Annotated in this window: 29 protein-coding genes, 5 tRNA genes and 7 pseudogenes; 17 read left to right on the forward strand and 24 right to left on the reverse strand. The window is 36.2% G+C overall.

Features of this window, described 5'->3' with window-relative positions; translation table 11 throughout:
- Positions 1–47 precede the first annotated feature (47 nt).
- Positions 48–689 (reverse strand): DsbA family protein, encoded by a 642-nt coding sequence (locus CICURV3402_RS05755; RefSeq protein WP_158380209.1) that lies wholly within the window; start codon positions 687–689, stop codon positions 48–50.
- A 38-nt stretch (positions 690–727) separates the two neighbouring features.
- Positions 728–1,495, reverse strand: a complete 768-nt coding sequence (locus CICURV3402_RS05760; RefSeq protein WP_158380210.1) for a UDP-2,3-diacylglucosamine diphosphatase — start codon at positions 1,493–1,495, stop codon at positions 728–730.
- Positions 1,496–1,602: 107 nt separating this feature from the next.
- Here CICURV3402_RS05760 and cysS point away from each other — a divergent pair, with 107 nt between their 5' ends.
- The 5 genes from cysS to ssb all read left to right on the forward strand — a co-directional run bounded on the left by cysS (position 1,603) and on the right by ssb (position 8,184).
- Complete coding sequence (gene cysS / locus CICURV3402_RS05765) at positions 1,603–2,988, forward strand: cysteine--tRNA ligase (protein ID WP_158380211.1); 1,386 nt, start codon at positions 1,603–1,605, stop codon at positions 2,986–2,988.
- A 790-nt stretch (positions 2,989–3,778) separates the two neighbouring features.
- The gene (locus CICURV3402_RS05770; RefSeq protein ID WP_158380212.1) at positions 3,779–4,984 is read left to right on the forward strand and encodes a phosphoglycerate kinase; all 1,206 of its coding nucleotides are present in this window, start codon (positions 3,779–3,781) and stop codon (positions 4,982–4,984) included.
- Between the two features lie 62 nt (positions 4,985–5,046).
- Positions 5,047–6,138: a class II fructose-bisphosphate aldolase gene (gene fbaA / locus CICURV3402_RS05775; protein ID WP_158380213.1), complete on the forward strand. Its 1,092-nt coding sequence runs from the start codon at positions 5,047–5,049 to the stop codon at positions 6,136–6,138.
- Positions 6,139–7,356, forward strand: a complete 1,218-nt coding sequence (locus CICURV3402_RS05780; RefSeq protein ID WP_158380214.1) for a multifunctional CCA addition/repair protein — start codon at positions 6,139–6,141, stop codon at positions 7,354–7,356.
- 282 nt (positions 7,357–7,638) lie between these two features.
- Positions 7,639–8,184, forward strand: coding sequence for a single-stranded DNA-binding protein (gene ssb / locus CICURV3402_RS05785; protein ID WP_158380215.1), 546 nt, complete (start codon positions 7,639–7,641; stop codon positions 8,182–8,184).
- A gap of 496 nt (positions 8,185–8,680) precedes the next feature.
- On the opposite strand, the gene CICURV3402_RS05790 is transcribed toward ssb, so the two are convergent.
- The 13 genes and pseudogenes from CICURV3402_RS05790 to dsbB all read right to left on the reverse strand — a co-directional run bounded on the left by CICURV3402_RS05790 (position 8,681) and on the right by dsbB (position 19,294).
- Positions 8,681–8,766 (reverse strand) — tRNA-Leu (locus CICURV3402_RS05790).
- A 9-nt stretch (positions 8,767–8,775) separates the two neighbouring features.
- Positions 8,776–8,849: transfer RNA gene (locus CICURV3402_RS05795), tRNA-Cys, on the reverse strand.
- 38 nt (positions 8,850–8,887) lie between these two features.
- A tRNA-Gly gene (locus tag CICURV3402_RS05800) sits at positions 8,888–8,963 on the reverse strand.
- Between the two features lie 117 nt (positions 8,964–9,080).
- A complete protein-coding gene (gene pgsA, locus CICURV3402_RS05805) occupies positions 9,081–9,629 on the reverse strand; it encodes a CDP-diacylglycerol--glycerol-3-phosphate 3-phosphatidyltransferase (protein ID WP_158380216.1) in 549 nt (182 codons plus the stop codon).
- A 212-nt stretch (positions 9,630–9,841) separates the two neighbouring features.
- A pseudogene (gene uvrC, locus CICURV3402_RS05810) lies at positions 9,842–11,224 on the reverse strand (excinuclease ABC subunit UvrC); the annotation flags it as partial.
- A gap of 126 nt (positions 11,225–11,350) precedes the next feature.
- Positions 11,351–11,423: transfer RNA gene (locus CICURV3402_RS05815), tRNA-Lys, on the reverse strand.
- 1,619 nt (positions 11,424–13,042) lie between these two features.
- A complete protein-coding gene (gene tkt / locus CICURV3402_RS05820) occupies positions 13,043–15,052 on the reverse strand; it encodes a transketolase (RefSeq protein WP_158380217.1) in 2,010 nt (669 codons plus the stop codon).
- Positions 15,053–15,110: 58 nt separating this feature from the next.
- Positions 15,111–17,012: a biosynthetic arginine decarboxylase gene (gene speA, locus CICURV3402_RS05825; RefSeq protein WP_158380218.1), complete on the reverse strand. Its 1,902-nt coding sequence runs from the start codon at positions 17,010–17,012 to the stop codon at positions 15,111–15,113.
- A gap of 247 nt (positions 17,013–17,259) precedes the next feature.
- Positions 17,260–17,531 (reverse strand): annotated as a pseudogene (locus tag CICURV3402_RS06975) (NADPH-dependent 7-cyano-7-deazaguanine reductase QueF); the annotation flags it as partial.
- 134 nt (positions 17,532–17,665) lie between these two features.
- Entirely contained in the window at positions 17,666–17,743 is a 78-nt protein-coding gene (locus tag CICURV3402_RS07750) for a hypothetical protein (protein ID WP_407079086.1), read from the reverse strand.
- Between the two features lie 51 nt (positions 17,744–17,794).
- Positions 17,795–17,962, reverse strand: a complete 168-nt coding sequence (locus CICURV3402_RS06980) for a hypothetical protein (protein ID WP_235667706.1) — start codon at positions 17,960–17,962, stop codon at positions 17,795–17,797.
- A 381-nt stretch (positions 17,963–18,343) separates the two neighbouring features.
- Positions 18,344–18,445: an HU family DNA-binding protein gene (locus CICURV3402_RS07395; protein WP_320410079.1), complete on the reverse strand. Its 102-nt coding sequence runs from the start codon at positions 18,443–18,445 to the stop codon at positions 18,344–18,346.
- A gap of 309 nt (positions 18,446–18,754) precedes the next feature.
- Positions 18,755–19,294, reverse strand: coding sequence for a disulfide bond formation protein DsbB (gene dsbB, locus CICURV3402_RS05835; protein WP_158380219.1), 540 nt, complete (start codon positions 19,292–19,294; stop codon positions 18,755–18,757).
- A 1,886-nt stretch (positions 19,295–21,180) separates the two neighbouring features.
- Here dsbB and rffA point away from each other — a divergent pair.
- Positions 21,181–22,311, forward strand: coding sequence for a dTDP-4-amino-4,6-dideoxygalactose transaminase (rffA, locus tag CICURV3402_RS05845; RefSeq protein WP_158380220.1), 1,131 nt, complete (start codon positions 21,181–21,183; stop codon positions 22,309–22,311).
- Positions 22,312–22,322: 11 nt separating this feature from the next.
- Here the strand turns inward: rffA and ubiG are convergent, their stop codons facing one another.
- Positions 22,323–23,072 carry a bifunctional 2-polyprenyl-6-hydroxyphenol methylase/3-demethylubiquinol 3-O-methyltransferase UbiG gene (gene ubiG, locus CICURV3402_RS05850; protein WP_158380221.1) on the reverse strand — a complete coding sequence of 250 codons (750 nt, stop codon included), beginning with the start codon at positions 23,070–23,072 and terminating at the stop codon, positions 22,323–22,325.
- A gap of 130 nt (positions 23,073–23,202) precedes the next feature.
- Between ubiG and gyrA the strand changes: the two genes are divergently transcribed.
- Positions 23,203–25,779 carry a DNA topoisomerase (ATP-hydrolyzing) subunit A gene (gene gyrA, locus CICURV3402_RS05855; RefSeq protein ID WP_158380222.1) on the forward strand — a complete coding sequence of 859 codons (2,577 nt, stop codon included), beginning with the start codon at positions 23,203–23,205 and terminating at the stop codon, positions 25,777–25,779.
- 326 nt (positions 25,780–26,105) lie between these two features.
- Here gyrA and CICURV3402_RS05860 read toward each other — a convergent pair.
- Positions 26,106–26,182 (reverse strand) — tRNA-Val (locus CICURV3402_RS05860).
- Between the two features lie 863 nt (positions 26,183–27,045).
- On the reverse strand, positions 27,046–27,228 hold the full coding sequence (locus CICURV3402_RS05865; protein ID WP_158380224.1) for a hypothetical protein: 183 nt from the start codon (positions 27,226–27,228) through the stop codon (positions 27,046–27,048).
- Between the two features lie 670 nt (positions 27,229–27,898).
- Between CICURV3402_RS05865 and CICURV3402_RS07845 the strand changes: the two genes are divergently transcribed.
- Positions 27,899–28,171, forward strand: a complete 273-nt coding sequence (locus tag CICURV3402_RS07845; protein WP_487249583.1) for a hypothetical protein — start codon at positions 27,899–27,901, stop codon at positions 28,169–28,171.
- Positions 28,172–28,525: 354 nt separating this feature from the next.
- Entirely contained in the window at positions 28,526–29,191 is a 666-nt protein-coding gene (rnt, locus tag CICURV3402_RS05875; protein WP_158380231.1) for a ribonuclease T, read from the forward strand.
- A 67-nt stretch (positions 29,192–29,258) separates the two neighbouring features.
- Here rnt and grxD read toward each other — a convergent pair.
- Positions 29,259–29,558 (reverse strand): annotated as a pseudogene (grxD, locus tag CICURV3402_RS05880) (Grx4 family monothiol glutaredoxin); the annotation flags it as partial.
- Between the two features lie 66 nt (positions 29,559–29,624).
- Positions 29,625–30,338, reverse strand: coding sequence for a 5'-methylthioadenosine/S-adenosylhomocysteine nucleosidase (gene mtnN / locus CICURV3402_RS05885; RefSeq protein ID WP_158380225.1), 714 nt, complete (start codon positions 30,336–30,338; stop codon positions 29,625–29,627).
- Positions 30,339–31,181: 843 nt separating this feature from the next.
- Between mtnN and CICURV3402_RS07270 the strand changes: the two genes are divergently transcribed.
- The 5 genes and pseudogenes from CICURV3402_RS07270 to htpX all read left to right on the forward strand — a co-directional run bounded on the left by CICURV3402_RS07270 (position 31,182) and on the right by htpX (position 37,238).
- Positions 31,182–31,313, forward strand: a complete 132-nt coding sequence (locus CICURV3402_RS07270; protein ID WP_268904320.1) for a hypothetical protein — start codon at positions 31,182–31,184, stop codon at positions 31,311–31,313.
- Between the two features lie 532 nt (positions 31,314–31,845).
- Positions 31,846–31,932 carry a hypothetical protein gene (locus CICURV3402_RS07755; protein ID WP_187306994.1) on the forward strand — a complete coding sequence of 29 codons (87 nt, stop codon included), beginning with the start codon at positions 31,846–31,848 and terminating at the stop codon, positions 31,930–31,932.
- 151 nt (positions 31,933–32,083) lie between these two features.
- Complete coding sequence (gene degP, locus CICURV3402_RS05895; protein WP_158380232.1) at positions 32,084–33,496, forward strand: serine endoprotease DegP; 1,413 nt, start codon at positions 32,084–32,086, stop codon at positions 33,494–33,496.
- Between the two features lie 749 nt (positions 33,497–34,245).
- Positions 34,246–36,345: pseudogene (gene prc / locus CICURV3402_RS07800) on the forward strand (carboxy terminal-processing peptidase).
- Positions 36,346–36,362: 17 nt separating this feature from the next.
- Complete coding sequence (htpX, locus tag CICURV3402_RS05910; protein ID WP_158380227.1) at positions 36,363–37,238, forward strand: protease HtpX; 876 nt, start codon at positions 36,363–36,365, stop codon at positions 37,236–37,238.
- A gap of 1,939 nt (positions 37,239–39,177) precedes the next feature.
- Here the strand turns inward: htpX and CICURV3402_RS07275 are convergent.
- From CICURV3402_RS07275 to CICURV3402_RS05920, 3 genes are all read right to left on the reverse strand, one after another.
- A complete protein-coding gene (locus CICURV3402_RS07275; protein ID WP_268904321.1) occupies positions 39,178–39,303 on the reverse strand; it encodes a hypothetical protein in 126 nt (41 codons plus the stop codon).
- 20 nt (positions 39,304–39,323) lie between these two features.
- On the reverse strand, positions 39,324–39,551 hold the full coding sequence (locus CICURV3402_RS07760) for a glycosyltransferase (protein WP_187306990.1): 228 nt from the start codon (positions 39,549–39,551) through the stop codon (positions 39,324–39,326).
- A gap of 236 nt (positions 39,552–39,787) precedes the next feature.
- The gene (locus CICURV3402_RS05920) at positions 39,788–39,973 is read right to left on the reverse strand and encodes a hypothetical protein (RefSeq protein ID WP_158380228.1); all 186 of its coding nucleotides are present in this window, start codon (positions 39,971–39,973) and stop codon (positions 39,788–39,790) included.
- Positions 39,974–40,853: 880 nt separating this feature from the next.
- Here CICURV3402_RS05920 and CICURV3402_RS05925 point away from each other — a divergent pair.
- Complete coding sequence (locus CICURV3402_RS05925) at positions 40,854–41,018, forward strand: hypothetical protein (protein ID WP_187306991.1); 165 nt, start codon at positions 40,854–40,856, stop codon at positions 41,016–41,018.
- Between the two features lie 79 nt (positions 41,019–41,097).
- Here the strand turns inward: CICURV3402_RS05925 and CICURV3402_RS07765 are convergent.
- Positions 41,098–41,214, reverse strand: a pseudogene (locus CICURV3402_RS07765) (pentapeptide repeat-containing protein); the annotation flags it as partial.
- A 1,785-nt stretch (positions 41,215–42,999) separates the two neighbouring features.
- Here CICURV3402_RS07765 and CICURV3402_RS05940 point away from each other — a divergent pair.
- Positions 43,000–43,167 (forward strand): annotated as a pseudogene (locus tag CICURV3402_RS05940) (phage terminase small subunit P27 family); the annotation flags it as partial.
- Positions 43,168–43,174: 7 nt separating this feature from the next.
- A pseudogene (locus tag CICURV3402_RS07010) lies at positions 43,175–43,748 on the forward strand (terminase large subunit); the annotation flags it as partial.
- Positions 43,749–43,772: the final 24 nt, after the last annotated feature.

A 43,772-nucleotide genomic window follows, 5' to 3' on the forward strand; every position in this document is an offset into this window, starting at 1 on the left:
CTAAATTGAACATTTTTTATTGACGGTGGATAAAAAAACGAATCGTACTACTTTTTTAATAAAAAGCCAACGAGTTCAGCATATTCTTTGGCATAAGCTTCCTTCGAGCTGGTATCAATATTCTCATTTTTAATCATATATTTTCCTTTCACAACGACGGCAGGCACCCCTTGTAATTTTAAATTAGATACTGTCCGTTCTTGTGTATCCACTAAAGCGCTGACGGGGATACTGTTCCATGCACCATCATATTCTTCCTGAGTGACACCGGCCTGTATAAAAATTTGACGAATATCCTCTTGAGTTGACAGTGTTTGTGTTTCTTGTGCTGCTTTAAAAAATAAGGGGAGCACCTTTTTTTCGGCATTTAATTTCACCGAAACGGCCCAAGCTCGAGTTAACTCCTTCCCAAGCGGACCTAAAAATGAAACATGATATCGAGCCAACTTCACACCTTTCGGTAAATTTTTTACTAAAGTATCAGAAATATGATACTGCTGGTCAAAAACGTAACAATGGGGGCAATGAATTGAAAAAAATTCTAATACATCAGGCACATTGTTTTTATCAGGGGTATCCAAAACGATATATTGATTCCCTGCTTGAAATTGCTTATCTGTTTGAAATGGTGCTGCACAGACGCAGAATGTCATTAGAAAACTTATCAGAAACACATAAATTTTTGTCATATAATAAAAATCTCCATATCTAATAATAAAGTTAACGCTCATATTTTTCCGAAATCAGGCACCAAAAATGGAAAAAAAATGAGCTCAATCGCATCAAAGGTGACCTTTATCATGGATCCTTCATTGTGCCAAGCACTCAACACGGCACGCCACGCAATTTTTTTTGATGATAATAAAGGCGTTACGATTATCTCAATGTTGTGAATGGCAGGTCTGTGAGTATGTCCGTGTATGATCAAATCAACATCATGACAGGACATCAAATCGCGCAACGATTGCGGATCCACATCCATGATTTCTTCCACTTTTTTTTTATTTTTCTCTCCACTTTGGAGCCGCAATTTTTTCGCAATGTCAAAACGAAAAGAAAGTGGCAAGCATAGAAAAAACCTCCGAATAAAACGATGGCGGGCTATTTTACGAAAAATTTGGTACTCAGTATCTTTCGTACAAAGCGTGTCGCCGTGCAATATACCTATCTTATAGTCATAAAGTTGAATAACCTTATATTCTGGAAGCAAGATCATACCGCTTTCGTCAGCAAAATACTGACCTATCAAAAAATCGCGATTGCCGTGAATAAAATAACAGGGGATCCCTTTTTTTTTCAAAGAAAACAATTCAGCGGCCACTTCCCGGTAAAAAGGATGAGGGTCATCATCACCTATCCATGTGTCAAAAAGATCACCTAAAATATAGAGGCTTTCAGCTTGAGTGGCTTCTGTTTTCAAAAACCTGAAAAAATTTTTTGTGATTTCTGGATACTCAATGCTGAGATGAATATCACCAATAAAAAGCGTGCTCATTTTAATCCCTCAATAGAATAAAAAAGCATGATATTATGAAATATCATTCAAAAAAATGATGTAAAAATTAAAAACACCCATAAAAAATAAAAAAACGGGATCTTTGTATGTTAAAAATTTTTAATACATTCAATCGAAAAAAAGAACTATTTAAACCTATTCACCAAAATACAGTGGGTATGTATGTGTGCGGTGTCACCATATATGATCTCTGTCATATTGGGCACGCCCGCACTTTTGTCGTTTTTGATGTTGTAGCTCGTTATTTACGTTATTTGGGATACTCCCTGACTTATGTTCGTAATATCACTGATATCGATGATAAAATTATTCAAAGAGCGTCTCAGCATCATCAAAGTTGTGAAGCATTAACAGCACAGATGTTAAAAGAAATGTATCAAGATTTTGATGCACTAAACCTATTACGACCTGATTTAGAGCCGCGGGCGACGGAGAACATTACAGAAATAATTACATTGACCAAACAGTTACTGGATCAAAAATATGCTTATGTAGCTGATAATGGAGATGTCCTCTTTTCAGTCGAAAAAAATCCTGATTATGGCTTATTGTCACGTCAAAATTTAGAACAATTACAGGCAGGTGCTCGAATAGAGGTCATGGAAAGCAAACATCATCCAATGGATTTTGTTTTATGGAAACTGTCTAAACCCAATGAGCCTCATTGGCCATCGCCATGGGGAGAAGGCCGTCCAGGTTGGCATATAGAATGTTCTGCAATGAATGGCAAGGCATTAGGGCCACATTTTGATATTCATGGTGGCGGCGCAGATTTAATGTTTCCCCATCACGAAAATGAAATGGCGCAATCTGTATGTGCTCATAAAGCTCCCTATGTGAATTATTGGATGCATTCTGGCATGATCATGATCAATAAAGAAAAAATGTCAAAATCACTTAATAATTTTTACACCATTCGGGATCTATTGCAGCGTTCTGATCCAGAAACAATTCGTTATTTTTTGTTGTCTGCACATTATCGTAGCCCGATAAATTACATTCAAGCAAACCTTAAGCAAGCTCGTATTGCGCTGACACGTTTATATACCGCCTTGCGTGGCACCAATCAGAAAGCCTTTCCAGAAGGGGGGGAGTCCTTCGAGAAACGCTTTGTTTCAGCAATGAATGATGATTTCAATACACCTGAAGCCTATGCCGTATTATTCGACACTGCACGTGAAATTAATAAATTAAAAAAAGAATGTCCAAAAGCAGCGGATGGCTTGGCGGCTCAATTAAGGAAGATGGGTAAAGTCTTAGGTTTGCTACAGAGCGGCAGCCTGTTATCTCTTCTCAATCCTCAAAAAGATGACTGGAATCAAATCGCCGAAATTACCGATTTAATCGAGAAACGCAACCTGGCTCGTGCTCATAAAAACTGGGAGGAAGCAGACAATGCCAGAACTCGATTATGTGAAATAGGCGTTGTGGTTGAAGATACTGAAAATGGCACGAACTGGCGAAAAAGATAACTCGTTTTATAATGATAAAAATCATTTTGCTTGAGCAGGGGTGATGTGCCAATTTAAAGAGGTTTAATTTTTATTAAAATCTCAATCAATATGCGTCATGGCCTTGTATGAAATACAAGTGGGGTTGTTTGTGGAACATTCTGATACTAAATAATCTACCTCTGGTGGATTGAATATACGAAATACCGATAAATATCCTTTTTGCTACTATTTCAGGGAATGAGAGATCCGCTCATAATCTCCCACATGCGTCAGCTCTGATATCATTTTTTATTTTTAGGTGAAACTAAAATTCCACGTAACACTTTTCATGCTTGTTGGGCCCGTAAATACGGGCTCACTAAAACTTGGTTAAAATTAATATATTTTTTATTTAACCAATAAGCCATTTGGCGATCTTGCTCTCTACCAAATATCGAAACCTTTGTGTATCTGTTTTATCATTAAACTCTGCTTCCCAGTGAAGCATAATAAAAATTTTTATTTTGACCACCGTTTTTTAAAGTGTCATATAAAATAGAAATAACGCAGATATTTTTTATGTGTATTATGAGATCGTAAGTATGCACCTTTTCGTTCAATTTTTTACTACAGTAAAAACCTGATATCTTTACGATTTAAGAGAAATAAATTAATTATATTAAAATTAATCTATTAATAATTTTTTAAAATAAAATATCATCATGTTTAAGTGAGATATGAATGATAAAGTACCAATTCTTCAGTTTATCAAATTCACAACCCTTGCTACGGTTTTTCAAGAATTCTATTGATACAAGAGAAAATTTTCATGCCTTTTATTAAAATGTCTGATGTAGATTTGGAAGGTCAGCGCCTGCTAATCCGCTCTGACCTCAATGTTCCGCTTAAAAACGGAGAAGTGATTTCTGATGCGCGGATCCGTTCATCATTGCCCACGATTACAGCGGCACTTAAACAGGGAGCAAAAGTCATGGTGGCCTCGCATTTAGGTCGGCCAACTGAAGGGAAATACGACGCAGCTTTTTCTTTATTTCCTGTCGTCAATTACATCAAAAACTACCTCTCTTCTGAATGCCCATTTCCCATCCGTTTTGTTAAAGACTATCTTCATGGTATCGATGTAGTGCCTGGTGAATTAGTGGTTCTCGAAAATGTGCGATTTAACAAGGGGGAATTAAAAAACGATGTCCAGCTCTCTCAACAGTATGCTGCTCTGTGTGATGTCTATGTGATGGATGCCTTTGGTACCGCGCATCGTGCACAGGCATCTACAGAAGGTGTCGGTCAATACGCCCATATTTCATGCGCAGGTCCATTATTATCGAACGAACTACAGGCATTACATCAAGCGTTAAGTAATCCTGCACGACCTATGGTCGCTGTTGTAGGCGGATCTAAGGTATCAACCAAACTGCCCGCTTTGGAAGCCTTATCTAAAGTGGCAGATCAATTGATTGTTGGAGGGGGTATTTCCAATACTTTTTTAGCCGCACTTGGCCATAATATCGGTAAATCTCTTCACGAAGAAGATTTGATTCCTGAGGCCAAAAAACTCCTAGAAACATGTAAGATTCCTATCCCTACCGATGTCCGTGTGGCCACTGAATTTTCTGAAACCGCTCAGGCCACTCTCAAGCCCGTTGATCAAGTCAATTCCGATGAAAAAATTTTGGATATCGGTGATGTTTCTGCGTCACATTTAGTGAGGATTTTAAAAAACGCAAAAACCATTTTATGGAATGGTCCAGTGGGCGTGTTTGAATTTCCTAATTTTCGACAAGGTACTGAAAAATTAGCACGCGCGATTGCTGACAGCAATGCTTTTTCTATCGCTGGAGGTGGGGATACACTTGCGGCAATCGATCTCTTTTCTCTTTATGATCGCATTTCTTATATCTCTACAGGAGGCGGGGCTTTTTTAGAATTTGTTGAAGGCAAAGAATTGCCCGCAGTAACGATGTTAGAAAAGCGTTATCAGATGGAAATTAATGCTTACAATAAAAAAGAAGCATAACACTAAACTCTCTTTTTATTTTGGGTTTTCCTATTTTTATTCACTCAATTTTAGGACATAAAATGTCAACACTATTTCATGTGATAAAACCCGGTGTTACGACGGGAGATAACGTACAAAAAATCTTTTCTATCGCAAAAAAACATCAATTTGCGCTGCCTGCGGTGAACTGTGTGGGGACAGATTCCATCAACGCCGTATTAGAAGCGGCATCCAAAGCCAAAGCCCCTGTCATTATTCAATTTTCTCACGGTGGAGCCGCGTTTATTGCAGGTAAGGGCATCACTTCCTCAGAAACTCAATGGCCAGCGATACTTGGTGCAATTTCTGGCGCTTATCATGTCCATCAAATGGCAGAACATTACGGTATTCCAGTTATTTTGCACACAGATCATTGTGCAAAAAAATTGCTTCCATGGTTGGATGGATTATTAGATGCTGGAGAAAAACATTTTGACAAAACAGGCATACCTTTATTTTCATCCCATATGATCGATCTGTCGGAAGAATCTTTAAAAGACAATATCGATACTTGCATCCAATATCTCAAGCGTATGGAGAAATTAGGAATGACTCTAGAGATTGAATTGGGTTGTACTGGTGGTGAAGAAGACGGAGTTGATAATACCCATATTGATAATTCATCGCTCTACACTCAGCCAGAAGACGTGGCTTATGCTTATGAAAAATTGCATCAGATCAGCCCTCGTTTCACAATTGCCGCCGCCTTTGGTAATGTCCACGGAGTCTATAAACCTGGTAATGTTCAACTGACGCCGACAATATTGCGCGATTCTCAACAGTGTGTTTCAAAGAAATTTAGTTTACCTCCTAACAGCTTAAATTTTGTATTTCATGGGGGATCAGGATCGAGCGCTAAAGAAATTAAAGAAGCGCTCGGTTACGGCGTAATAAAAATGAATATAGATACAGACACGCAATGGGCAACCTGGGAGGGAGTGTTACAGTATTATAAAAAAAATGAGCTTTATTTGCAGCATCAGCTCGGCAACCATGAAGGGGCTGATCGACCAAATAAAAAGTATTATGATCCCAGAGTATGGATGCGCTCAGCTCAGCTCAGTATGATAGATCGTCTAAAGCAAGCATTTTCAGATCTAAATGCGGTTGACTCACTGTCATCAACATCATAAATGAATATTTATCTGGTTGGAGGTGCGGTTCGCAACAGGTTGCTAAAATTACCCGTCACGGAGCGTGATTGGGTCGTTGTCGGTGCTACGACTGAAGAAATGCTTCTTTTAGGATACAAAAAAGTGGGGAAAAATTTTCCTGTTTTTCTTCACCCAGAGACAAAAGAAGAATATGCGTTGGCTCGAACAGAGCGAAAAATGGCAGAGGGCCATACCGGTTTTGCCTGCTATGCCTCACACGACGTAACTCTGGAAGAAGATTTACTGCGCCGTGATCTGACTATCAATGCAATTGCTTGTAATGATAAAGGCGATTTAATAGATCCCTATCAAGGCGAAAAAGACCTGAATAATCTTATATTGCGACATGTTTCAGAGGCTTTTATTGAAGATCCTCTTCGGGTGTTAAGAGTGGCTCGGTTTGCCGCTCAGTTTGCTCATTTGGGTTTTAGAATTTCTTCAGTAACTTTGGATTTGATGACAAAGATATCCAAAAGTGGCGAGTTGCTGACGCTATCACCAGAAAGAGTTTGGAAAGAAACAGAAAAAGCTTTGCTTAGTCCAAGTCCCCACATTTATTTTAAAGTATTGAAGCATTGTTCAGCCATATTGGTGCTTTTCCCTGAAATAGATACACTGTGTTCCCCTTTACGCTGCCCTCTTTCACATGGATTATCGAGTCTTTCCATTGCCGCTAAGCTCACCGATAACAAGGAAGTCCGCTTTGCCGCACTTTGTCATATTTTAGGGGAAAAACTCACTGAGTATGATGTTTTAGGTACGCATGATCGCGCTGTTTTAAAACGGGTTCCTTTATATTATCTGAATAAAATAGAGCAACTCTGTGAACGCTTAAAATTACCGCATCTGTTCAGGGAACTGCTTAAACACGCACTCAAATATCGCGGTCTGGTTACGATCATAAACAGACTCTCTTTTCCACTTTTATTAAACTTTTTTGATGAAATCGATCTTTGGCGAAAACCATATCGTTTAGAACAATTGATCCTCATCAGTAAATCGGATGCAAGTACAGAAGGAGGAGTCGAAGGCAAGAATGACTATCAAGCGCAGTATATAAGAGAAGCTTTTAATATCGCGCGTTCGGTTTCAGTTAAAAAAATTCTTGCAAGCGGTTTTCGAAAAGAGGCCATACAAAAGGAGTTAACACGTCGCCGTAACCAAGCATTAGCTCAATGGCAAAAACAGAAAACATGATAACCACCACTACAAACCAATTGGTATTTTATTGGCCTGCCAAGGATTTTTAAAAATAGTTTACCTGCGATTTCTGCAAATTTAACAAGTCTTATTAACGACCATTTTCAGATACTTAATCCTCAATCTTCAGGTTAATGGTTAATTAGGTATATGTATGTACTCATATGATTTTACGCATTTGCAATGTGCTTCTCAAATTTGAGAAAAACATATTTTAAACTTTAGCAATATTAAAATTATTATTTTATACTATAGCACATATTTCATGGGGAGAATTTTATGGCGAGTAAAGGTATCAATAAGGTAATTTTAGTGGGGTATCTAGGACAAGATCCAGAGGTTCGCCGTATGCCAAGTGGGAACCCTGTTACTAACATTACTATCGCAACTTCTGAAAGTTGGAGAGATAAGAAGACAGAAGAGCAAAAAGAAAAAACAGAATGGCACAGAGTCGTGATATTCGGGAAATTAGCAGAAGTAGCTGAAAAATATTTGCGCAAAGGGTCGCAAGTTTATATTGAAGGCGCTTTACAAACTCGTAAATGGGCCGATCAAAATGGCCAAGATCGTTATACGACAGAAGTGATAGTAGGTGTCACAGGCAGCATGCAAATGCTTGGAAATCGCCAAAATACGACCATCCCTGCTTCCAATATCTCTATTAGCAATACCGCTTCGGAGTGGGAGGCACAGCAGTCGAAAATGCAAAGTGGTCATTTATTCAATAGCAATAAAACAGTAACTACAGAACGATCGACTGCTTTTTCATCACCAGTTCATTCAGTACCTTCAGTAGAAGGTTTTGATGACGATATTCCGTTCTAATAGGGTCGTTTTTTAAAACTACGGCTACGATTTTAGAGACTTTCTGGCAAGATACTTAGAAGTGCTTGCATATTTGAGGATAAAAAGACGGATGTGCCGGTTAAGCTATAAGCATTAGAAAACTAGACAAAGGTGAAGGAATTGATATCGAACAATGGCTATCAATTGAGTTAAGTGAGAAACCTGATTCGTTAAAATGGGAAAGATCATATGATTCTCCGATCTGCTATTACTATTGAACGTTTTTTTTGAAAAAAACATAAAAGGCTTTCTTTACGCTTTGATACGCTTGATTTTACCTTCCTTTCTTTCTTCGCCATGGCTTGCATTGAGCTCTTTAATTGACTTTATTAACAGTGCCATACAACCAGTACAGGATAGAGAGTATATGATTTATGTGTTGAAATCTGATATTTCATTTTATTTTGATAAAAAATGCCCATTGCATCACGAAACAGTATTTCAATAGGAGGATATTAATAATATAAATAAATAGTGGTACCCGAGGCGGGACTTGAACCCGCACAGCCATAAGCCAAGGGATTTTAAGTCCCTCGTGTCTACCGATTCCACCACCCGGGCGTGTAAATCTGGAGGCGCGTTCCGGAGTCGAACCGGACTATACGGATTTGCAGTCCGCCACATAGCCGCTTTGTTAACGCGCCGGAGTCATTTCATAAAAATGACATTCATTTATTTAATTTGGAGCGGGAAACGAGACTCGAACTCGCGACCCCGACCTTGGCAAGGTCGTGCTCTACCAACTGAGCTATTCCCGCAATAAGGTCATATTTTCTTGCTCTTTAAACTGCGTGCATTCTACTTAACTAACGTGATGAGTCAATAAAAATTATTTAATTAAGACAGCATATTGAGCTTTTTGAAGTGATTATTGATCACCACTTTAAAAATTTTTTACAAATGACATTAAAATATCGAAACATCGACCAAAAACTCAGCACGGTCGATACGTACAATAAAATCATGCTGATAATTTCAACATTGTATCCTGGAGATAAAAGTAATCCTATCAATGAAATCATTTGTATTGTTGTCTTTAGTTTGGCCAGTTTCGAAACCACAATGACACTATGCTTCCCCAATTCAGCCATCCATTCACGTAATGCAGAAACGATAATTTCACGGGATATCATCGTTGCAGCAGGTAATGTTACCCACCACACATGATAACGTTCGCTGATCAGTATTAATGCAATCGAGACGATGATTTTATCTGCCACAGGATCAAGAAAAGCCCCAAATCGAGTGGTTTGCTTCCATCGAGAAGCTAAAAATCCATCAAACCAATCTGTCGCTGCTGCTAATACAAATATCATTGCACAGGTAATAGGGGCCCATGAAAAAGGCAAATAAAACGCCACAATGAAAAAAGGAATGAAGGCAAGGCGTAATATGGTAAGCCAAGTGGGTATATTTATTTGCATAATTTAGAAATCTTTGTCAGGAATCGGTGATGAGACTGGCTTGTAAAACCTGTTACAGACTATGACTTATGAGTTCCTCGTTTTTTATAAACCAGTGGGTTTCCGTCTTTATTCTATATAGATTCGGTGGCTTTGATCTGAGAGTCTTGCTCACCATCCTTGCCACTGTTTTACAATAGGTCTAACTATCAAAAATAGTTTGCAATATTAGCTCATTGTTTCAGCGCATTATAATTTTTTTGAACCAATATTCGAGAGACATTTAGAATTTTATCGATCTCTTCAACACTGGCATTCTATAAAGGTTTTAGTCCACCCATATATTTTAATAATATTTATCTACGGCGAGGACCAACGCCATCAATCATTTCTAACATGCTGGTATTTTTTATTTTAGCGTGACGTCGTCGATGCCATATGATCGCATAGGTATGTGACTCGTCACTAATATGCTGCATTCAATGTAGTGACAATGAATCAGAAGGTAAAGCCAGCACCTTCCCTGTAACACAAAAATAATATTTCCAATCCAAGCTTACGTGCACTGCCTTTTCAACAGCAATCAGCTTTGGTTTGTCTTTGTTCCAGCACATCTTTAAGGCAGAAAACATATTGATCGCCTTTGCTAATTTCCCTTTACCATCATCAATAAAAATAATATCAGGGATTTGTTCGTCTTTTAATGATTTACTATAATGGCGCCGTAGCACCTGTGACAGGGTATAATAATCAGGGGGGGAGGCACGCACTATATTATAACGTCTATATTCTGATTTCACAGGGACATGTTCGTTAAAAACAACACAAGAACCGTTTGTTCTCCCATATGATGACTAATATCAACGCATTCCATACGTTTTATCGGTGTGAGATTCAAGGCCATTTCTAACGCTTTGAGGCTGCTGTGAAAGGTAGATTTTTGGAATAAACGGGTGCGTAAGGCACTAATAGCATTAGTAGAGGCCATTTTTAAGTAATGGGCGCGATCTCCTCTAGGACAATTTTGTATTTAAATTTTTAAACCTGCTCGTTATATTAGTAAAGCAGAAAGCGCAGTTTTTCAGATAAAAAGAAATTGAGTAAAATTTCCTTATGGAGCATTCTCATTTCACTACCTGCTAAATAAAATTGCCCAACAAAAGTTTTAACCACCTCACCCAATTTTGGGCCTCTAGGTACCTTATGAAAATAGCTGCGACTACCTAATACTTTGCCATAACGCATAAATAAAATATGGACACAAGATAATCTAGCCTCAAAAACCACTACTATGATATCGAGATCTTGACTATCTACAGAAACAAATTTCTTTTCGGTGAGGTGCCGAACGGATTGAATTGGATCACGAATGCAAGCGGCTTTTTCAAAATCCAGTGATCGACTGGCTTCTTTTATCTGAGATACCAATTTCTTTAATACTTGTTAATCTTGTACAGAGAGAAACAAACGGACATAATTCACCTGATGTTAATATTCTTCATCACTAGTTAATCCTTTAACGCACGGAGCAGAATATTGCTTAATTTGATACTGTAAAAACAGGGGCGTGAGCGATTTTTGTATACCGTGTTTTTACATTGTCGTACGAGAAAAAGTTATTTATAATACGGTTAAGACTTCTCTATACAAGAAAACATTTGTTAATTAAGGATTAAAATGAAAATATGAAATATATAGAATGGAAAATATGTTGAAAATACGTCATTAAAGGAACAATTTCATGGGTCGTGCAGGGATCGAACCTGCGACCAATTGATTAAGAGTCAACTGCTCTACCGACTGAGCTAACGACCCAACGCTATGAATTATTGTCTTTTTTCCACATACTATCAATCATTTAATCAGGATATTAAGGGATTATTTTATAATAATAATCCAATAGGTTAAATGCATATTTGCATGTGGTGATAACGAGCTTAACCATAATAAAGACTTTTCATGCTGTGAGCAAGGCCTATAAAACGCAGAATATCTAACGATAACGCACTGGCCTCGAGGTCAGTGCGCATGTGACATTTTTAAGAAAATTATTTCTATTATTCTATTATTAATCAAGATACATCAGAGGCTTTTGACGAAGCTGCATCAGCTTTTCATTGATATTATAAAGCTTTATTTTTAGATCAGCGCTAATGCTTTAGGTACCTCATCATTTTATAACTGCAACTAATTATATTTACATTGAAACACACTCATCTCCTTCATTTTATTTTCTGTAAAGTTGCATGCTTCATCAATATCTACTTTTGCAGTATTAAGCTCTAATTTTGTACTATCAAGGTCGATTTACAAGCGTTTAATTTGTTCATGTAAATCGATAGTATTTTGATCATCATTTTGATTTTCCTGATGCGTTTTAGTTAAAACGACTGAATCTAACGTTGTTGTATTATCTGAGCTTTTAATAGATCACTTTCATTCAGTAAGCTCACTCTGTAAATCTTTTTTCTCATTCTAAAATTTTATTTTTTCTTTCTGAGGCTGTGTTTTTTCTTGCGAAGATTTAATCTTCATATATTTTGATTTATGATTATCGATGAGTGAAGTATTATGACGTTACAAACTCTCTATTGATATATGGTAGCCGATAATATTAATTTTTAAGTTATTTCATTCTCCATATTTTCATCTTTTTGTTTTATAAGAGAGTTAGATAATTTAACCTCACTCACCAGTGAAGTTGGTTAAATTGCAATAATGCAATTTAAGGTGTTTAACTTCTTTTTTAATGCTAATTTTTCTGCATCTATTATTTTAGCGTCTGGTTTTCCTTTAAATATTTTTCCCTAACAAAATTATTTGATTAGCTGTCTCCAAGTTGACTTGTCTTTTATCTAGCATGATATCTAAAAAATTATTTGAGCAAATATTGCAAGTATCTGCGTTTTTTCAGATCTCTTTAATTTCTTTTGTAATATTTTTTACAATTGAATCACTGAATATATATTGTTCACAGCATGAGAAATATTCTTTATTTTGAATTCGTATTTTCCTAGTGTCGTTTATTCATAGCCAAATTAATACAATTTTTTATTGTCTGATATTTTTAATATTTGATTTTTTTGAATTATAAAAAATATTTTAAAAATATTATCTCTTTCCGATACAGACCGAGGTATGTAAAATACTCTGAATATCACAATTGTGTGTTTTTTAAAAGATGCTTTTATTTTTTGCATTTCGTTATCATTATCACGAAACACTGTAGAAGTATTTTTTCCAGATCAATGCTCATATTATTTTACCTATAAAAAGTCAGTTATATTTGATTCAATTTTGTTTTTCCTATCTCATGCACCTCGATTAAAAGGTAATATTAAAAGTACATTTTTCGTTTAGTGGCTTATGTTCATGTGATCATCTGAGGTATTAAATTAATATCTTGTTAGAAATAAAAAAATTAAGATAAATAGTTATTGTAAAAGCGCTTTCGCTTTAGTAATCACATCCTCAATCGTAAAACCAAACGCTTTAAACAAACACTCGGCGGGTGCCGATGCGCCAAAATTGGTCATGCCAATAACGTCGCCTTGCAGCCCCACATATTTGTACCAAAAATCGGCAATACCCGCTTCTATTGCCAATCGAGCAGACACTTTGATAGGTAAGATCTCATCGCGATATTTTGCAGTCTGTTGATCAAACAGATCAGTAGACGGCATAGAAACCACTCGCACTTTATGGCCCATTTCACTTAATCGTTCAGCTGCGGACATGGCTAAACTTACTTCAGATCCTGTCGCTATCAAAATTAATTCAGGCTGACCTTCAGCATCTTTTAGTATGTATCCCCCTTTTTTGATGTTTTCTAATTGTTCTTGTGTTCTTGATTGTTGTTGTAAATTTTGACGAGAAAAAATAAGCACACTAGGGCCCTCTATGCGTTGTACGCTTAATTTCCATGCGACGGCCGATTCCACCTGATCGCAAGGGCGCCATACACTTAAATTTGGTGTAACACGCAAGCTAGCCATTTGCTCTACCGGTTGATGAGTCGGTCCGTCTTCTCCCAATCCAATAGAATCATGGGTGTAAACGAAAAGACATCGAATTTTCATCAAAGCCGCCATACGAACGGCATTACGCGCATATTCAACAAACATCAGAAAAGTCGCGCCATAAGGAATAAATCCACTATGAAGGGCGATACCGTTCATAATGGCAGACATGCCAAATTCTCTTACACCGTAATGAACGTAATTTCCACTGGGATCTGTTTTGATGGATGTTGAACCAGACCAAAGGGTTAAATTACTAGGCGCTAAATCTGCAGATCCACCAATCAGTTCTGGTAAGATTTGACCAAATGCTTCCAAGGTATTTTGAGAGGCTTTACGGCTCGCAATATCCGCGGGATTAGACTGTATTTTTTCAATGAATTGATGAGATTGACACTCAAAATCATGGGGTAATTCACCCTGAATACGGCGTTTAAATTCTATAGCAAGCTCAGGATACGCTTTTACATAATCTAAAAATAATTGATTCCAGCGAACTTGTTGAGCTTGGCCTTTTTCTTTTGCATCCCAAGCCTGATACATCTCTTTGGAGATTTCAAAAGGAGGATATGGCCACCCGAGCTCTGATCGCACAGCCTGAACCTCGGATTCTCCTAAAGGCGCCCCATGAACCTCATGACTGCCGGCCTTGTTCGGAGAACCATAACCAATCGTGGTTTTACAAATCAATAATGAGGGTTTGTCTGAAACAGAACGGGCTTCTTCAATGGCAGATTGTATCGACTCAGAATGATGGCCATCTATCTTGTTAATGACATGCCAACCATAAGCCATGAAACGCTCGGCGGTATTATCCGTAAACCATCCACTTACATGACCATCAATAGAAATATCGTTATCATCGTAAAAAACGATCAATTTTCCTAATTGTAATGTACCTGATAATGAACAAACTTCATGAGAAATTCCTTCCATCATGCATCCATCTCCTACAAAAGCATAGGTGTGGTGATCTACTATCGGATATCCATTACGATTAAACTGGGCCGCCAGTGTCCGCTCTGCAATAGCCAAACCAACAGCGTTAGCAATACCTTGTCCTAACGGTCCTGTGGTGGTTTCTACGCCAAGCGTATAACCATATTCTGGGTGCCCTGGTGTTTTAGAATGTAGTTGCCTGAAGTTTTTTATTTCTTCTATTGAAAGATCGTAACCTGTGAGATGCAACAGGCTATAAAGTAACATAGAAGCATGTCCGTTCGATAAAACAAAACGATCTCTGTCACACCAATCAGGGTTCAGCGGACTATGTTTTAAATAATCACACCATAACACTTGTGCGATATCTGCCATGCCCATCGGAGCGCCAGGATGCCCTGAGCCTGCTTTTTGTACCGCATCTATACTGAGCACACGAATGGCATTAGCACATTCTTTTCTAGAGAGAGGTTGATGAAAAATCATATTTTGCTCCAGATAGTATTAAAAAGTGCTTGAATATGTGTTTTTTGCTGATCATTTTTTAGTCGTATTCAAGATAGGTATACCCGTACAAGCTTGCTTTGAATTCTTCCAAAAATGCCACCTGTAACTGAGCATTTAAATCCGTTTTTTTGATTTTTTGAGAAAAGTACGCGAGTAATGCCGTCGGATCTAATTTCACGTATTTCAACATATCAGAGACCGTATTCCCTTGATTCTCTATTTTCACTGAAATCTTTTTTTGTTCATCCAGACTTATCTCTACTACGGCTGTGTTACCAAATAAATTATGCATATTTCCAAGGATTTCTTGATAGGCGCCTACCATAAAAAATCCTAATATAGGAGGATTTTCTACATCATATGGTGGCATAGGTAAGGTGTTCGCTACACCATCACCATCCACATAATGCTCAATAATGCCATCAGAATCGCAGGTAATATCCAGAAGAACCGCTCGGCGCTCAGGGTGTTGATTTAATCCTTCTAACGGTAATATCGGAAACAATTGGTTAATGCCCCAAGCATCTGGTAAGGACTGAAATAGTGAGAAATTCACGTACAATTTATCCGCCATGCGCTCCTGTAAATTATCAATCATAGTCCTGTGTGCACGATCAGTCGGATCGAGCTCTTTTTGAATGTGATGGCAAATCTGAAGATACAGTTGTTCTGCCCAAGCGCGTTGCTTTAAATCCAATATGCCATGTGTATATTGCGTATGCACATCCTGTAAATCCCTTTGACTGTCATGTAAACATTCTCTTAATGAGAGTCTATGATCTGATTTTTGCATGTCTTGCCAGGTACACCATAAACTTTGTAACGCACGGGGCGAGTGTTTTTCAGGAGCTTGAGGAGGGCCAAACTCATTACGTTCAACGCCGATCACATTTGATATCAATACGGTATGATGCGCTGTGAGCGCTCGACCAGATTCACTGATGATGGTAGGATGAGGTAAATGGTTTTCATTACAGATTTCTCCAATCCCCCAGATCACATTATTGGCATATTCTTTCAGCCCATAATTCACCGAGCAATCAGATTGCGATCGGGTGCCTTCATAATCTACGCCTAATCCACCACCTACATCAAAACAACTGATTTTGACACCTAATTTGTGTAATTCAACATAAAATCGAGCCGATTCTCGTACACCGGTGGCAATATCATGAATATTAGATAACTGAGAACCCAGATGAAAATGCAAAAGCTGTAAGCTAGATAAACAGTCAGCAGATTGTAATATCCCCACCAACTCTAATACCTGCGTCGCTGATAAACCAAATTTAGATTTTTCTCCGCCACTGGACTGCCATTTTCCTGAACCTTCTGAAGCCAAACGGGTGCGTACACCGAGACGGGGGACGACGTTGAAGCGCTTTGCTTCCTCTAATACCATTTTAATTTCGGATATTTTTTCGATAACGAGATACACCTTATAACCAAGTTTTTCTCCCATTAGTGCCAAACGAATATATTCTCTATCTTTATAGCCGTTACAGACAATTAGGGAGCGCGTACCACCTGCATAAGCTAGTACAGCGACCATTTCTGCTTTAGATCCCGCCTCTAAACCTAAAGATTCCCCCGATTTCAATAAAGATTCAATAACACGCCGGTGCTGGTTTACCTTAATCGGATAAACCAAACAATAATCTCCTTGATACCCGAAAGAATCACGCGCGCTTTTGAAAGCCTTATTAATGGCATGCAAACGGTGCTGTAAAATTTGCGGAAAAAAAAATAAAGCAGGTAACGGTTGGGGTTTCTTTCCTTCTTTTTCTTTCAAAAGTTCTGCAATATCAATAAAATACTGAGATACCTCAGGATTGGGGCGAACACAGATGTGGCCTAAATTATTAATATAAAAATAATCATTTCCCCAATAGGCAACGTTATAAGCTCTACGAATTTTTTCGGCATGACGATCATTCATATGAATTTCCTACAGGAGAGTGACAGAAGATGCCAGAGCACTAAAATTTTCTGTGCAATACAATTGCTCGGCAGAAGAAAAAAGAAATAAATAAAAGAGGCGCATTTTGAGCTTGTTTTTAGGAAACAACAAGCAGTTAAGAGTAAGAGGCCTCGAAAAGGCCTGCATGAGCATGATCATAAAAAGCCAATACAGAAAAGCCGCAGTCGGTAATTGATTTTGAAAAAATCTATTGCCTGCTTGATCTTCATAGATTAGAGCTAGATTCGTCATCACTCCTAAACAAATTAATATCTAATCCACCTCTACGGGTATATTTCGCAAAAACGGTTAACTTTTTCGGACGATAATATTTTTTATATCCAAGAATATTCTTTCTACGCACTGATCGTGGAATTCATGATTCTGTCGAAATGACATGATATATCTGAGTAATTTTTCTCTATCTATTTTATTGACTTTATATTTGATAAAAACACTACCCCAATCGGGTTGATAAGTGACCAGGAAATTAAATTTTCAAAACTGTGACATCCACGTTATTTTTCATGGCCTTAAAATACAGTTACTGAAACTGCTCACACAGCGGCGGTGGAGAAGTCTTTTGACAAAACAAATTGAAGTACTTCTAAGGAATCAAAATGAAATTAGTTTCAACTATTGAGATACAGTTTTAATGATTTTGATTCAATTAAATTTTTTGATTGGGCCGGTACCTTAAATTCAGCCATACCAACCAACGGTTTTCCTTTTTGATATAACTAGGACAGCTCGAAGGCATTTCATAAATCAAATCGATGAAATGGAACATTGTTGTCGATTAGCCCTATTTCTCTGCCTAATGTTATGGGGATAGGTGCTAATGAGGTGCTAATCAGGAAGACGTATAGATGTATATAGCCCAATTTTTGGCCAATATGATTTGAATAAATATCTTCATTTTCATGCATTTTTGCGTCCTGAAAAATTAAGGGCGTGACGGGGGAACTTATAAAAATTTTACATCATCAATGATGATGAGCGAATTGGGGCGTGGTTTTTCGATAAACGAGTTACATCAGTTTTTTCAGTGTAGACATTAAAAAACCTCTCCCTTAAAAAAACGAGGACGATATTAATATAGTGAGATACAGGTAGTGGTGTCATTTAATAAAAATTTTGTGTTTTTTTTGACTGGTTCTGCTAATTTTGTTTTAGCTCCACATTCTCTAATACTTTACGTGCGGCTTTTAAGGATTTTCCAAATCTAAAAAAATGGACAGGACATTCAGTAATGTTCGATTGTTTTACCAGTTTTAGGGTTACGCATATTACGATGTTTGACCCTAAAGCTACGCAAAACCCATGAGTTGCACTGACTCGTGTTTTTCCAAAGATGCAGTGATTCGATCTAAGATGATATCTAAAGCCGCCGTGGCTTTAGTTTTGGTTATATAAGCATTTTATGCTATTTCATCAATCAGTTAAGTTTTATTCATAAATTAATCCCGATCTCTTTTTATCACTTGTATAATATCAAATTATGATGGATATGCCAGTTACAATCGCACTTTTCGTACCGTAAGCCATTTTTTCAGGCACGGATGTAGAACAGATAGAAGTACCTGTCAAGTCTCAATTACAACAAAGAAAAAATTGAATTTAGTTTCGGAGAGTAATACAAAATATGACATTCTCGAACTCTAATAACACAGCATAAAATAAAGCATAAATATACATTTATTCCAATGATTTTAAAGTAATTAATTTTTATTCATTACTGAATAGATAAGTCTTCTTGGTTTTACAAATTGACTAATAAAAATGATGCTCCCTATGAACAGATAAATAGAAAAAATACCGATCAGCCATTGTGCCATGTCAAGTGACATCAACTGCCATTGTTGGCTAGCGCAATAACTATAAGGCGCAAATAAAAAAGGCAACCATTTATCTAAATAAAGCCATGAAGGAAAATCTATCATTAAAACACAAGAATCAAAAAAACTGGGGGTAGATTGAATTTTAACCTGTTCCAAAGCGAACTGAAGACCTTTCACGGAACTGTATATCCATAGCAATATACCAATATGCCGTAACAAAGATTTAGGATAAATAGCAGCAAGTAACGATGCTCCGATCAGCCCCAAAAAAGCGCATCGCTGATAAATACATAAGACACAAGGGGGGATCAGAAGAATATGTTGAAAATAAAGTGCTATCAGTAAAAAGCAAAAACCAGTCAAAGCAATAAAAAACCAAATATAACGTCTTGCAGAATAACATTTAAGTAATTGCAACATATTTTTATATTTCCATCATATCTATATTTCTTTTCCATGTGTAAAATGATCTCAGGTGATCATAAATAAAAAGGTAAAAGATATTTATAAAGCAACTTAAAATGTTCACAAACAGATGTATTCATTTAATCTTAAATATCGGAGACTTCAATTTTATAATCATTTTTACTGATAATCATATCCACATTAATCGAAATTAATGCAGTTTTGATACTAGATAAAAAAATGATTGAGTGTAATTTATTACGCCTCGTTTTTTTATTTCTTTTATTGTAGTAGTAACACTGTATTTTCTCTCTATGGTCATCAAAAAAGTGAGGCAATCTCGTCAAAGTTTATCACGTTTGATTGATCAATTTACAATAATGTGCTCACTGGATTTTTTCATCAAAATGATTTTAAAAAATCAATAGAGATAAATACAGGTTTATCTCCACCATCAGTCATGATTCACTCTCGTCTCGGAGAGGGATTATTGGAATCAGTTATATTTTACTGGATTTAGAATTAAACCCTGATCGCACACAATATATCAAAATGATTTATATCAATGCGGTCAATTTAATTCATATTTTCAACGATATTATGAATATCAATAAAATTGAACGGGCCAAGATGGTCCTCAATGAGCAAGAAAGATTTCTTGCTGATTTTTGTTTAGAATTAAAAATTATTTCTAATATATTAGTCTATTCAAATAGACTAGAATTTATAATAAAAATGTTGCCTGATCTGCCAAAAAATTCATTATAAATAGTACGCGTTTACGTCAAATACTCTAGAACTTAATTGGTAATACCGTCAAATTTTCTGATTAAGGCAAAATTATTGTTAAAGTCTCTTATAAATCAAAAAACAAATTAATATTTTATATCAAATACTCCGGTATTGTCATTTTTATTGAAGAACAAAATAAAATTTTTTACTCTGTATTATCAAATACAAAACACTCCAGGAAAAATAGCAAATACAGGGGCCGGTATCGGCTTGGCTGCATCAAAATAGTTGTCCTAAAAAATAGGAGAGGATATTACCGTAAAGAGCATAAAGGGTCAGAGATCTTCTTTTACTTTATCCGTAAAATCGCCATTTTATTTTAAAAAACAGCTGTTTTGAAGAATTAGGATATAAATTTTCCTCTGCTTCATGTTCTTTTAGTTAAATATGTTAATATCAATATTACTGTCGCTTTCGCTGTTTTTAAAAAATTAAAGATCAGTTTTGAAGTGGCAGTAAAGCGTTATCAGTATTTAGTTTTGAACGTTTTGATTTAATTTTTTGGATATTCATCTGCAAGACATGACTAGTTTTGAGATTGCTCAGCAGATTCGATCAGATCATCATCAAAAGTCACTGCCACATTTTATTACTTTTGCAGATCATATCTTAAAAAAGAAAAAGAGTCTCTAGAGAAAGGCATGAATGATGTGCTCTCTAAACCGCTTTCTACGCAAAGTCTTATTAAAATAATAAGAAAATACTTTTCCGATTTTGACCTACCTCATCCAGAGAGAAAATAGCAATATAGAAATATTGAGGATAAGGGATTTGTTCTTAATCTAACCTTACTAAAACATTACATAGAACTGTTAGGATTTCCAACTATGGAAAAATGGGGCGTTGCTTGAAAGACGCTGCCTCATTACTTGTCGACATTAGAAGATCATGCAAACGCAAAAAATCAGTGGTGTATGTTAGAAGAGGCGCATAAAATTGCATGCGCTCCAGCTCTGCTAGATTGTCTTAATTACAGCAATGTTCCCACGAAATACAAACAACACCTCAATCAAATAAAGTAAAACATCGTGTCGATGATCTAAAACCTCACTGGGAAAGACATATAAAATTTTACGTGAATAAATTAAGCAAAATGAAGAGAAGATTCAATGATTCCATTTAACAAACCCGCCATAGTAGGAAGCGAGATTTCTTACATGCAACAAGCAATGCAATCTGGAAAACTCAGTGGTAACAACCGATTTACTCATCGATGTCAAGAGTGGATAGAAGTACGTTTTAAGTGCCAAAAAACACTTTTGACTCCATCTTGCACCGCTTCGCTTGAAATGGCGGCAATATTATTAAATATTAAAGCCGATGATGAAGTGATCATGCCAAGTTTTACCTTTGTTTCTACTGCTAATGCATTTGTTTTACGTGGCGCAAAAATAGTGTTTGTTGATATTCGTCCAGGTACCATGAACATAGATGAAACAAAAATTGAAGCTGCGATCACTCAAAAGACACGGGCCATTGTTCCCGTACATTACGCCGGTGTCTCTTGTGAAATGGATTTCATCCTTGATTTAGCAAAAAAATATCATTTATATGTCGTGGAAGATGCTGCACAAGGTGTGATGTCGACCTATAAAGGAAAAGCTCTGGGGACCTTAGGAGATATGGGTTGTTTTAGCTTTCATGAAACCAAAAATTACACAGCAGGCGGAGAAGGAGGGGCGATCCTCATTAATGGCAAGGACCTAATTGAAAAAGCCGAAATCATTCGTGAAAAAGGCACTGATAGAAGCTGCTTTTTCCGAGGCCAGGTGGATAAATACACTTGGCGTTCATTGGGTTCAAGCTATTTAATGTCCGATTTACAAGCAGCGTATCTTTGGGGGCAATTAGAGGCCGCAGATCAGATCAACGCTCGCCGGATGATATTGTGGAAAAATTATTATTCCGCTTTAGAACGGTTCGCTTTGTCTTGCCAGATAAGTCTTCCTTATATCTCTATAGATAGCATACAAAATGCTCATATGTTTTATCTTAAATTACGTGATAGGGAAAATCGGGAACATTTTATTCATCATATGAAAACGCATGATATTCTCATCACTTCTCATTACGTTCCATTGCATATTAGCCCCGCGGGGAAAAAATTTGGGCGCTTCGTTGGGGAAGATACAAACACCCTCCAGGAAAGTGATCGTTTGGTGCGCCTGCCTCTTTTTTACAATCTTTCTGATGAAATACAACAAAAAGTGATAGAAAGCGCGGTTAGTTTTTTTACCTAAATTATTTTTAATCACCACTGATGATGAGAACAGTCAATTTCTTTTTGAGCATATAACATATAATTCACATCCACATTCGGGTCAAGCTTAAAATGGTCCAGTATCGGATTATAATGCAAGCCTATCATATGTTTTGCCTGAAAAGAGGCCGCTTCTAACCAATCAATCAACTCTGATGGCCGAATAAATTTTTTTGCATCATGCGTTCCTTTCGGTAACATATTTAAAATATATTCTGCCACCACGACTGCCAAAAACCAGGATTTGGTATTCCGGTTAATGGTCGAAAAAAAAACATGACCAGAAGGTTTGACTAACGTCGTGCAGGCCAGCACAACAGACACAGGATCTGGCACATGCTCGAGCATTTCCATACATGTCACCACATCATAATATTGAATATGATCTTCTGCATAAGATTCCACTGTTTGACACACAAAATGGATCTCAAGCCCACTTTCTAAAGAGTGCCTATGAGCAACCTGTAACGATTGAACATCCATATCCAATCCTGTCACGGTAGCTCCTTCGCGTGCTAAACTTTCTGCTAAAATTCCCCCACCACAACCGACATCAATCACCTTTTTTTCAAAAATCCCTTTTGTATGCTGCAAAATATAATCCAAACGTAAAGGATTAATACGGTGCAATGACTTAAATTCTCCCGAAGTATCCCACCAGCGGGAAGCTAGAGCCGAAAATTTGGCGATTTCTTGTTTATCTACGTTGTGTGGTTTATTCCATTTATCAATTTTTGGCATGATTAAAAATAGCTCCTTTTTTGTGAGAGATTGACGATATCATATCCGGATCAGATCCAGATTGTGATAGTATTAAATCGTTTTAGATCACCTCCATCTTCAAAAAGAATATCAAAGGAATAACACTTTAATGAGCCAGCTTGCCAAAGAAATTATCCCAATCAATATTGAACAAGAACTTACAGATTCCTATTTAGAATATGCTATGTCGGTTATTATTGGGCGAGCTTTACCTGATGTTCGAGATGGTTTTAAACCCGTTCATCGCCGTGTTTTATATGCCATGAAAGTATTGGGAAACGATTGGAACAAAACCTATAAAAAATCGGCCAGGGTCGTCGGGGATGTGATTGGTAAATACCATCCTCATGGTGACACCGCAGTATATGATGCTATTGTTCGTATGGCCCAACCTTTTTCTTTAAGATACATGCTGGTAGATGGCCAAGGAAATTTTGGCTCAGTTGACGGAGATTCTCCCGCTGCCATGCGTTATACAGAAATTCGCATGTCAAAAATCGCAAACGAAATACTTGCTGATCTTGACAAGGATACAGTGAATTTTTTGCCCAATTACGATGAAACAGAGCAAATTCCAGAGGTGATGCCAACTAAAATACCGAATTTATTGATCAATGGATCCTCGGGTATTGCCGTTGGTATGGCAACCAATATTCCTCCTCATAATATTTCTGAAGTCATAGAAGCCTGCCTTGCTTATATTGATGATGAAAATATCAGTGTTGCACATTTAATGAAATATATACCAGGCCCTGATTTCCCCACCGCCGGTATTATTTACGGGAATAAAGGTATAGAACAGGCCTATGGTACAGGGCGAGGACGAATTTATATTCGCGCTAAAGCACGCATGGAAGTAGACAAAAAATCTGGTCGGCAAAGCATTATTGTCGATGAAATCCCTTATCAGGTGAATAAAACAAAGCTGATTCAAAAAATTGCCGAACTAGTCAAAGAAAAACGTTTAGAAGGAATAAGTTGCTTGCGTGATGAATCTGATAAAGATGGGATGCGGATTCTCATTGAATTAAAGCGGGATAGCATCGGTGAGGTGATACTCAATCAACTGTATTCGCTGACACAGTTACAGGTTTCCTTTGGTATCAATATGGTGGCTTTGGATCATGGTCAACCTAAAGTCATGACACTAAAAGACATTTTAAGGGCTTTTATACGACATCGACGTGAAGTAGTCACGCGACGTACGATCTTTGAATTATGTAAAGCTCGTGATCGAGCACATATTTTGGAAGCATTAGCCGTGGCATTAGCCAATATTGATATTATTATTCAATTAATTCGCAATGCTGGGAATCCAACTCAAGCAAAAACAGGCTTGCTGACGCAAGCTTGGCCATTAGGTCATGTGAAGAGCATGTTAGATTGTGTTGGAGATGCAAAAGATATCGCTCGTCCAGAATCGTTAGAAGTTAAATTTGGGATTCATCACGGGGAATATCATTTTACTGAGCAGCAAGCCCAAGCGATATTGGATCTGCGTTTACAAAAATTAACGGGTTTGGAACACGACAATCTACTCAATGAATATAAAGAACTGTTAAACGCCATTCACGAATTTAAAAAAATCCTTTCTGATCCCGATCGTTTATTAGCAGTCATTCGAGAAGAATTCTCGTCCATCAAAGCCCAATATCATGATCAACGTCGTACTGAAATCAAAATCAACACTGCGGATATTCATCTTGACGATTTGATACCACAAGAAGATGTGATGGTGACGCTTTCTCATCAAGGATATGTAAAATATCAACCTCTGAGCGATTACGAAGCCCAGCACAGGGGAGGGAAAGGAAAATCGGCGGCTCGAACAAAGGACGAGGACTTTATTGAACGACTGCTAGTGGCCAATACGCACGACAATATTTTATGCTTTTCAAGCCGTGGGCGCCTTTATTGGCTGAAGGTCTATCAATTACCTGAAGCGAGTCGTGGAGCACGAGGCAGGCCCATAGTGAATCTATTGCCATTAAACCTAGATGAATACATTACTGCTATTCTACCCATTAAAAATTATGAAACAGGGCAATATGTCTTCATGGCAACCGCCTGTGGCGTGGTCAAAAAAATCGCTTTATCGGAATTTAGTCGTCCTCGCAGCACCGGCATCTACACACTCAATTTAGATGATGGGGATAAACTGATAGGCGTCGACCTAACGGACGGCACTAATGAAGTAATGTTATTTTCCTCTAAAGGAAAAGTCATTCGTTTTTTAGAAGATCAAGTCCGCGCTACGGGCCGAACTGCAAGAGGGGTCGGAGGAATACGTTTAGCTCAAGAAGATCGCGTTGTGTCACTCATTATTCCTCGTGGGGAGGGGGATATTTTAACCGTGACAGCCAATGGTTATGGTAAAAAGACTTCTAACACAGAATATCCCACGCGGACTCGAAACTGCAGAGGTGTGATTTCTATCAAAGTGAATGAACGCAATGGAAATGTGGTGGGTGCGATTCAAGTAGATGAAAACGATCACTTAATGATGATTACAGATGCAGGCACTTTAGTTCGTACTCGTGCATCTGAAATGAATTCAATCAGCCGGAACACGAAAGGGGTGACATTGATCCGTACTCAAAATAATGAACAAGTAGTCGGTTTACAACGTTTGGTAGAACCTTCACAGGTCACAAAACCACACTTTTGCGAAATTGCTTATGAATAATAAGCTGTGTCGAAATGATGTTTACATCATCTGTTTCTATTAGGTTTAATGATTTTTGAGCAGGCTCAGTAGCGGTTAATCTTACAATGTTCTTCGCATGAGAAGTTTTATTGACCATCAATAAAAAATCAAAAAAACAAATGCGATTTTTGTCATTCATAGGTTTTCCTTTTCTTAAATATTAACTGTATAGTTTTTATTATATAAAAATCAACATATTGAATGCATAACCTGATGGACCGTATTTTATTCATAAAATAGGCACGTGGGTTGGGTAATCTGTGAAAGAAGATAAAGAAAAAAATGCAGAGAAAAAAAAGACCGCTTGGTGCATCCGAGTGGAGTCGAACCACCGACCCCCACCATGTCAAGGTGGTGCTCTAACCAACTGAGCTACGGACGCAGATATCAATATTTTTATTGGTTTTTAACGCGAGAGAATACTAACGAGCTGCTTTACAACTGGCAAGAAAAAAATGACATTTTTAATTAAAATTTCATTTTTAAAACCGATACTCTGACAATACAAGAAATGGTCAAGTTCAATCATTGTCAAAATGTCTGTAAATCTTCATTTTCTATTGCTTTTAGGGTCTCTAGTGTGGATTCAGCTGCTTTACCTTCTATGGAATTAGAGATATTCGTTTCATCTTTTGTATATCAAATACATTAGATTGACTGTACTAGTAGCACGGCTAAGTGTATTTTCAACAGACTCTAGATTATCATTTGATCGCTTATTAACTTCTCGTAAAGATAACTTCTCTGACTGGCTATGAGTTATTTTTGCTAATCGATGAGGTATTTCCTTAGAATTAGATGTCGCGTTTTTACCACTTTTAAGTTGATAGCAGAAGGGTAAATCCTGTGATAATGCATTATAAATATCTTGATAATAAATTAAATCGGCTGCACATAGGGTCTATACTTGATCGACATGATTTTTAGTAATCTAAATTCATACTCATTTAAATCAACATGCTTTTTGATCTGATCTGAATTCAAATAAGTATTTTTTCCAGAAAAATATCCAAGATACTTTCATATTCGTGCGTATTATGCTTAATTAAATCATCAACTATCTCTCTTATCGTTCCCTGCAAAGACTGAGTTAGTTTTTTGCTTTTGTTAACATATAAAAAGAATGCTATTGGTCAGTAGATTTTTCAAATACGGTTTTTAGTTTTGCAAAAATCAGATTGCAAGTCTTTCTCTATTTTTCCAGTTTTTTGACTACCACTTTTGCATGCTACAGATTACAACTAACTACGCGTTTTTCTCATTTTCTTTTATATTTTTTATCTCTCCCCTTATTTCTTTAATACCAGTCGTTATTTGATCATATGTTGCTATTTTAGATAGCTCACTCATTTTCTTCATGATAGCCATTGCATTGTTTTGCATATCAAGTAATACACTTTTGAGTTCACCAATAATTAGCTTAGCCAAACTTCCTCTATTTTTATATAAAAGCAGTTGAAAAATCAGGCTTAAAAATCTTCAATTTAAGTGTACTCATTATTTTTTCTTGTTGAGAAAGCTTTTTATGCTCAGATGCTACTGATAGAATTAACGGATCTTTTAATTCTCATTCGACGATATCATGAATTTTAATATACATATATTCCGATATTTTATCGCTTATATCTGCATCAAACTCAGACTCTAATGTTGATTTATATTCAATGCTGATTGCTTTAGCTTATTCCATAAATACATGTTGATGATTCTTCAATCATAAAAATCAAAAAACACCGAAAGCCCAAAATGTGTTTTAAAAAATTTTTAATTCAATTTGAGCATTTTAAAAAATTTTGAAGGCTTTACATATGCTTTACGTTTTTTTACTAAACAAAGATTATCATCTGCAACGTTAATTAAGTTTCTACAAAAGTAGAACCTAACGAATTTATTAGTTAAGAATCATTAAGGCGTTGCATTTATGTATTACGTCGTCTTCTTCATGCAAAATAAAATAACCGTTATATAGATACTGTTTACGGAAAAAGTTATCGATTTATTCAACCCGTGACTCAGTCAGAATGCTGCGCTGAATCCCAATTTAGTTTGGCTGTACTTCCTTTTAAATTACCTTAACACTGTGCTTCATTAATGATCCATGATTTTTTTAATACAGAGTTTCTCAAAATACACTTATTCTGGTTTGAACTTTTTGCATTCCACTTTAATTAACAGTTGCAAAGATTGCGACGATATCATGTGTTTTCTTGAAAAAATGAAACCTAATTATTATCTTTCTGATCATACCATCAATGACAGTGACATTTCTTCACTACGTATTGAATTAATTAAAACGAATGATCACTCTATTGTACATAGAGAAAAATTTGATCTCTGTGACAATATTCATCTGACTTGTTTAAATTTATAAGGTGTTATACAAAAATTGTTAGCTTGTCATATTCATTCTTTAAATAAAAAAAGCAGTTCTGTCCTTGTCTTGATACCACTTTTTCTTATTTAAGCGCACATCCCAAATTTTACTCTCATAAATTCTATGATATTAAAAACTTTATGACAGTTTCGACTGAGTTTGAAAAAATTCAAACTACTTCTACTTTTTAAAGTAAGATCTTTGAATATTATTTTGTAAGACTAAAAATTGCACGATGGGTATTTATGTAATAGTTTGAATTTATGTAATATTTCGAACAGTTTATCCTAACGTAAAGAAGTGTTAAAATTGAAATTCAAAATAAAATTTTATACACGCTATAATCATAATATCTCAGAAGATAACACATTGAACATAAATAAAAATAATATTAATACTTTACACTATCGTTTCCGTGGATATTACCCTGTTGTTATTGATGTAGAAACAGCGGGGTTTAATACTAAGACTGATGCATTACTGGAAATTGCTGCTGCAACCCTCTTTATGGATAAAGAGGGTTGGTTACATATAGAACAATCGATGCATTTTCATGTTGAACCTTTTGCTGGAGCTAATTTTGAACCTGAATCATTGGATTTTAATGGGATTGATCCACATAGTCCGCTTAGAGATGCAAAGAGCGAATTTGAGGTGTTGAAAAAAATTTTTAAAGTGGTTCAAAAAGGAATGAAAGAGCAATATTGTAAACGTGCGATTATAGTTGCACATAATGCGGGCTTTGATCATGCATTTGTTATGAACGCCACGCAGCGGACAGGATTAAAAAAAAATCCTTTTCACCCTTTTTCTACATTCGATACTGCTGCTTTAAGCGGTTTAGCGCTTGGGCAAACGGTCCTGGCTAAAGCTTGTTTAACAGCAGGACTCAATTTTGATATGAGCCAAGCACATTCGGCTCTTTATGACACACAACAAACCGCTCGCTTATTTTGTGAATTGGTCAATCGTTGGAAGCGCTTAGGTGGTTGGCCACCATCACCACTGCATTCTTAGCTGTTTTATTTAGATTCTTTATCTCCAGATCTTCAGTTATAGGAGATAACTTTTCTTGATATTGGAATTGTAATAATTCCTTTAATTCACCTTTTTGATGCATCTCTGTTAAAATATCACATCCTCCTACTAATTCACCATTAACCCATAGTTGTGGAAAAGTAGGCCAATTTGCATATTTTGGTAATTCAACGCGAATGTCAGGGTGCTGTAAAATATCGACATAAGCAAAACGCTCACCACAAACAGATAAAATCTTGACAACCTGTGCAGAAAAACCACAGCTAGGAATTTTAGGTGTTCCCTTCATATATAAAAGAATCAAGTTATTTTGTATTTGAAACTGAATTTTTTCAACAGTCGTCATATTTAACTTCCTTATGTATCTTTATAGTTAGAAAGCTACTTAGAAAAATTTTTTTAATGCAGATATTTAATTAATACTGCAATAAGTTTTAGGTAAAATAGATAACATATTTTCAATAACGGTGCTAGAACGTTGAGCAGATATGCACAAAAATTGTTTAAAGCTCAAATGAGACGCTTGATTGGCGACATCAGAAATCGAACGGATGACCACAAAGGGCGTCTTAAATTGATAGCAAACTTGAGCAATCGCAGCTGCTTCCATCTCTACTGCTACGGCTTTTGGGAAAAAAGTGCGAAGACGATCGAGAGCTTGGTCACCATTAATAAAGGCATCTCCACTGCAAATCAGGCCTTGCACTGCGTTTAAGTTTAAGTTTTTGACACATTCTAATACGACTTCAATAAGTTTTGCATCCGCAAAAAACGCCGGAGGGCAAAGCGCCATTTGCCCCAATTCATAGCCAAATGCAGTGACATTTACATCGTGGTAACGAACTTCGGTAGAAATCACGATATCTCCTATTTTCAAATCAGGCCAAAGACCTGCCGCAGATCCTGTATTAATTAAAATATCAGGCTGAAAATATTCGAGGAGTAAGGTTGCACCCAAAGCAGCAGAGGTTTTTCCAATTCCTGATTGAAGTAAAACAACATTCGTTTCCTCTAAAAAGCCGGAGTAAATAGAGCATCCTGCTCGTGTTAAAGTTTGACATGATTGAATTTTTTGACACAACAGAGTGACTTCTTCTTTCATAGCACCAATAATACCCACTTTCATTTTTAATCCCCTGATGTAAAATAATTGTTATAAGTTTTGATTTATAAAAATATTAGTGTCATTTTTGAGTTGATCATGTCAATCAAATAATAAAAAACAAGGATTTTTGGAAGATACCATGCCGAATTTTGATTTTAATTGAAAAATTATCTGTAAACGGCTTTATCCTCATGATAAAGATCGTATGATGAAAGATGAAGATTCCATCTTTCTATTTTTTGAAAGTGACAGAGGAAGGATTATTAATCCTGCAGCCATACGTCGTTTACAGCAAACAACACAAGTATTTCCTTGAGAACGTAATTCATCAGTCCGCAGCCGTTTAACGCATTCTCTCGAAGTTCAACAGGTTGGCCGTTATATTTCCAAAGAAATTATTTTTATCTTAAACAAAAAAATCAGATCAATGCATTAAGAGTGCAAAAATTGCGGGTCCCATTTAAAAGTTTTGTTGAGATGGCGTGTTTAATGCGCGACATTAAGAATCCCCCTTTCTGTCATTTTGGAGAACCTACTATCAAAAATTGGTTTAAAGGACAAAACAGATCCCTACAAAGACGACAAGCCATTATTGCGGTTTAGGGAAAACGAAAAACGCTGAATTTATTACGTAAAAAATCTATCAAGATTTGAGTCAATTTGAAGGCAACGCACAGGCGATTCGTTTGGTACATACGCTATTACAATTAAATCTAAGTTATCTCAAAATTTCCTGTATTCTAAAATATAGAAAGCCCGATTACTGGTCAGTAGATATCCATAAAAATTTTAATTTTTAATGAAAAATGCGGGTTTTATTTATCAGAATAACTTGTTGTAATAGAGATAAGAAATGCACTTAATATGAAGAGATTTGCCCGTTTTACTTTGAACCATATTATAGAAGCAGGGGATGATATTTCTTATTGTATTTCTGATTTAGAGGAGGCTGTTGAAAAAAATATTTTAATATTGATCAACAGTTTCACTATTTAAAAGAAATGGCGGGCGCTTTTGTCAAGAATGAGATTTTCGATACATTCATCCAGAATGAATTCAAAGAATAGAAAGAAAACTAGCGTAACGAAGAAGCTAAATTTTTATGTGTCTGAGAGTTAAAACAATGAAAGTATTGGTGCCGTATACAGTCGAACCTTTTGTCAATCACTTGCCAAAAATATTCTATGTCATCTTTAACCAAGCTCTTTTAGAAAATATCGGTCCTTGTACTACATTACTTAAACTTTTAAAAAAGTGGCCCAAAATATGTTTTTACTCATCCAGAAGTAGAATAAATTAAATTATAGGGTTACAGAATCATTATCTGTTTACTAAACATTTCTCACCCTCTTTTAATGATTCTATTTGATTCTTTTTCTCCATTAGTTTTTGAGAATTATCATACTCAATATGCTCTCGAAACACGTTTATTTCATATAATTGCTGGATAAACACCAGTTAGCTTATCAAGAAGCCGTAAAAAACTCAAGGATGTCTCTATAGAAGAAAAAATTATGAAAATTATTACATGGCTCGTTTAATACAAGATTATATCTGTGGTATGACAGACCTTTACGCATATAATGAGTATCGCCGTTTGATGATTGCAGGATAAGTTTTTAAAATGTGAGGTCCTACCTATTCTTACGATTAAAAATATTAAAAAAGTAACTTGATTAAATCTTTGTCATCATATTCAATCTTTTTTTTAATAAAAAGAATTCTTTATTTTTTAAAAAGAGAAACAAATCATGAAAAATACAGCCATAAAAAAAATGACTTTAGCATTGAGTGTGCTCGCATTAAACATAGGATTAACAATCGGAATAATACCTGTCAAAGCTGCTGAAACAATGCTTTCTCATAGTCAGCAGTCACTTCCAAGCTTAGCGCCTATGCTGGCAAAAGTCATGCCTTCGGTGGTCAGCATCAGTGTTGAAGGTAGTACTACTGTGAATAATTCGAGAATGCCGCCACAGTTTCAGGATTTTTTTGGAAAAAGATCCCCATTTTGTCAAGAGGATTCTCCATTCCAAGACTCTCCTTTTTGCCAAAGGAGTTCCCCATCGATGAAAGAAAAATTCAATGGATTAGGCTCAGGAGTAGTTATAAATGCCAATAAAGGCTATATCGTGACCAATTACCACTTAGTCGAAAACGTCAATAAAATTCAAGTACAGTTAGATGATGGTCGTCAATATAATGCAGAAGTGGTCGGGAAGGATGCGCGTACTGACATTGCATTACTACAATTTAAAAATTTTAAAAATTTAACTGCAGCTAAAATGGCGGATTCTGATGAACTACGTGTGGGGGATTACGTTGTCGCTATAGGTAATCCTTATGGATTGGGGGAAACCGCCACATCAGGAATTGTTTCAGCGCTGGGAAGAAGTGGTTTAAATAGAGAAAATTATGAGAATTTTATTCAAACTGACGCGGCGATCAACCGTGGTAATTCAGGTGGGGCATTGGTGAATTTAAATGGTGAACTCGTTGGCATGAACACCGCTATTTTAACGCCGGATGGAGGCAACATTGGTATTGGATTTGCTATCCCCAGCAATATGCTTAAAGATTTAACAAACCAAATGGCGAAAGGGGGGGAAGTAAAGCGGTCTGAATTAGGGATTGTAGGTGCTGAACTTAATGCGGAATTAGCGAAAGAAATGAATTTAAATGTTCAAAAAGGTGCATTGGTCACTCAAGTTTTACCGAAGTCTGCCGCCGAGAAAGCTGGTATTAAAGTAGGGGACACCATCGTCAAAATAAACGATAAACCTTTGAATAGTTTCTTTGAACTGAGGGCTAAAATTGGCACATTACCAGTAGGAAGCAACGTGGCCTTAGGTGTGTTACGTGATTCAAAATTAATTTCACTGAAAGTGATTTTAGAAGAAAGTGTTCGTGATAAAATAGAGTCCGAAAATATTGCGGGTATTCAAGGTGCGGAATTAAGCGACTTTTCTGGTAAAGGTGTAAAAGTCAACAATATCAAAGTTGGTAGTAATGCCGCTTCCTTAGGCTTAAAAAAGGGAGACATTATTACTCATGTCGCCCAGCAAAAAATTAAAAATATTGCTCAGCTACGCAAAATCCTCGATAAAAAATCTCATTTATTAATACTGAATATCGAACGCGGTGAAGAGAAACTTTTAATTATCATTCAGAATAAATAAATCTATCTTACACTCCCTGCAAAAAAGCAGGGACTAAGCACCTCACTCGACCTCTTTCAAAACCATAGCGAGGTCTGTGTCGACAAAGTCGTAGCACTGCCGACAGCAATAATACACATGTTTGTGAATAACGATGAGCTTGCTGGTGTATTGATATATCAAAATGGCCATCATTTATGAATAAACTTCTTTTATTATCTTTAATTTTTCAGTTACCTTTAGCAATGAGTTCTATCTCAATACCTTTGAGTAAAGTTAGAATCTCTTTATTAAAAGAGATTTGTGTAAAACAAAACAATACTGCTTTACAGTATTTTTTATTACGACAACAAGTAAATTTATGGAAAATAAATCTCAATTTAATAGAATTAAATCAGTTTTGACGTTTTTATCTCAAAAATTTCCACGTTTTTTTGTGCTTCAAGGCAAAGTACGACCTCTAAAAATTGGTATGTTCAGGATTGAACTAAACCTTTTCAAGGAGATAAAGTGACTCAAACACAATTACTCTCAGCTGTGCGTTTATATACCTATACTTTAGGCTGACGTTATCTTTTTTCGATAAAAGAAGAAGAAAAAAATTGATTTAAAGGGGGTTTTTATGCGAAACGGTTACAGAACAACACGATAAGCCCGCGCACAAACAGATTTCAGATGCAAAAATACGTCGACAAAAATAAAAAATGATACTCAAATGAACAAAAAGTCTTAAGCCATTTTAAACCGTGATCAACCTGGGTGATGAATAAATTAATGAAACTGCGATTTACTACTGGGTTATTTTTTATTTAGTATTTAGCAGTTATGCTAAAAGTACTGTTTATAACATTGCGAGTCTACCTTAGTTGTATCAAGAGATACAGCACGCTAATGTAAGTCAACGTGTAGTGTTGTATTTGATGTATTCTCATTATCGTCAATTTAATTTAGATAAGGCTTTTCAAACAAACTTTTTAACTGCTACCTTAATATGCTAGATCCTCGTCACAATATATTATTGATTTCTGATATTTATCCATTTATGGAAAAATCTATTTTATCTAATGAGTTAAAAGCAGGTCATTTGTCGATGGCTAACGATTTATTCAATATTATTCCAAAACGTCGCTTCGAGCGTTATCAATATACGCTCTCTTTATTAGAAAAACCCATGATGTTTACGGGTAAGGATAAAATTGCAGTTGATCATTCAAATACCCCTTGGCCATCAAATGAAAGGAGCTCAATCATCTTTGGGATCTCAAGGTAAAGTTCGAACAACGGAATCTCAAATTAGCAGGGAAAACAGACAGTGAAATTAAAAAAACTTTGATCAAACGTTACCATTTTGCCCTAAAAAATCTTATACAAACCAATAATGAAGATGTATTTCAAATAATTATGAATTCTTTTGCTCATGAACTGGATCCCCATACAAGTTACCTTTCCCCTTGTAATACAGATTAGTTTAATATAGAAATTAGTTTGTATCTTGAAGGCATCTGGGCAGTACTACAAACCGATGGAGAGTATACGATAATAAGAATCGTTGATTCCTGATGGGCTGCCGAAAAAAGCAAAGTGCTTTCGGTTGGTGACCATATTGTTAGGGTAGGGCAAATGAATCAACCGACAGTGGATGTTGTTGACTGGCGTTTGGATAATTTGGTTACTCTGATCAAAGGCCCTGAAGGGATAAAAGTACGTTTAGAGATTTTGTCTGTAGATAAAAATAAAAAATCTAAAATCGTCACACTAACGAGAGCATTTATCAAGTTCAAAGATCGTGCTGTAAAAATTTCCATGAAAAGTACGGGTAAAGGTTTAAATGAAGAAAAAATCGGGATACTAAAAATTCCTTGTTTTTACATTGGCTTGACAGAAGATGTAAAAAACAATTACAACAAGCGCATAATTAGCATCTCAGCGCTATTGTTATTGATTTACGAGGCAACGGTGGGGTGCATTAACAGAATCTATGTCTTTATTGGGTTTATTTATTTCTGGTGAAACTATCTTACAAATCAAATATAATCACGATAAAATCTAAAAACAAAAAAGAGCGATTCAAAAGTTTATTATAAAGGCCCACTTGTCTTATTGGTTGATCGTCATAGTGCTTCTAGCTCTGAAATATTTGCAGCGGCTATGCAAGATTATAGCAGAACGTTAATTGTAGGGGATCGCACCTTTGGGAAAGGCACAGTGCAACTGCATCGCTCCTTAAATGGTTTTTACGATAGGGTATTACATCCAGAATGGCTTAAAATAGGATCAATACAATATACCATTCAAAAATTTTATCGAGTCAATGGAGGTAGTACTCAAATTAAAGGAGTTATACCCGATATTCTTATGCAAACAGAAATAGATCCTTCAAAAACAGGTGAAAGCTTTGAAAAGAATGCGTTACATTGGGATAGCATTCAAGCCATCAAATGTACTAAACGGTCTGATTTAGAATCGATGCAACCTATTTTGTTAAAAACTCACAAAAAACGAATTCAAGATGATCCTGAATTTAAAAATATTGAGCAGGATATTTCTCGTTATCATATTTGGAAAAAAACAAAATACCGTATCTCTTAATTATATTGAATGCATGAAAGAGTATATGGATGAAGACCATATACACTTAGAATGCTTAAATCAACATTTCATAAAATGAGAAAAAACCCATAAACTCTTTGAAAAAGCTGCATAAAGATTATCAACCCCCTGATTCTTATTTAGATGAAAGTGTTCATATTGCAATAGATGTAGCTCACTTGAAAATAGGAAAAAATCTTTTAAAACTGATGCAGTTTATCAAGAAATACAAGCCCAACATTTTTATTAATTTACATTTTTTTGTTGTTTTTTATTATTAATCAGGAAATCACTTTTTATGATGCGTCTTATTTTATTTATTTTTACTAACTTATCAGTCATGTTAGTTTTCGGGGTGATATTGAGTCTGCTTGGGATTCAATCTGGCAGCGTCTCTGGTCTTATTATTATGGCCGGCCTTTTTGGCTTTGGAGGCGCTTTTATTTCATTACTGATATCAAAATGGATGGCACTACGTTCAGTCGGAGGCAAAGTAATAGAAACACCGAATAACGAGACGGAGCGTTGGTTGATAAATATGATTCGGAGACAATCTCAATCTCTAGGTGTGGAGATGCCTCAAGTCTCTATTTATGAAGCACAAGATATGAATGCTTTTGCAACGGGCGCGCGACGTAATGCTTCTTTGGTAGCTGTCAGCACTGGTTTACTACAAAATATGAGCCGTGATGAAGCAGAAGCTGTCGTTGCGCATGAAATGAGTCATATTTCTAACGGTGACATGGTCACGATGACTTTGATTCAAGGCGTAGTTAATACTTTTGTTATATTTATCTCTCGTTTGCTTGCTCAAATTGTCTCTGGTTTTATGTCGGATCAGCGTGAAGGTGAACAAAGCTCACCGAATCCGATAGTGTACTTCCTCATTTCTACAGTATTAGAATTAGTATTTGGCATACTTGCCAGTATCATCACTTTATGGTTTTCTCGTCACCGTGAATTTCATGCAGATGCAGGGGCCGCTAAACTGGTCGGACGTCAGAAAATGATATCAGCTTTAGAAAGACTTAAAAGTAGCTATGAACCGCAGGAAGCCAATAGCTTGATGGCATTGTGTATTAACGGGAAAACCAAAGCTTTCTGTGAATTATTCATGACCCATCCTTCTATTGAGAGACGAATTACAGCGCTAAAATCCGGCCAGTATTTATAATAGTAAAAAACAATTCATTTTTTCAATAATCACCGTATTAATTTTGAGTGATGATTAGCGTTTTATAACTGAGTACATTTAAAATAAAAATAAATAAATTAATGACTAAATTAGTCAGCATGATTGTCATTTTAATGCTGACAAGTTTCTACTTGTCTCATACAATAGATCATTGTCATTATAAAGTAGATACTCGTTATCCTACAGTAGGAAAAAATGATCGAATCAACTCGATAGTTTTACATTACACAGCTCTTAACGCGTTGACTCAGCAAAAAGTAAGGGCTCATTATCTTTTCCTGAAAAATTCAACACAACTAGTAATAAAGCAGTTGTTTTATAACGTGTCCCCGAAGTCAAACAAGCTTGACACGTAGTTATTAGCGCAATTGCACAAGCTTAAATGATACTTCTTGAGAGATTGAGATTGTGAACTGAGGATATACAACAATGTTTTTTGGGAATCGCTGGGTATCCCTTTAATAATAAGCAGAAACTCCTCATCAAACATATTGAACATTTCACTAAAGATCTTGTTAAACGATATAATATAAAATCTACCAATGTGCTCGCTTATAGTGATATTGCTCCGTTGAGAAAAAATGATCCAAGTCCTTTGTTTTTGGAACAACTTGCAAAAAATAGGAGTGAAGATACTAGCCGGATCAGGTTTTTGTAAAAATATATAAATCCCCGAAATGCAAAAGATCTTGCTTCTGTTGCTAACATCCAAAGATTGCTCGTTCAATACGAACTATATCATTCCACAAACAAGTCAATTATATCCCGACAAAAATAAAGTGATCAGCGCATTTCAAATGCATTTTAGGATATCTGATTTCATTGTGGGGCTAGATGCCTAAACTGGAGCGATTGCAGCCGCTTTTATTGATAAATATCCATTTTAAGGTGATTTGTACGAAGCGTGGGATATGTTGAATATATTGATCGAGTATTAGAAATAATAATTTCTTTCAATACATGTTACGATAATATTCTCATGTATCTCGGTATACTTTAAATAATCTATATGTTGCGCGCAATGAGACCTTTTCAGTCTAATACGTAGAGTGAGCTTCTCCGGGATACGCTAGGTATATGTTTTCCAACTCCATGTTTTTTCATCTGGCAAAATGTTGTCAGATCGAAATTAAGCTGTACACTAACATTTCACCTAAAATGTTTCTATTTTTCAGAAATATATGAACCGTTTTTTTACTTCTGTTGCGTAAAACATAAGCGGATAATACGCTTGAAGTTCTCGTTTCCCATGGGTACCAGAATAAACTATGATTTTCAATTTGTCTCCAGAGTAATGAGAGGGTTTTTTAAAAAACTTAATTGCATTGATTCTGATTACAAAGTGATTGCAGTGATCTCTCGAATCCACTTCTTAAGCATTCAGAGAAACATTCTATTATTTGACTCTCTCCTGACACAAGATAAGTGTATTAAAACTGCAAGATGTTTTGTCAAATTGACATCTTGTAGTACTGATGATGTCCGTTGCCATTACCTTATTTTTTAACCTTATCCGGCTGATTACAAAATTAACATTTAATTTTAATTTTTGCCATCAATGATGGATGCAAAACATTCTAATCAGTGACCATTATTTTTCTTATTTTTAGGTAAAATTACATAATAACTTTAAAAAGACTCAATGAAGTTGACGTGAAAATTATCATTTCTCCCTAGGTTAGCGCTGATAATTTAGTGAGGAAAAGTGAGTCACAACTGATGTCATCAGAAATCGCTTTTTTAATCCCCTGAAATTTTTGGTGATAAAAGATATTTTTTGATAACCCGACATTTGTGTTGTTCAAAAATATCATCGACCACTTGACGAGAAAGCAAACGGAAATCCCCTACGTGCTCTTCTATTTTTGCAAAGATATTTTGTTATGTACTTTATAAAACATCGAAGAACTAATGCGCTTCAAGTATCTATCTGAAGGGCGTTCTGTCCTTTTAGACAGAATAATATCAACCCCTCTTTCCCATTTTTAATCATCATAGGAATAACATTAATAGGATCCTGTAAATCAACATCTATCTGGATCATCAACTCACTAGTAGCATGAACTAACTCTGCAAAAAGAGTCGCTTCTTTCTAAAGTTTCTTAAAAAATTAATTAAAGTAATAATAGGATCTGCCAGTGATAACGTGCCAATGATATGCGAGGTTTTATCTCGACTACTATCAGTGATAAATATGATTTCAATTTCATACCGAAAGAGCGGCTGAAAATCACTAACCGTGTGATAAAAAACAGGAAGGGCATCTTGTTCATTAAATACAGGAACAATCAAAGAGATTTTTATATTTTAGCTTACCTAAAAAAACGAAGAAAAAACAAGAAAAGATTATGACTAGGACTTATCTCTAAAGTTTTAACCATGTTTAAATTGCGTTTAAAACAAGAACCCCAACAAACATCAATAATATTTGATTGTATTTCGTTGTAATGCGACTAAAATTCTTTATCCGATTGAAAAATATTTCATTAAAATTACTTTTTTATAAAGATAGACATTATAGTCAATTTTTAATACACCATTGTTCCTACCAGGTGGTCAGTGCTACTCTCCCTTTCTCTTTTAATTTTCCATAAAATCACCACTATCATATCCTTTCCATGTCTGCCTTTAGAAGCTGATAATAGTTTAGATAATTTTTCCCAAATCTTTTCATCTTGAGAACGAGTATCATGCCATTTTATGGCTATTAGCATACGATTGAAATGCGATTTAAAAAGTAAAATGACAATGGATTATACGTAGATAAATAGTTAGACCTGTGTTAATCCATCATCATGGTTCTGGCATCCTTAAAAATCCTCAATCGATATGGTCAGGCCGGAAAGGCGTAAGCCTAAAATTCATATCTCGGCTTTTCAGGTACTCTAATTAGAAGTGTTTGTTTATCTGAAGACCAAAGGACCGATATGAGGGTATTTCCTCCTATCAGTGCGGTAGTAACCCGGTAAAACATAAAAAAGTGATATCAGACAAGGGGTATAACTTTAGTGAAGTGAAAAACCTGATTCTGCAAAATGGAAAAGCGCCGATGATTCCCCTCTCTGCTATTAAACTTTTTTAGAAAGATAAAATAACACAAAAAGATTTCCTCACACTTAGATAAGCTAGATGTCATCAAAAAAATGACAGTGTCACTACAACTAGTACAACAAGCGTCATGGAAAAAGTGACTGCGATATCACCAAAACAGGGACACAAAAAAACACTATTACAAAAGATAAAAAAGACAATATATTTAAAAAATATCAACTACCTTAAACCCCTCCTTTGACAAAATCAAAATCGTTTTACCCAATCTAGGTAGAACTGTCTACTTGGCTACTAGAACGCACCTAGGATTCCTGGATGCAGTATCGCAAGGCAATCAACCCTCGCTACAAGCACATGAAACACAGTGTCATCATCAGCAATCTGGCCCCAACAGAAAACTAGCTGACTATATCGGAGAGCGGGTGATGGACCGGATGCAGGAAAGCGGAAGCAGCACACTGGCATTCACCTAGGACAGTTATCGGCAACAGAAAAATCAGTGCGTTTCAAAGAGGTTGTATTTTAACGAATCTGCTACAGAAAATGACCGACCTCTTAGGCCCTGCTATCGCCTACAAATTAGGTCAAAGTATAGGTAGCAAGAGAGTCGCTCCCTATAAAAAGCCAGGTAAACAACCCACTGGCGCTCTTATGGATACAGGTGTCGCTTACATGTCATCTGACAGAGAATCACTACACCAAATTTAAAGGAATTTAAACCATAAAAAAATTTTATTTCTATGATTTCAATCATTTTTTATGAAATCTTCGATTCAGGCAAACTTTATCAGCTTGCATCATTGAAGGTCGAGTCATTGAATCGCACATTACTGCAGTCAGTGTCCTCTAGTTTCGCTTCAATTAGAAAAACCTCATTGCAATTGACACCAATACACTCCGCTTTCTTTAATTCCGCTTAATTTAAAATAGCCCAAGACAGAAAAACTTCATCTTCCATATGGCTTTTTATAAATTGAACACTATTAAATATAGTGTTATCAAAGTTCGCTTTCTATAACTCAAACTCAGAGAGACGAGTGTCCTTTAGGCACTTGTTTCCACTGAAATTCACCCTCTGTAGACTCGCTTCTCTAAAGTTCGTACTAAGTAGGTTTTTTATTCTTAAGTCTATGTCATCTAGTTTCGATTTCAAGATTATTGCGCAGTCTATATCGGTATTTTGCATTGTTGAGCCTCTAAAATCAGCCTTCTCTAGATTTGGCATGTGGGTAATTAAAACCCATTTAAGTTCGTGTTCGTTACATCTGTGCCTACTGGTAGACGTAGTCCATTTAGCACTGTTTTTCTTTTTTCTTGTAACTGGTTGAATACATGTTTATACTCAATTTTAGAATCATACTTTTTTAAATCCGCTGGGTACTCTTCGTTATGTTTTGCAATCAATTCTATTATTATTTTTATTATTATTGAGTTTGCAGAAGTAGATAAACCATTTTATATGGATCCAATTTTTCCCCTATGATGATTAGTATCGCTCAAGCAGGGAGAATCATCCTTTGTGATTTTGTTTGTTGTGTTTTCTGTTCTCGGTTTAGGTTTTGAAAAACAAAATAAATCTACGAAACGGGTGCAAATATCATTAGATACCTTTCGTAAAGCCTTTAAGAATCGACTGAGTTTATTAGATTTTGATGTTAGTGTGTGATGATTAATCGGTTGATTATTTTGATTACTAACTAGGCCTGGCAAAAGGCTCTTCCTGCTATTACTTAAATGATTTTAATGAATAAAATATCAATGCCCTGAATAATATTTGTTCTTATTAAAACGAGCTTTAAAGAACCTCTCAATTTTTATTGAATCTCTTGTCCTTCACTTCCGTCAATTGCACTTTTGTGCCTTAACCTGATCTGTTATGATTCGCTATCATAAGGGTTTTCGTTTTTATGAGGCATAATGCCTGATATTCTCATCCGTTTTTTAGCAATACCTGCTGCGTATTTTACACCCTTTTGCTAATCAAAACGAATGATATTTTCCTCAACACCCGTTTTCACCATATATGCCTCAACAAAGCGGAAGTCTATTTTTAACGACTAAGTACTAACAGAGAGGCTGGAATATCTCTTATTAAAACGCCATACTAAGTCACTGCCTGATGCATTAGAAAATTTCTGTAATAATGTTGGCGTTATTACTTTTATTGCTTATTACCGCTATGAATTATCACGATCAGTAGACCAAAAACCCGTCAAACAGGGGTCTATGAGATAAAGAGGTATCAAATTTAGTTGGAACAATTACGACAGCAGATAAATACCGTGTCACAATTGGATGCCCAACACACCAGAACGTTAAAAGATGAACAGAACCGGATGGCACAAGTTGGAGAGCGATCTGTATGATAGCCATCGCCGATTGTGCGTCAAGCCCCCCTATCATGACCTGTCAACCAATACCACCACTCCGCCGTGAATGATGCAATCGACCCGACTGACTGACTCTCAACGAGATTATTTCACTCTCAGAGCCCTCCTTAAACTCGCCGTGCAGGGTTTTTCTTACCAGCAATCCTTTATGTGTGATGTGTTAAGACAATAACGTCATCAATTCGGCAACCGTCGTTGACCATATCGTAACTCACCCTCTGTATTTCGCTAAGATGCCAGAAGAATTGAAGATAGTTAAAAAACTAGTCTAGGATAAAAAAAACTGGCAAGCACTCTTAGAAAGGTCGTGTGATATTTACAATGAAATTCTATGCTATCGCGCCATGATACAGAGCATGGGTAAAACATTTAAGGTGTATTCTCAGAATGGTCTATTAATCAAAGCGAATCCCGCCGTTTCTGTGTTGTCTGATGCCAGTCAACATTTTAAAAATTATCTAGTTTAATTTAACTGATCGTTTTTTCAACGTATTCAAATTGAACGGCGGTATTTATGAAGACAATCCGTTTCACGTACTACCTTGGCAGTGGTTTATCATTGACGCTATTTGCAGCTGGCAAAGATAAAGCGCGAGCCGAAGTCTACATCGCTGTCGTCAAAAAAGACCAGGTGTTAATACTTTTTTATGACGCGGGAGCCATGGTAGATAAATCAGCTAAACTGGCGGAACGGATCCACAAATATAGTGGGGCCGGTAAAGTGAAATCTTGTCTTTTTCTACTTCAGTGCCTGTTCCCGGCCTATCAGTACCGATGATGAGCAATCCGGCCCCTGTTCTCACTGTGCCTTGATTGACGAAATTCACGAACACCAAAGTCACCAGGTCTGATGCCTGTGGGCACAAAAGGCCGCCAACATGCATTGATTTTCATGATTATCAATAGCGACCCACAACACAACCAGTGTATGCTACGAATATCATGAATACGGACGTAAAGTAGCAGAAAGAGTATTGAAGATGAAAGCTTTTTTACGTTCATCTGTTCGTGGGACGAAGGCGATAACCCTTGTAAAGATAGCGGTTGTTAAAAAAAAGAGAATGCCTCATTA

It is taken from the genome of Candidatus Williamhamiltonella defendens (assembly GCF_900699045.1).
In the GTDB taxonomy this organism is placed as follows: domain Bacteria; phylum Pseudomonadota; class Gammaproteobacteria; order Enterobacterales; family Enterobacteriaceae; genus Hamiltonella; species Hamiltonella defensa_A.

Bases quoted from the DNA above. Each gene is read 5' to 3' on its own strand.
- CICURV3402_RS05755 (WP_158380209.1), bottom strand. From the start codon at position 689: ATGACAAAAATTTATGTGTTTCTGATAAGTTTTCTAATGACATTCTGC.
- CICURV3402_RS05760 (WP_158380210.1), bottom strand. From the start codon at position 1,495: ATGAGCACGCTTTTTATTGGTGATATTCATCTCAGCATTGAGTATCCA.
- cysS (WP_158380211.1), top strand. From the start codon at position 1,603: ATGTTAAAAATTTTTAATACATTCAATCGAAAAAAAGAACTATTTAAA.
- CICURV3402_RS05770 (WP_158380212.1), top strand. From the start codon at position 3,779: ATGCCTTTTATTAAAATGTCTGATGTAGATTTGGAAGGTCAGCGCCTG.
- fbaA (WP_158380213.1), top strand. From the start codon at position 5,047: ATGTCAACACTATTTCATGTGATAAAACCCGGTGTTACGACGGGAGAT.
- CICURV3402_RS05780 (WP_158380214.1), top strand. From the start codon at position 6,139: ATGAATATTTATCTGGTTGGAGGTGCGGTTCGCAACAGGTTGCTAAAA.
- ssb (WP_158380215.1), top strand. From the start codon at position 7,639: ATGGCGAGTAAAGGTATCAATAAGGTAATTTTAGTGGGGTATCTAGGA.
- pgsA (WP_158380216.1), bottom strand. From the start codon at position 9,629: ATGCAAATAAATATACCCACTTGGCTTACCATATTACGCCTTGCCTTC.
- tkt (WP_158380217.1), bottom strand. From the start codon at position 15,052: ATGATTTTTCATCAACCTCTCTCTAGAAAAGAATGTGCTAATGCCATT.
- speA (WP_158380218.1), bottom strand. From the start codon at position 17,012: ATGAATGATCGTCATGCCGAAAAAATTCGTAGAGCTTATAACGTTGCC.
- CICURV3402_RS07750 (WP_407079086.1), bottom strand. From the start codon at position 17,743: ATGGCTGAATTTAAGGTACCGGCCCAATCAAAAAATTTAATTGAATCA.
- CICURV3402_RS06980 (WP_235667706.1), bottom strand. From the start codon at position 17,962: ATGCATGAAAATGAAGATATTTATTCAAATCATATTGGCCAAAAATTG.
- dsbB (WP_158380219.1), bottom strand. From the start codon at position 19,294: ATGTTGCAATTACTTAAATGTTATTCTGCAAGACGTTATATTTGGTTT.
- rffA (WP_158380220.1), top strand. From the start codon at position 21,181: ATGATTCCATTTAACAAACCCGCCATAGTAGGAAGCGAGATTTCTTAC.
- ubiG (WP_158380221.1), bottom strand. From the start codon at position 23,072: ATGCCAAAAATTGATAAATGGAATAAACCACACAACGTAGATAAACAA.
- gyrA (WP_158380222.1), top strand. From the start codon at position 23,203: ATGAGCCAGCTTGCCAAAGAAATTATCCCAATCAATATTGAACAAGAA.
- CICURV3402_RS07845 (WP_487249583.1), top strand. From the start codon at position 27,899: ATGATTTTTTTAATACAGAGTTTCTCAAAATACACTTATTCTGGTTTG.
- mtnN (WP_158380225.1), bottom strand. From the start codon at position 30,338: ATGAAAGTGGGTATTATTGGTGCTATGAAAGAAGAAGTCACTCTGTTG.
- CICURV3402_RS07270 (WP_268904320.1), top strand. From the start codon at position 31,182: ATGAAGAGATTTGCCCGTTTTACTTTGAACCATATTATAGAAGCAGGG.
- CICURV3402_RS07755 (WP_187306994.1), top strand. From the start codon at position 31,846: ATGGCTCGTTTAATACAAGATTATATCTGTGGTATGACAGACCTTTAC.
- htpX (WP_158380227.1), top strand. From the start codon at position 36,363: ATGATGCGTCTTATTTTATTTATTTTTACTAACTTATCAGTCATGTTA.
- CICURV3402_RS07275 (WP_268904321.1), bottom strand. From the start codon at position 39,303: ATGATCCAGATAGATGTTGATTTACAGGATCCTATTAATGTTATTCCT.
- CICURV3402_RS05920 (WP_158380228.1), bottom strand. From the start codon at position 39,973: ATGCTAATAGCCATAAAATGGCATGATACTCGTTCTCAAGATGAAAAG.
- CICURV3402_RS05925 (WP_187306991.1), top strand. From the start codon at position 40,854: ATGACCGACCTCTTAGGCCCTGCTATCGCCTACAAATTAGGTCAAAGT.